We start from the raw sequence: 57,671 nt of genomic DNA, 5'->3' as shown, positions 1-57,671 counted from the left end.
CAATTGCACACCAGCCACGCTTTGGATGTCCAGCGTTTGCTCTTCAGCGTCTTGGTTTGCGGATCGTGAATAATGCCCCGGTTGCCGGTAAACAGACCGCGCAAGGGTAAATCGAGAATTTCTCCGAATGGATCGACGCGATTTTGTAGCGGCATAGTCCTCATCCCCCCATCGCCCGTGAACGGCAATGCCAAAACATATGTAAAATTAGACGTTTTTAGGGAGAAGCTTCACCTCTATCTCACTGTAAATGCCACGTTAAGCATAATGATTATATATTCCGATAGAATTTTGTGACCAAGCCAGCACCGCGAAGAAGGTCCGCCCATAATGCCACCCACAGAGATGCGCAGGAAACTCTTTTCGCACGACAAGCCGGATATCATTTATGCGATAGGCGATGTGCACGGTTGTTTCGATTTGCTGCAAGCACTGCAACAGAAAATATTGGCGGATGCCGCCCAGCAGCACGGCTCCAAATGGATCGTGATGCTGGGTGATTATGTTGATCGCGGCCCGAAATCCTCCGCCGTCATCGATGAACTTTTGAAACCGATGACCGGCGATATCGAGCGCTTCTGCCTTGCGGGAAACCACGAGGAATCGATGCTGGATTTCCTCAACAATCCGCGAAGAGATCATCTCTGGCTTGAATTCGGCGGCGTGGAAACCCTGCGCTCCTATGGAATAAGCGAGATACCGGCAGATATGGCCCAGTTGCGGGCGCTGCTCCAGCAGCACATACCGACTAGCCACATATCCTTTATCTCGTCGCTGCCGTCGCTGCTCGCAGTGCCCGGCTATTGTTTCGTGCACGCAGGTGTGTTGAACGGCGTTCCGCTGCAACGCCAGCAGGACAAGCATCTTTTATGGATACGCCCCAAGGAGCAGACCGTTCCGGCAGCGGACAATCTGTTTTTGACAGTGCATGGCCATACGCCTGTGCGCAGTGTTGCCCTCGCCGACAACCGCCTCAATGTTGATACAGGGGCGTTTATGACCAGGCGACTATCGGCGGTGAAGATCACGCGCGGTGGTGATGTTACGGTGATGCACGCTGAATAGAGCGTGAGACATACCCAACCCTCCCTCCGTCATCACGCACTTGATGCGGGATTCAGTGCGATCAAGTCCTTGATCGCAAAAACTCTTTCTCGCCGCAGACGCGGCTCGGCTCAAGGCCGGAATGACGGGAATGACGGGAATGTTAGCCTTGGAAAAAAGCAAAAAACCACCGGCTGATTTCTCAGCCGGTGGCTTCTTAGTTTCTAGAGCGACCCTTAGTGGTTGTCGCGTGGTACGCCCTTGGTCTGGGCGATGCGCTGATACTTGACGGCATTTTCCAGAACCGCGCCGGTTTCCATCTGGCCCACGAGGCCGCGCTGGATTTCCTGCCATGGGGTCTGGTGGTCGGGGAACTTGTAGCCGCCATCGGCTGCAAGTGCCTCGTAACGCTTGGCAAGTTCTTCAGCGGAAATCAGGATATCGGCCTTGCCGTTGCCGACGTCAATACGAACCCGGTCGCCGGTCTGGAGGATCGCAAGACCGCCACCAGCCGCAGCTTCAGGCGATGCATTGAGAATGGACGGGCTGCCCGATGTGCCGGACTGACGGCCATCGCCGATGCAAGGAAGCGACGAGACACCCTGCTTCAGCAGGTAGTCAGGTGCGCGCATGTTGACGACTTCGGCAGCACCCGGATAACCGATTGGACCGGCACCGCGCATGAAGAGAACCGTGTTGGCGTCGATACCCAGCGATGGGTCATCGATGCGGTGGTGGTAATCTTCAGGACCATCGAACACCACGGCCTTGCCTTCAAAGGCTTCCGGGTCGTTCGGGTTGGACAGGTAACGCTCGCGGAATTCAGGCGAGATCACGCTTGTCTTCATGATGGCAGACGAGAAGAGGTTGCCACGCAGAACGCGGAAACCGGCGCGCTCCTTCAATGGCTTGTCGAAAGGACGAATGACCTTTTCGTCTTCGATGATGGCACCACGGCAATTGTCGCCAATGGTCTTGCCATTCACGGTCATTGCGTCTTCCTTGATGAGACCTTGGGTCATCAACTGGTTGACGACGGCTGGAACACCACCTGCGTGATAGTAGTCTTCACCCAGATATTCGCCGGCAGGCTGAAGGTTAACGAGAAGTGGAACTTCTTCGCCATAGGTCTGCCAGTCATCCACAGTCAGTTCGACGTCCAGATGACGTGCCAGACCGTTCAAGTGGATAGGCGCATTGGTGGAACCACCGATGGCCGAGTTGACGCGAATGGCGTTGATGAATGCATCCTTCGTCATGATGTCGGAAGGCTTCAGGTCTTCGCGGACCATATCGACGATGCGCAGACCCGTGAGGTAGGAAATTTCCTGACGGTCACGGTATGGCGCTGGAATGGCAGCCGAACCCGGCAACTGCATACCAAGGGCTTCGGCCAGCGAGTTCATCGTCGTCGCTGTGCCCATGGTGTTGCAATAACCCGTGGACGGTGCGGAAGATGCGACGAGCTTGACGAAACCTGCGTAATCGATTTCGCCCTTCGCCAGAAGTTCACGAGCCTTCCAGACGATGGTGCCGGAGCCGGTGCGCTCGCCACGGAACCAGCCGTTCAGCATCGGGCCGACAGACAGCGCGATGGCTGGAATGTTAACGGTGGCCGCCGCCATAAGACAGGCAGGCGTGGTCTTGTCGCAACCGATTGTCAGCACAACGCCGTCGAGCGGATAGCCATACAGCACTTCGACGAGGCCGAGATAGGCAAGGTTGCGATCAAGACCGGCAGTTGGGCGCTTGCCGGTTTCCTGAATGGGGTGAACCGGAAATTCGATGGCGATGCCGCCCGCTTCGCGAATGCCTTCGCGCAGACGATTGGCAAGCTCAAGGTGGTGGCGGTTGCACGGCGACAGGTCAGAACCCGTCTGCGCAATACCGATGATCGGACGATCGGACTGCAATTCTGCTTGGCTAAGGCCGAAATTCATGTAGCGCTCAAGGTACAGCGCCGTCATATCCGCGTTATCAGGGTTATCGAACCATGCGCGCGAACGCAGCTTACCGCCCTTTACCTGTGTTGTGGGTAGGTTGTTCGAGTCTGTCATTATTTTGGTCTCCAGCCAGAAGTGGCGAACGGGTAGGACGATATGATTGCGACGACCTTATGATGAGCGCGAGAGAAAGTGGCCTCGGCGGTCAGGCGCGCACGGCACATCCAGCTGAGGACATCGCCGGCAGCGGCCCGTCTTCTGAAAGCAGTGAATGACGATACTCACGAAATTTCCGCCCTGAATTATTCTCTTGCCCACTCTCATCTGCGGCAATTGACCTCAACGGTCAATGCCCCGGATCAGCATTCGGTATTCGTATTACTATTTTGCCCAATAGTTGCTTGTCAAGCAAACTGTCGACCTCAGCAGGACGCCAAAAAACAATTATTTTAGGGTCAAGATTTATTGTAATCTAATAGGAAATTCCTGTTTCCTCAGCACAGCATGGCATCATAATATCAGAAAACGTGCAAAAATCCCTTTTCAAAGGTAATACTATATGCTCATATCAGCCTTGTCATAGCGAATTCATCTCTGGGAGGATTAAGATGAAAAAAGCACTCGCGGCATTTACTGTCGCTTTTTCCGCATGTCTGGCATCAGGCGTTTCCGCAGCATCCCTTACCGTTGGCTTCTCGCAGATCGGCTCTGAATCCGGCTGGCGTGCGGCTGAAACGACCGTGACCAAACAGCAGGCTGAAAAGCGCGGCGTTACGCTGAAGTTTGCGGATGCGCAGCAGAAGCAGGAAAACCAGATCAAAGCCGTTCGCGGCTTTATCGCACAAGGTGTCGACGCCATCTTCATCGCACCGGTTGTTGCAACCGGCTGGGATGCGGTCCTGAAAGAAGCCAAGGAAGAGAAGATCCCCGTGATCCTTCTCGACCGCCAGATCGAAGCCCCCGACAGCCTGTATCTGACAGCCGTAACGTCCGATCAGGTTCACGAAGGCAAGGTCGCTGGCGAATGGCTGGCCAAGGACGTTGGTTCGAAAGACTGCAAGGTCGTAGAATTGCAGGGCACCACGGGTTCTTCGCCTGCCATCAACCGCAAGAAGGGCTTCGAGGACGGCATTGCGTCCCACGCCAACATCAAGATCGTGCGGTCGCAGACCGGCGACTTTACCCGCACCAAGGGTAAGGAAGTCATGGAAAGCTTCATCAAGGCAGAAGGCGGCGGCAAGGGCATTTGCGCAGTCTATGCACACAACGACGACATGGCCGTTGGCGCCATTCAGGCCATCAAGGAAGCTGGCTTGAAGCCGGGCACAGATATCAAGATCGTCTCCATCGATGCCGTTCCAGATATCTTCAAGGCCATGGCAGCCGGTGAAGCCAACGCCACGGTGGAACTCACGCCAAACATGGCTGGCCCTGCATTCGATGCGCTGGAAGCCTACCTCAAGGACAAGAAAGAGCCGCCGAAGTGGATTCAGACAGAGTCCAAGCTCTACACGGCATCTGACAATCCGACGAAGGTTTATGAGGAGAAGAAGGGTCTTGGCTACTAAGCCAGGTCCTTAACTTCGGGAACGGCGTTTGCGCGCCGTTCCCACCGGCATTTTATACAGGAAATACAGAATGTCCGAAACCAGCTCCCTTCTGGAAGCGCGCGGCATAGGCAAGTCATTCCTCGGCATCGCAGCGCTTGATAATGTTGACTTCAATCTCAACCGGGGTGAAGTCCATGCTTTGCTCGGTGAAAATGGCGCGGGCAAATCGACGCTCATCAAAATATTGACCGGCGTGTATCACCGCGATCGCGGCACCATCCGCCTTGAGGGCGCAGAGATATCTCCCGCCAATGTTGCAGACGCACAGACGCTGGGCATCGGCACCGTGTATCAGGAGGTCAATCTCCTCGAAAATCTTACCGTTGCCGAAAACCTGTTTCTGGGCAGGCAACCGCGCCGTTTTGGCCTGATAGACCGGCGTGAAATGCGGGTAAAATCCGAACAGCTTTTGGCCCGATACGGGCTAACCATCAATGCCGACGCCCTACTTTCCAGCTATTCCGTTGCCATACGCCAGATTATTGCGATTGCCCGTGCGGTAGATCTTTCCGGCAAGGTGCTGGTGCTGGATGAGCCGACGGCCAGCCTCGACGGCCATGAGGTGGAGATGCTCTTTACCGTGCTGCGGCAGTTGCGCGCGGAAGGTCTGGGCATCGTCATCATCACCCATTTTCTCAATCAGGTTTACGACATTGCCGACCGTGTAACGGTGTTGCGCAATGGCAAGCTGGTTGGCACGCGGACCATTTCCGAACTGCCGCGCGGCGAACTCATTTCCATGATGCTGGGCCGCGAGCTTCAAAACGCGACCCATAATCGCCAAGCCACAGAAGACACGATTACCGAAGGGGCACCGCCGATCCGGTTCGAAGGATACGGAAAACGCGGCAGTGTCGAGCCTTTCGATCTGGATATTCGACCTGGCGAAGTCGTCGGCATCGCAGGGCTGCTCGGATCAGGCCGAACGGAAACCGCGTTCCTGCTGTTCGGCATCGACAAGCCGGATGGCGGTCACGCCAGTATTGACGGCAAGACGGTGGCAATTACCTCGCCGGAGGCTGCTATTGATCACGGGTTCGGTTTCTGTCCTGAAGAGCGCAAGACAGATGGCATTATCGGTGATTTTTCCGTTTCGGATAATATCGCGCTGGCCTTGCAAGCCCGGCAGGGATGGACGCGGCCCTTATCGAAACGCCAAAAGGGTGCGCTGGCTGAGGGTTTCATCAAATCGCTGGATATTCGCCCCGCTGATACGGAGCGCCCGATCAAGTTCCTGTCCGGTGGCAACCAGCAGAAAGCCATATTGGCGCGATGGCTGGCGACCGAGCCTCGTCTTCTCATTTTGGATGAGCCGACACGCGGCATCGATATCGGTGCTCATGCGGAAATTCTGAAAATGATCGAACGGCTCTGTTCACAGGGCATGTCGCTGATCGTCATTTCATCGGAATTGGAAGAACTGACGGCTGTTGCACACCGCGTGATCGTGCTGTCCGACCGCCGCCATGTCGCGGAACTCAAGGGAGAAGACGTGTCCGCCGATAACATCATGCAGGCCATCGCCAGTGCATCCAGAACGGAGGCCGCGTGATGAAGAGTGTTACTGCCCGGCTGAAACGCCTCGCGCCGCAACTTATTGCGCTGGCCATTATTCTCGCTGCCATCGCATCGATTTCTCCCGGCTTTCTGAATGTATCACTTCAGAATGGCCGTCTTTACGGCAGTCTCATCGATATTCTGGTGCGCGCCGCACCCGTGGCTTTGCTCACCATCGGCATGACGCTAGTGATCGCAACCAAAGGCATTGATCTGTCCATCGGCGCTGTGATTGCCATATGTGGTGCAGTTGCGGCCATGCTGATTAGCAATGGCCATTCCATTCCAACGGTTATTGCCGTGTCGCTGGCAGTTGGCATCGCCTGCGGTATCTGGAACGGCATTCTGGTTGCGCTTCTCGACATCCAGCCTATCATCGCGACACTTATCTTGATGGTGGCCGGTCGCGGTATCGCGCAGTTGATTACCGAAGGCGTTATTCTGACCTTCAACAATGACAGCTTCTCTGCCATTGGCTCCGGCGCATTTGCGGGCATTCCCCTGCCCGTCATCATCTGGGTGGTGACGGCTCTGCTTGTCGGCATTCTGGTGCGCAAATCCGCGCTTGGTTTCCTCATCGAAGCCACAGGCATCAACCGACGCGCTGCCGCACTTGCGGGTGTGCGGGCACGGTTTCTGTTGTTCTTTGTCTATGCCGTATCGGGCCTTTGTGCCGCAGTGGCAGGCATGATCGTGACCGCGGACATTCGCGGCGCGGATGCCAACAATGCGGGTCTTTGGTTGGAGCTTGACGCTATTCTCGCAGTCGTCATCGGCGGCACGTCGCTCAATGGCGGACGCTTCTCGATAACCGCTTCTCTGATTGGCGCGTTGATTATCCAGACCATCAACACCGGCATTCTGGTGTCCGGCTTTCCGCCGGAGTTCAACCTCATCATCAAGGCTGGCATCATCATCGTTGTGCTGACCCTGCAATCGCCGGCCATCATGACGGTTATTGGTTTTGCGAAATCTCGCAAAGCGCCTAACCCGGTCACACCCTCCAAAACAGTCAATCACGAGGGAGCGGCGCGATGATCCACACCCGTAATCTTCCGTTCCTGACCACGCTTGCGGTTTTCATTATCGCTTATGCGCTGTGTGTCGTGCAGTATCCTGCAATGTTATCGACAAGGGTTGTCGGCAATCTGTTGACCGATAACGCCTTTCTCGGCATCGCTGCCGTGGGAATGACCTTCGTTATTCTCTCTGGCGGCATCGACCTGTCCATCGGATCCGTCATCGCCTTCGCCAGTGTGTTCGTGGCCGTGCTGGTCGGCACATACAATGTTCATCCGCTGCTGGCCTTCGCCGCTGTGCTGGTGATTTCCACCATTTTCGGCTGCCTGATGGGCGCGATGATCCGGTTTTTGTCGATCCCGCCATTCGTGGTCACGTTGGCGGGCATGTTTCTGGCACGCGGCGCGGCCTATCTGATCTCGACCCAATCCGTGCCGATTTCGCACCCGGTTATCGATGCGATACAGGGTTTCTATTTCCGCTTTCCCGGCGGTGGGCGGCTGACCGGGCTTGCCATTCTGATGCTAATCGTCTTCGCCGTGGGAATGCTTGTTGCCAGCCGCACGCGGTTTGGCGCCAATATTTATGCGCTTGGCGGCAACCAGCAATCTGCGGAATTGATGGGCGTTCCGATTGGACGAACGACGATCGGCATTTATGCGCTTTCCGGTTTTCTCTCTGGCCTCGCTGGCATTGTTTACACGCTTTACACCTCGTCCGGTTATTCGCTGGCAACGGTTGGCGTGGAGCTGGATGCGATTGCGGCGGTGGTGATCGGCGGCACGTTGCTGACGGGCGGCACCGGGCTGGTGGCCGGTACTTTTGTGGGCTTGCTGATACAGGGATTGATTCAGACCTATATCGTTTTTGACGGAACATTATCGTCCTGGTGGACGAAAATCGTTATCGGCATACTGCTGTTCATATTCATCGTGTTGCAACGCGCAATCATCTGGTATTCAAACAGACGACTGGCCGGGGCACACCCAGCTTAAACCGAGCGGAGGCTGTTTATTGGGGCTGCTGGAAACGACGATCACCGGACGAAAGCGACGCAGCAGCCACGCGCATGTCGTGGCTGAACTTGGCAGCGCAATCGTTTCGGGGCGCATACCGGAAGGCTCTCTTCTTCCCAACGATGCGGAGCTTTCCCTGCGTTTCGGCGTGTCCCGCACCGTATTGCGCGAAACCATGAAGACCTTGGCGGCCAAATGCCTCGTGGAACCCAAGGCAAAAGTGGGAACCCGCGTTCTTGAAAAGTCCAGCTGGAATTTCTTCGACCCCGATGTTTTAGGCTGGCGGTGCGATGCGGGGCTGGACCCCGAATTCATCACCCATCTGGCAGAAATCCGGCTGGCGCTGGAACCGGCAGCGGCAGCCGCTGCGGCCCGTCACGCTTCAAGTGAGGACATCGTCACACTTTACACCATCGCGGCCAAGTTCGATAATGTCAGCCATACGCCGGAAACCATCGCCAAGGTCGATCTGGAATTTCACCTTGCCGTCGCCCGCATTTCCGGCAATCCCTTCATGCGCTCTGCCAGCGGCCTGATCGAAGCAGCACTGGCCATATCTTTCAAATTGTCATCGCCTGCGTCATCGCCAGAGACGATTTCGGAAATCGCCTCCAATCACCTGCGCATCGTCCACGCCATCGCTGCACGCGACGAAGGTTCTGCGATCAAAGCCATGCGCCACGTCATCGAGGTGGGCAAAGACCGCATGAAAAATGCCATTCCGAAAAGCACGCCCTGAGTAAATTTGCACTCAATGGAAATTGCGACCTTTGATGGTGATTTGATCTTCGCCATCCGCCTGTATATCGGATCGTTTGGGCAAACGGCGACGGTCTTCCGGTGGAATTCCATGGTGAAACTCATCACCGCGCCCATGCGGCAATGGAAACGGCCCTTCCCTCTCGCCAACGCTTTTCAGCACATCGGAAAGATCGGTGATGCGATGCGCGACCAGATGCACGACCTCGCCTTCCCGCTGTAGCTTTCCATAAATGCCCACCATGCCAGCCGACAGAATAACGCGGCGGTATTTCTCGAAAGTTTTGACCCAGACAACGGCATTGGCAATGCCGGTTTCATCTTCCAAAGTCATGAAGATAACGCCTTTTGCCGAACCGGGACGCTGGCGCACCAGAACAAGCCCCGCCACCTCCAGCCATCGCCCGTCCTTCATGGTGATAGCCTCTGCACAGGTGGCGATGCGTTTGCGGGAAAGATCATGGCGGAGAAATGCCATAGGATGCTGTCGAAGGGTCAAGCCCACATGTCCATAATCCTGCACCACTTCCCCACCTGCTGTCATCGGTCGCAAAGCCACCTCCGGCTCATTCAATTCCGCAATCACCTGATTTTGCTCTCGCGCCGCGACTGCAAACAAGGGCAGTGGTTCATCGCGCAATGCCTTGATATCCCACAGGGCTTGCCGACGGGAAAGCCCGAGCGAGGGCAGGAAAGCGTCTGCTTCCGCAAGACAAACCAGCGCTGCCGATGGAACGCCCGCCCTACGCCAAAGATCGTCGATGGACACGAAAGGCCGGTCCTCCCGGCACGCGATGATATCACCAGCTTGGTCATTGGACAGCCCTTTGACCAACCGCATACCGAGCCGCACGGCACCCTTTTTTTCACCCAACGGTTCTAACATACAATCCCACCGGCTTGTGTTGATGCAGACCGGGCGGACCTCCACGCCATGATCTTGCGCATCGCGAACAAGCTGCGCAGGCGCATAAAAACCCATGGGTTGGGAGTTCAAAAGTGCAACGCAGAAAATATCAGGATGGTGGCATTTCACCCATGAGGAAGCGTAGGCAACCAGCGCAAAAGACGCTGCATGGCTTTCGGGAAAACCATAACTGCCAAAGCCTTCCAATTGTTTGAAAAGCCGCTCGGAAAATTCCTTGCTGAATTCATTTTTGACCAAGCCATTCACAAGCTTTTCTTTAAACTCGGTAATGGTCCCGATATTTTTGAATGTTGCCATCGCCCTTCGAAGTTGGTCGGCTTGATTTGGCGTAAAATCTGCACAATCGATTGCAATCCGCATGGCCTGTTCCTGAAAGAGAGGAACACCCAGCGTTTTGCGAAGCACATTTTCAAGTTGGGGTCGCTCATAAACGACCTTTTCCTTCCCCTCTCTTCGCCGCAGATAAGGATGCACCATATCTCCCTGAATGGGACCGGGACGGACGATGGCCACTTGAATGACGAGGTCGTATAGTTCACGGGGCTTCAGCCGTGGCAGCATCGACATCTGCGCCCGGCTTTCGATCTGGAATGTGCCAATCGTATCGGCCTTGCAGATCATATCGTAGGTGGGGCCATCATCTGGAGGGATGGTGGAAAGTTCGAACCTCTTATGGAGCCGCTCTTCCAGCATGTCGAACGCCCGACGCATACAGGACAACATGCCCAGCGCGAGGCAATCCATTTTCATGAATTTGACGATTTCGATATCGTCCTTGTCCCATTCGATGATCTGTCGATCATCCATCGAGGCTGGCTCGATGGGGACCAATTCGTCCAATCGATCCTGCGTCAGCACGAAACCGCCGGGATGCTGGCTGTGATGGCGCGGTGTGCCGATCAGTTGTCTGGCAAGATCGAAAGCCAGCTTTACGCGACGATCATCCAAGTTGATGTTCAGATCCTTGGCATCTTTTTGCCCGGCATCATCAGTCCACCACCAGATTTGCGATGACATGAGCTTGGTCAGGTCTTCAGGCAACCCCAGCACCTTGCCAACATCACGGATAGCGCCTTTGCCACGATATCGGCTGACGACAGAACACAGCGCCGCCTTGTCACGCCCGTAAGTGTCATAGACCCATTGTAGAACCTCTTCCCGCCGCTGATGCTCGAAATCCACATCGATATCCGGTGGTTCGTTGCGATTTTCAGAAACGAAACGTTCAAACAAAAGATCATTACCGTCAGGGTTTATCGACGTAATTCCAAGCACATAACAAACGGCGGAATTGGCAGCTGAGCCGCGCCCTTGGCAGAGAATCTTCCGCCTTCGCGCTTCTCGAACAATCGCATTCACCGTGAGGAAATATGGCGCATATTTCAGCTTGGCGATCAAAGCCAATTCGTGTTTCAGGGCTTTATCAACCTTCTCTGGCAACCCCGATGGATAATGCTCCGGCACCGCGTCCCACACGAATTTCTCAAGCGCTTCCTGCGCAGTCAAATCAGGTAAGGTCCGTTCTTCAGGATATTGATACTGCAACTCTTTCAGTGAAAACGTGCATCGCCGCACAATCTCCAGCGTTCGTCGCAATGCGTCCGGATATGCGGAAAACAGCCGGTGCATTTCTTGCGGCGGCTTCAGGTAACGGTCCGCATGTCGCTCCCGCCGAAAACCCGCATCATCGATCGTGCAATTGTGGCGAATGCAGGTGACGATATCCTGCAACATGCGCCGCTCTGGCTCATGAAACAGGACATCATTGGTAACGACAGTGGGAACCCCTGCCCGCAAAGCCATATCTGCAAGCTCATGCAGCCGCATATGGTCGTTGGGTCGGCGGCGCAGGCTCATGGCGACATAGGCGTTTGCGCCGAAATCTGCTTTCAACCGCCTCAAGCGGATGGAAAGGCTCTCATCTGCAAGGTCTGGAAGCAGAATGACCAGCAGACCTTCGCTATAGGCGACCAGATCGCTCCATGTCAGATGGCATTTCCCCTTGCCCGCCTTCTTGCCTGATGTAAGCAGGCGGCATAAGCGGCCATAGGCTGGGCGATCCGTGGGATAGACCAGCACGGAAATATCATCCGCGAGATCAAGCCTGCATCCAACCACAAGCCGTATGCCGTATTTTTCTGCAGCTTCATGGGCGCGGGGAATGGCTGCAAGGCTGTTGCGATCCACGATGCCAAGAACTTCGATGCCGAGCGCGTTTGCCTGCGCAAACAACTCCTCGCAGGAGCTTGCGCCGCGCAAAAAAGAAAAATGCGTTGTGCCCTGAAGCTCGGCATAGCGGACATTCGTGTTCATCCGAATATTCCATGCATGAACCAGTCTTGAGAACCGGTATTGGCGTGCTCGCCATCCCCAGAGCGGTAAATCCAGAACCGTTCGCCGCTTTCGTCCTCGACCATGAAATAATCGCGCACTGCCGTCAGTTCCCGGTCGCGTTTCCACCATTCCCCAAAAACGCGCTCAGGCCCATCGGCGCGTTTCACAATGCGGCGCACACCGCGCCACACAAAGTTTTTGGGCGGATGATCCGGCATCAAGGCAATGGTCTGGATTGGCTCGGGCAAAGACAGCAGCCGCACCGGACGCGGCCAATGATCCGGCCAACCGAGGTGATCTTCTACAGATTGCGCCGGCACCTGTTTCACGGAGCGCTCCGGCACATCGCTTGCGACAGCCGCGTAACGGTAAACCTTGTGGCCACGGTTGATGATGACATCGACCGTTTCACCAATATCCGCTTTCGCATCGTCCAGAAGGGTGGAGCGGGCCTGCCCGACCACCAACGCCTCCGCATGGGTGGCGGTCAGGATCATTTTTTCGATGCCAAAACCGGGATTGATCGTATCGATGCGGTCCGTCAAAAGACGAGTTAGCTGTTTGGCATCCCGAACCGGCTTGGATGTTCCGGCGCGGATGGCCTGCAAACCGCTATCCACACGATGCAGCACCAGATCGACACGCCGTGCGCCAAGGCCACGTTTTTCCAGCAGAAGACAGAGTTGATTGACGAGCTTTGCGGTATACCGCGCAATGGTTTCCGCAGCCGAAATCGGCTCTGCAAAGAAACGGAAAGTCTCCACCAGTTCCGGCACGCGGATGGGTTCGATGGGTTCAGAAAGCAGGCCATGAGCTTGATCCAGCCTGCGGCCCACCTCCGGGCCAAAGCGCAAGGTAACAGGCGCGCGCGCCGTTGCCGCCAGCTCTCCGATCCGGCGAAAACCAAGCACTTTAAGATCGGCCACGATACGGCTTTCAAGACGCAAGGCCGCAAGCGGCAGGGGCGCAAGGACGCCGGGCGAGCCACCTTGTGGCACGATGGTTGCGGCATCGGTTCCGAAACGGGCAAGTGCGTGGGCCGCACCCCAGCTATCGGCAATGGCGGCGCGTGCCGTAAAGCCAAGCGCATGCAGCCGGTTGATCATGCCGGTCAACATCAGTTGTTCATTGCCATGCAGATGGTCTGCCCCTGTCGTATCCAGCACCAGCCCGTCAGGCGCATCCGGTGCGACGATAGGGGCGTAAATTTTCAGGAACCAGAAGGCGATATCCCGCAGCGCCTTGGCATCATCGGCGACGGGCAACTCTTCAACGATCAATCCCGGAAGAATGGCCTGCGCCTTGCTGACCGGCATACCAAGCCGCAAGCCCGCAGCGGCAGCTGCCACATCCTGCGCCAGCACGACACGGCGATTGCCCTGTCGGCCAATCATCACGACCGGGCGATCAACCGGTGGCGCCTGTTTGCCAAGCGTTCTGCGATAGCGGTCTGTCGACCATGTCGGCAGGTAGAGCGAGACGACCCTTTGCATCACAGGCTTCCACTTCAAAATCGGCACACTCGCCACCACGACACCGCAAAAGCTCCAGAAACCAGCGCGCTCGGCCCACACCTTGCACCGGCAGCGGCGTGGATGGTCGCACGGAAATTCTCCACCGCGTGACCGCCGCCGTCGGCTGGCCGAACTCCACGGCACCGGATGAATGACGCCAGCGGCGGATGGCAAGACCAACGACACCCGAGGCTTCCGCTGCCAATTGCAGACGCCGGGACATATTCATCGGCAGCTTTGAAAGCTCCCCGATGACCGCCCCGAAACCGTTGCACCGCAGCCCCTCTTCAAAGCAGTCCAGTACGCCTTTTTCATCGCGGCACTCGACGATGATCAGCCGGTTTTGCGATAGGCCAGCCTGCGTCAAGGCAGGCATGAACAGATCAGGCCGGGTGACGCACCAGAGAATTTTGCCCTTAACACGCGCCGCAATGCCTGCGGAAAACAACGCCGATGCGGCACCATCCCCCGCGCCGTTTCCGCCACCGCTGACCTCGTGCAAACTGCCAAGCTTCAACCCGCCACCCGGCAGATGCTCATCGATGGAGGGCACGCCGAAAGGCAGGATATCATGCTGCCGAGCGGGCCCTTGCGTGATCCGCTCCAGCCTTTCTCGCAATTCCTCCACAACAAGTTGTTCAGCGCGCTTATGCATGACACCGGACTCTAAGAGCATTAACGCTTGAAAGATTTCATGTTCACTTTTTGTTCCTTTTCCAGCAAAGAGTCAAGAATGCTTTGAAGGACACTTGTGGAGAACGGGATATCCAAGATGGGTGAGCGCGTTTAGCGCCCCGCCAGCGGCTTCATCGCCATGCCGGAAAAAGCACCCGCAGGTGCCCGCTGTGGCAAGGTCAGCTTTCCGGCCGCGTAATAAAGCAGGAAGGAGCCGATCTGGTAGGCAAAGATAATGTCGATTTCCACGAAGGAGCGCACAACGAAAAGCGCGCAGAGAGCAAGCAGCACGAGGCCCTGCGGGTCGCTTTTGCGCATCAGGATCGAACGCAGATGCCCAAACAGCGTGCCGTAAAGCACAATTCCCAAAAACAGCATACCGACAAAGCCGTTTTCGACAACGGTTTCGATGTAGGTGTTGTGAAAGTGAAAGCCGCTGCGGGTGGTGATGAAGAAGTCATTCCAGAGACGTTCGGCATCGAAAAAGCCCGCAACCCAGAAGCCCTGATAGCCGACGCCGAGAATCGGCGACGCTTTTGCCGCCTCTATGCCCTGCTGCCAGAGATAGGTACGTCCGGTGAGTGTCGAGTCCTTGCCGAAAACGCCGAGCACCGCATCCAGCAAGCCGAATTGAAGGGAGGCTACCACAACCAGTCCGCCCAGGCCGACGACAGCAAAGAAAATCATCTTGCGATTGGCGGGGGACAACATGCCCACCGGCAAAAAACCGATGATCAGCGCAACAATGGCAGCCGTGGTGATGACAGATGTGGCCGATTGCGATGCAAGCAGGCAATAGGCGGACATCAGGCCCGCCACCCCTGCGATGCCCAGCCATATGATGTCGCGCTGGCGCAACACCAACACAGAGCAGGCCGCAAAAATCACACCGAGCGAGGCGTAAAACCCAAGCTGATTTTTAGAGGAGAAGGCACCGACGAAACTGAACGTGCCGTCCAGCGCATCCGAAAGATAAATGCCGAACAGCAGCGAATAAAGCAGCACGACGATGATGCCGATCAGCGCACCACGCGTCAGCGTCGTTATCGAAATAACCCGCATGGCGATCAGCGCGCAGATGATGTGCGTCAGATACTGAATGGATGCCCGCATGGTGGTGGACATGGCATCCGACCAGAAACTGGAAAGGACCGCCAGAATTCCGAAGGCAAAAATCCAGATATAACGGGTATAATTACCCAGCACCCGGCGGTAATCGACGATGACCAGAGGAAACCACACCGCATAATAGGCAAGGATGGAAATCTGCCCGAACTTGGACGAATAGGCGAACACGAAGAATGACAGCGCCACCGCTGCCATTCCGTACAGTCCGTTTTTATCCGGGTCGATCAGTGCCGATTTGGCAATCCGCATGCGGACCTCACTGCATCAGAATTTCTGACGAGACTTTTATCACATCACCGGGCTGAAGGGCCGTGGTTTCATCAACCTTGATTTCCTTCGGCTTGCCACCCTCTTCACGCACGATGACATAGCCAATCGATGCGGATTTGCCGGAAGGGTCGAAGCGGAGGGCTTCGGCGGATTGCGCCAGCGCCTCAGACATCAAATCGCGGCTGGTGCCCAGTTGCAGTGACAGTTTCTGAAGCTCCGCTTCCGTATCCTGCAATTCCTTGGCGCGCTGCGCTTCCCAATCATTGCGAAGATTGATCTCATCCTGCATGGCCTTGTTGATATCCTGCTTGGCACGAAGCGAGGCGGTATCGATATCAAGCAAGCTGGATTCCACCTCAGCGGCACGTTCTTCTGCGGAAATTCTTCGCTGCGCCAGCGCCAATCCCTGTTCGTTCAGACGGTTTACTTTTTCCTTATCCTCATTCGCCAGTTGCAACTGACGATTTTGAGTTTCGGATTTCTTGGAGAGAGATTCGACTTCGGTTTCCAACAGGACTCGAAGATCTCCCAACGCCTTCAATTGCAGCGTATACCGTTCCGAGCGGGATTTCATCAGCGCGGTTTCGCTTGCGAGAAGCGCATCGATGTTGATGATCTTCTCCAACTGAGGTGTCTTGGCGATTTCCTTGTCTCCCCGCACTTCAGCGAGAAGGCGGGCCTGCCGTGCGAGAAGACGACCACGCTGGTCGTCATAAACGGCAGCATCACCACGGGCATTGATGAAGTCTCGCGCAAAACGCTGGCCCGCATCCGAACGGCGCAAACCGCCCGCAAGGCTTACGGCCTTTAGAACGGTAAGATTGGGCGCATAGGGATATTCGCCGGGGGTCTGTATGTCACCGGTCAAGAAGACAGGGCGAAACTGAGAGATTTCAACGGAGGCCGAGGGCAGATTGCGCAAGGCAAATTTGCTTTGAAGCTGCGCGCCGATCTCTTCACCCACTTCGCCTGTGGTTTTACCATCCACGTCCAGTTGCCCGATGAAGGGCAAGGATAGCGATCCAGAAGCTCCCACGGAATAATCACCGTTGATGACGTCCCAATTGCGGATCGTTCCATCGGCAGGCTGCCATTCTGCAACACGGATGCGTAGCTTGTCCGCAGTACCAAGACGGTACTGGTTATCCTTCGCAAAGGCTTGCAAAGGGCTGATAACAGCCAGCGAGGCCACAACAAAAAGGGCCGGAACCTTGCGCCATCCTACGTTCAATGAAAAGCCGGTGGCATTGCCAACCATGGGAAACTCCATTTTTACGACTGCAATAACCGCAGCCGGATTACGACCAGTGTTTAAAAACCGGTCGTAAATGCCACACAATAGTGGCCGCAATATCTTAATCTTATCGACGAAACGCCAAACTATGAATTTGGTTCAATAGCTGCCGCGTGACATGCACACAGCGGGAATGGTTTTGACGATAATGAACACGTCCTGCATCATAGACCAGTTGCGCACATACTGCGTATCGAAATCGACGCGCTCCTTATAGGAGACATCATTGCGACCGCTGATCTGCCACAAGCCGGTGAGGCCAGGACGTGTGCTGAGGTAATAAGACGCTGCGCTTTCATAATAGTTCAGCTCTTCATCAACCACGGGGCGTGGGCCAACGACGCTCATTTCACCACGAATGATGTTGATGAGCTGCGGCAGTTCATCAAGGCTGAGCTTGCGCAGAACTGTGCCGATCGCTGTGACCCGAGGATCGTTCTTCAGCTTGCGGGTGGCGTTCCACTCTTCCGCAGCCTCTGGGTTTGCAGCCAGATACTGACGAAGAACCTCGTCGCCATTCCTCACCATCGTGCGGAACTTCAGGCAATGGAACATACGACCATTATGGCCGACGCGGCGGTGCCCATAAAAAGCGGGGCCTTTGTCGGAAAGTTTGACCATGGCCATGATCATCAAAAAGATCGGGCTGAGAATAAGGATCGCAAGCAGAGCTGACGTTATATCAAAGCTGCGTTTTGCGATTCCTCCGATTGGAAAGCTGACGTCAAATTCGTCGGAGCTGCTAAGCGGCGAAACAGCCGATCGAGTCGCGGACTTCATAGAGAGGACTCCATTTATGTTTTGCGATGGTCGGTAACCCGTTTGGGCTCATCAATAAGTGTTAGATGAGACAGGAAGCCTGTGGCCGGAATTAGGTGCTTTTAAATTTTTTGTGAGGCGACATGCCTTAGTGTCCTTCGGGTGCTGCGCCTGAAATACTCACATAAGAACTGCGATGAATAACGAATTGCGCATAAAAAAGAAACAAATGACCGGAAACCCATGCACTTTACGCATGGGTTCGTTCGCTTATGTATTGATTGCCGCTCTATATTCTATTTCTTCTTATAGTTTGCTGCAAAACACAGACGAGCCAAAGTCATTTTGAGCAGAAAGCAGCCCAACATAAACAAAAAAAGCCCTTGTGCACTGCAATAAAATTGCGGCGACGCACACTCAAAAAGACATGGAATGTCTCTATTTTTATGAAGAAAAATTAATCTTGGGGTAAAAAACCTGCAAATCCGGCAGCAAAAAGGACGCAATCATGACCCAAATAAGGCGAAAACGTGGCGAAGCGCACTTGCATAGCTATAATTAATGTTCTGCGACTTCTCATATATGCAGCAAACCGCATCTTCCAGTGACAATCGCGTGATTCTGGCTCATTTACCCTCTTAAGTTTTACCCCACAATGGAAAATGCAAGTTGTTCAGGTGGAACTATCCGTTGTTCCAGCGTAGCATGAGCACAAATCACGCGGTCGATCCGTTGGATTTGCACGACAGATAACAGCGACAAGCCACTGGGGAGAGTGTCTGGCTGATATCTGAAACATGGGAGGAGATGTGGAATGTTCGCCAGCTCCATGAGCTTCGATCTGGGTGAAGATATCGCCGCATTGCGCGATCTGGTGCACCGCTGGGCGCAGGATAGATTGAAGCCCATCGCCGCCGATATCGATAAGCGGAACGAGTTTCCCGCAGAGCTGTGGCGCGAGATGGGGTCTCTCGGCTTTCTGGGCATCACGGTTCCTGAAATTTACGGTGGCGCGGACATGGGGTATCTGGCGCACACGGTTGCCGTGGAAGAAATCGCCCGCGCTTCAGCTTCGATCAGCCTCAGTTACGGTGCCCACTCCAATCTTTGCGTCAACCAGATCAAACTCAATGGCAATGCGGAGCAGAAGTCAACATATCTGCCCAAGCTGATTTCCGGCGAACATGTCGGCGCTCTGGCGATGTCCGAGGCCGGCTCCGGTTCAGACGTGGTCTCGATGAAGCTGCGGGCAGAGAAGCATGGCGATCACTACAGGCTGAACGGCACAAAATACTGGATTACCAACGGGCCGGACGCGGACACGCTGGTCGTCTACGCGAAAACCAATCCCGATGCGGGCAGCAAGGGCATTACGGCCTTCATCGTCAAAAAATCGATGAGCGGCTTTTCCACCAGCCCGCATTTCGACAAGCTGGGTATGCGCGGCTCCAACACGGCAGAACTCATTTTCGATGATGTTGAGGTGCCGGTGGAAAACATTCTTGGCGAAGAGGGCAAGGGTGTGCGGGTGCTGATGTCCGGCCTGGATTATGAGCGCGTCGTGTTATCCGGCATCGGCACCGGCATCATGGCCGCCTGCCTTGATGAAATCATGCCCTATCTCAAAGAGCGCAAGCAGTTCGGCCAGAGCATTGGCAGCTTTCAACTGATGCAGGGCAAGATCGCGGACATGTATACCGCGCTGAATACCGCCCGCGCCTATATGTATGAAGTCGCCCGCGCCTGTGACCGGGGCAAGGTGACGCGGCAGGATGCTGCCGCGTGCGTACTTTATGCCTCAGAGCAAGCTATGCTGGTGGCGCATCAGGCGGTGCAGGCCATGGGCGGTGCTGGTTTCATGAACGAAACGCCGGTCAGCCGCATCTTTCGCGATGCCAAACTGATGGAGATTGGTGCTGGCACCTCTGAAATTCGCCGCATGCTCATCGGCCGGGAATTGATGGAGAGCCAAGCATAATGAGTGTTCTGAAATCCTCCATCCTGACAAACAGCGAGATATTTAAAACCAACCGCACCGCCCATGAAGCAGCCATTGAAACCGTCGAAGACGCCGTGGGCATCGCCATGGCTGGCGGCGGAGATGCGGCACGTACCCGCCATTTGGCGCGGGGAAAGTTGCTGCCGCGTGATCGAGTGATGAGGCTGATCGACCCCGGCTCGGCATTTCTGGAGATAGGTCTCACCGCTGCCCACGGTGTTTATGACGCACCGGTGCCGAGTGCTGGCCTGATCACCGGCATCGGCAGAGTCTGCGGGCTGGATTGCATGATCGTCTGCAACGATGCGACCGTGAAAGGCGGCACCTATTTTCCGTTGACGGTAAAGAAGCATCTGCGTGCGCAGGAGATCGCGCAGGAAAACCATCTTCCCTGCATCTATCTGGTCGACAGCGGCGGCGCGAACCTGCCCAATCAGGATGAGGTGTTTGCAGACCGAGACCACTTTGGGCGCATCTTCTACAATCAGGCGCAGATGAGCGCGCAGGGCATTGCACAAATCGCGGTCGTCATGGGGTCGTGTACGGCAGGCGGCGCTTATGTTCCGGCCATGTCGGATGTGACCATCATCGTGCGCGACCAGGGAACGATCTTTCTGGCTGGACCGCCCTTGGTGAAAGCCGCGACCGGCGAAATCATTTCTGCTGAAGAACTGGGCGGCGGTGATGTGCATACGCGCCTCTCCGGCGTTGCAGACTATCTGGCTGAGAATGACGAACACGCGCTGGCTCTCGCACGTCAGGCCGTGGCCAGCCTCAATCGTACAAAACCCGCAACCGTCTCATGGCAAACCGCGGAAGAGCCACTTTACGATCCGCAGGACATCCTCGGCGTCGTACCTGCGAGCCTTAGAACGCCCTATGATATTCGCGAAGTCATCGCCCGTGTTGCAGATGGCTCGCGGTTCGATGAGTTCAAGGCGCGTTTCGGCGAAACGCTCGTCACCGGATTTGCGCACATCATGGGGTGCCCGGTGGGCGTCGTTGCCAATAACGGCATCCTGTTCAGCGAGGCTGCGCAAAAAGGCGCGCATTTCATTGAGCTATGCTCACAACGGAAAATCCCACTCATCTTCCTGCAAAACATCACTGGCTTCATGGTGGGCCGCAAATATGAGAATGAAGGCATCGCCCGCCACGGTGCCAAGCTGGTGACGGCGGTGGCAACGACTTCCGTTCCCAAAATCACCATGCTGGTTGGCGGCTCCTTCGGCGCCGGCAATTACGGCATGGCAGGCCGCGCCTATTCCCCGCGTTTTCTCTGGACATGGCCGAACAGCCGCATCTCCGTGATGGGTGGAGAGCAGGCGGCTGGCGTTCTGGCGACCGTGAAACGCGAGGGCATGGAGCGCGCAGGGCAGAGCTGGAGTGCAGAGGAAGAGGCCGAGTTCAAACGCCCGACCATCGATATGTTCGAGCGGCAGAGCCACCCGCTTTACGCTTCCGCCCGGCTTTGGGACGATGGCATTGTCGATCCGCGCAAGACCCGAGAAATTCTGGCGCTCAGTCTTTCGGTTTCGCTGAATGCACCGATTTCCGACACCCGTTTCGGCATTTTCCGCATGTGAGGAGTGAGCGATGTTCAGAAAAATACTCATCGCCAATCGCGGAGAAATCGCCTGCCGGGTCATGACCACCGCACGCCGTATGGGCATAAAGACGGTCGCGGTTTATTCGGATGCCGATGCTTTGGCCAAGCATGTCAGCCTTGCCGATGAGGCGGTGCGGATCGGCCCGCCGCCCGTTGCCGAAAGCTATATCGACGGCAAAGCCATCATCCATGCTGCCTTGAAATCCGGTGCCGAAGCCATCCACCCCGGTTATGGTTTTCTGTCCGAAAATCCGGATTTTGTCGACGCCGTTGAAAACGCCGGACTGGTTTTCATCGGCCCACCCGCAAGCGCCATTCGCGCCATGGGCCTGAAAGATGCGGCAAAGTCACTGATGGAAAAGGCCGGTGTGCCTGTTGTGCCGGGTTATCATGGTGGTTCGCAGAATCCGGAATTTCTGAAAAACGAGGCCGAGCGGATTGGTTATCCTGTCCTGATCAAAGCCCGCGCCGGTGGCGGCGGCAAGGGTATGCGGCTTGTGGAACAACCGGAGGATTTTCTGGCATCGTTGGAAAGCGCGCAGCGTGAAGGAGCGAAAAGTTTCGGAGACGCCGCCGTTCTGGTGGAAAAATACATCACATCGCCTCGGCACATCGAAATCCAGATATTCGCGGATAATTTTGGCAATGTTGTTCACCTGTTCGAGCGCGACTGCTCTCTGCAACGCCGCCATCAAAAGGTGATCGAAGAAGCCCCTGCCCCCGGCATGACCGACAAGGTTCGCAGCGTCATGGGTGCAGCAGCCATCGAAGCGGCCCGCACGATTGGATATCGTGGTGCAGGCACGATCGAATTTATTGCCGATGGCAGTAAGGGACTTCGGGCGGATGGTTTTTGGTTCATGGAAATGAACACGCGCCTTCAGGTCGAGCATCCCGTTTCGGAAGCCATCACCGACCTTGATTTCGTGGAGCTGCAATTGCGCGTCGCAGCGGGCGAAACACTGCCTTTTGTCCAAGACGATCTCAAGATCAACGGCCATGCTTTCGAGGCACGCCTTTATGCGGAAGATGCCTCACAAGGCTTTCTTCCGGCCGTTGGAAAACTGGAGCATCTGCGCTTTCCCGATGGCGCGGGATTCGAAAAAGCGGCCGTTCGCATCGATAGCGGTGTTCGCTCGGGCGATACGATCACGCCTTGGTACGACCCGATGATCGCAAAAATCATCGTGCATGGAGAAAATCGAGAGGCCGCACTGCGCAAACTGACCGATGCGCTAACCTCCACCGAAATCGCCGGGACAGTCACCAATCTGGCCTTCCTCACGGCACTGTCTCGTCACGAAGGTTTTGCCAAGGGTGAGGTCGATACGGGGTTGATCGGGCGCGATTTGGATCAACTGATAGAGCCGCAACCCACTCCGCCATTTGGATCAACCGTCGCCGCCATGATCCTCAGCGGCCTTCTCGATCCACCTGAAAGCACCGATCCTTTCGACCTACTGCGCGGTTTTCGCATTTGGGGCAATTCCAGCCTTCAGATTGTACTGGTCCATGAAGCAACCAAAGAAAATGTCGCCCTCAAAATCGATGGGCCGTTCATTGAAACGGAAAGCGGCAAGCGCTTTCAGATAACCCGCAATGCAGATGAGATAACGGTAGACGAGGAAGGCCATCGCAAATCATTCCGCATGTTCCGGCAGCGAGATATGGTCCATCTCTTTATTGATGGGCAATGTTTCTCGTGGTCAAGGTTCGATCCGTCCATTCAAGCAGAAGGTAAGGAACACGGTGGCGACGATGTTGCTGCGCCGATGCCGGGTCTTGTGGCCAAGGTGTTTGTCGAAAAAGGCCAGTTGGTCCACAAAGGCGATGCGCTGCTGATACTGGAAGCGATGAAGATGGAGCATCTGCTTAGCGCGCCGAGAGACGGAACAGTTGCAGAGCTCAACGTGACATCTGGACAACAAGTCAGCCACGGCGATTTGCTGGTATCGTTCGAGGTCGACAATGGCTGAGACCGTGACGATCTTCGAAGTCGGACCGCGTGACGGCCTGCAAAATGAGAAAGCGCTCCTCAGCACCGCTGACAAGATCACCTTGATCGACATTTTGTCCGAAACCGGCCTTCGAAAAATCGAAACGACCAGTTTCGTCAGCCCGAAATGGGTGCCACAAATGGCCGATGCTGCGGACGTGTTGGCTGGTATCCAACGCAAGAAAGGCATCGTTTACGCCGCCCTCGCCCCCAATATGCGCGGCTTTGAGGCGGCCATGGTCGCAAAAGCGGATGAGATCGCAGTTTTTGCATCGGCCTCTGAAAGCTTCAGCCAAAAGAACATCAACTGTTCGATAGAAGACAGCATAAAGCGTTTCGAGCCGGTGCTGGATGCTGCGCGTGAAGCAGGCATTCCCGTGCGCGGTTATGTGTCCTGCATCACGGATTGTCCTTATGACGGCGCGGTGCCGCCTGAAAATGTATTGGATGTCAGCCAAAAGCTTCTTGCCCTCGGCTGCTACGAAATCAGCCTCGGCGACACAATCGGCGCGGCAACACCGGAGAAACTTGCGCCTCTGTTACAACTGCTCTGCGATCAGATCGACGCAAGCAGACTTGCCGGCCATTTCCACGACACCCGAAACCGCGCACTGGACAATATGGAATGTGCGCTCGCATTCGGCATTCGTACCTTTGATAGTTCGGTCGCTGGTCTGGGTGGATGCCCTTATGCGCCGGGCGCGAAAGGCAACGTCGCGACGGAAGCAGTTGTCTCGCGTCTTTCCACTTTGGGTTATGAAACGGGCGTGGACATACACAAGGTGGTAAAAGCCGCCTCCTTCGCCCATAAGATAACAGGAGCCACGCATGAGCTATGAAACATTGCGGGTTTCCCGAGACGAGCGCGGCGTGGTCGCGCTGACACTCAACCGGCCAGAAAAGCGCAATGCCATGACGGCGGCGATGATTGCCGAATTGACGGATTTCGCTGCCAAAGCCAATGCCGACGATACGATCCGCGCTATCGTTCTTTCCGGCAACGGCCCGCTTTTTTGCGCCGGTGGTGACCTGTCATGGATGATGGCTCAAATCGAGGCGGATCGTGAAACACGAAAGTGGGAAGCACGGAAGCTGGCCCATATGCTGAGAGCATTAAACGAGTTGCGCGCACCATTGATCGGCAAAATCCACGGCGCTGCCTTCGGCGGCGGCATCGGTTTGGCGTGTGTTTGCGATGTTGCGATTGCCAGCGACGAGACGAAGTTCGGCTTTACCGAAACCAAACTCGGCATCATACCCGCAACGATAGCGCCCTACGTTCTGGCAAGAATGGGAGAAGCATCTGCGCGCCGCGTGTTCATGTCCGCGAGAATATTCCAGTCCGAAGAGGCCAAGCACCTTGGTTTGATCAAGGCCGCAGTGGCCGCTTCTGAACTCGACGCTGCCGTAGAATTCGAGATCGCGCCTTATCTCAATGTCGCCCCCAAAGCGGTGGGACGCGCCAAGGCCCTTGCGAGCTCGCTGGGAAATAAAATCGATGACAGCGTCATCGAAGCCAGCATTCACCAGCTTGCGGATGCTTGGGAAACAGATGAAGCCAAGGAAGGCATTGCCGCCTTTCTGGAAAAACGCCAGCCTCGGTGGGTTAAAGAAACCGGCGGTTAGTTCGATTCAGGCAAAGGCAAAAAGCTCCGCATCCGGGTCTTGTCCACCGTTGACCGCTGCTGAGATAATCTCTGCTGCAATCTGACTGAACGTAATGCCGTTTCCGCCGAAACCCATCACCGCATAGACATTGTCCATGCCTTGCACGGGGCCGATCAATGGAAGGCCGGTTGTTGTGGTTCCAAAAGCAGCGGCCCAGCGATATTCAGGCGCACCGATATCCTTGCCCAACAACTTTGATAGTTTCACCCGGATCGTATCCGTTTTGGCCTTCAGTTTGGTTTCAGACTGGAAAGCCTCCGGATCATCCTCATCTTCGCCACCGGCGATAACGCGGCCATGATTATCCGTGCGTAGATAGAGATAAGGGTCTGATGCCTCCCAGACGATGTGATCTTTAAGCCAAGACGGCAAAGATGTCTGCGGGCGGCTGGCCAGTGCCCATGTGGAAATGATCTGATGGTTTTTGTTGGCAAGGCTCTTTAAAAACTCATAGCCCGTGCAGAACACAACATGCGATGCGCTTAATAGCTTGCCATCCGATGTCGCAAGGACAACGTCTGAGCCAAAGTTTCTGAGGTCAGTGATCTCAACGCCGGAAACGATTTCAGCACCGCGTTTCACGACATCGCGCAGGAGGCCCGCCGTCAACTGCCCAGGATTGGCAGACGCGGATATGTCGCTCAAGATCGCGCCTTCACGCATCAGGCCATATGTCTCTTCCAAAACCTCAGAAGACAAAAACTCCGCAGTGATGCCCGCTTTTTCTCGCTGTGCCACCTCGTTTTTCATTGCCCGAATGCCGAGTTCGTCGCCTGCCAGATACAATGTCTTTTTGCGCCGCATGGAACAGGAAATATCGAGGGAGCGGGTGATTTCCTCCAAGCGAAGAACCGCCCTTGCAGAGCGCTGCCAGGCACGCGCAGCCTTCTCCTTGCCAATCATTTTTTGCAATTTGTGCAGCGGAATATCGATTTCGTGCTGAATCATCGCAGTGCTTGCGATGCTGCTGCCCCTCACCGGCTCGCGGCGGTCGACAATCAACATGGATTGGCCCGGTCGTGCCAAGGCATGTGCCGTTAGCGCGGCGCTGATACCAGCACCGACGATAATCACATCGAAATGGGACATTGAAGGGCTATTGCGCGTTCGCACCGATATGCGCGGGCTATCCAGCCACAGCGGCTGTGATTCCCTCAAATCACGAGATTGGGTCAGTTGCTGCTCTGTCATGGACACTCTTTCGCGCGCTGAAAAATGGATGGCCAAAGGGACTGCACGAAAAAAGAGCCGCCATTTGATTGGCGGCTCCCTGGTTTTATGGATCAGGCTGCGCGTCGCTCGTGGCGGCCTTCTTCAATTTCTTCGACAATCTTGCCCACAAAGGCATCCAGATCATCTGGGGAGCGGGACGTGATGATGCCCTTATCGACAACGACCTTCTCATCTTTCCAGATGCCGCCTGCGTTTTTTACGTCGGTCTTGATTGAGCCGTAAGATGTAACCTGCAAACCCTTCACGGCATCGGCTTCGATAAGGAGCCAAGGCGCATGGCAGATGGCGGCAACGACCTTGCCGGATTCAACGAAGTCGCGCACGACGCGCATTGCGCCTTCGTCTGCTCTCAGCTTATCCGGGTTGATCTGGCCGCCGGGAAGAACAAGAGCGTCGAAATCCTCGACCTTTACAGCCTTCGCCGAAAGATCGACGTCGATGCTGTCTCCCCAATCTGCGCCGTCCCAGCTTTTGATCTGGCCGTCCTTGATGGACGCGATTTTGACATCCGCACCCTTACGCTTCAGCTCTTCATAGGGCACGCGCAACTCGGAGCGCTCGTAACCATCCGTCGCGAGAATGACGATTTTTGCAGAATTGATAGCCGTCATGGCTTTCTCCTTCTATTGATCGTTTGCAAATTGTTTGAAAACTCAGGACGCTTCATCCGAATTAACCGAGGGCAAAAAGAACTCGACATCATTTCGAACTTTTTCATCAAGAATGCCGACTTTCTCTGCCCAAAAGCGCTCTGCCTCCGCCGGTTCGTGATCGTACTGACGAACAAAGGTCTTGTTGTCGTCAATCATCACCTGACGTGTTCCGCCAAGGAGCATGTATTCTTCCGCAAGCTTTCGCGTTTCGGTCTTTTCCATGGTTTAGCTCCTCTTGGACAATGGACGGAGAGCACTGGATGGGTGAGAAGCTCGACTGCCGTTTCGTTGGCCATCAGGGGAAAACGGAAAAATCCTGATGTTCTTCGGCACCATCATGTCCGTTTGACACAGCGGCTCTCCTGCAAAGTGAACGTGTCCCTTGCACAATGGTTCCTGAAAAATTCAGATCAGATTTTTTGGAGAAAGGTCAGTTGCCGAGTGCTTCAATCTGTTTGGTCAACCGCTCGGCAGACATAAGCGCGCTGCCGGTTGCAGCAACCATTTGCGGCAGAACCAGCCATTCCAGCATCCATGCTGCACCTGAACGTTCCTGCTCATGCACCATGGATTGATGCAGGGCCGAAACCTGCACGGCATTGAAGCGTGCGAGTGCCACCAGCGTTTCCGCCACCACCGGATTTTGTTTGTGCGGCATGGCGGACGAGCCGCCACCACCGGAAAGGCGAATTTCCCCGCCGACCTCGGCAAGCAAAGCGATATCCTGCCCGAACTTGCCGAGCGACCCGGTGACGAGAGACAACAGATTGCCAAACTCAACGATGCCGTCTCGCTGGCTGTGCCATTGTGTCGTATCGGTAAGATCAAGTCGCTTTGCCAGTTCAGTGCGAACGGCTGATGCCTTGTCGTCAAATTTTTCCAATGTGCCTGCCGCACCGCCGAACTGAAGGGCAAAACCGCGTTCCAGCAAAACATGCAGGCGCGTTTCATGGCGGCAAAGTGGCTGTTGCCAACTGGCCACCCTATCAGCAACGGTCATGGGAATGGCGGCCTGCATCCGCGTGTAGCCCATCAAGGCTTTCAGCCCATCACGTTTGGTAAGATTTTCCAAACCTGAAATGCAGGAAGACAAACGCGTACCGATAATAAAAACAGCGGCTTTCAGGCGCAGCATCAGGCTCGTATCGATAACGTCCTGACTTGTTGCGCCAAAATGCACCTTTGCCGCTGCATCCCCGCCCACGGCTGCACGCAACTGCCGCACCAATTCGGGGATGACCACGCCGTCTTTTGCAACGCCGTCTCGCAAGGCGGCGTAGTCGATCGAAGCGGCTGCTATACCCTTTACGATGCGTGCGGCATCCGCTTCTGAAATTACCCCTGTCGCGGCTTGCGCTTGAGCAAGAGCGCATTCAAAGCGCAACATGGCCTCGACGTCCGCTTCTGCGGAAAACAGCGCCGCGATTTCCGCGTCACCGAAAAGACCGCTGAGGAAAGGGTGTTCAAAAGGGGAAAAGCTCATTTTACATCTCAAATGTCGAAGAAAACCGTTTCTCGATCACCTTGAAGGTGAATATCGAAACGATATGTACTGCCTTCTTCCTTTTTCGCAATCAGCGTTGCCAGACGTGACTTATGCTCGACGCGGGCCAAAACCGGATCGGCAGCGTTCGCATCTCCCTCTTCCGGGAAATACATGCGTGTATGCAGACCAATATTGATGCCACGCGCCACGATCCAGAAGGTTATATGCGGGGCCATCCAGCGCCCATCCTTGAAAGGCACCTTTCCGGGCTTGATGGTTTCAAACAGGAATTCGCCGGTGTCCATATCGCCCGGAGAACGGCCCCAGCCCGAAAAACCTTGATCCGCCGTGCCACGCGTCTCGCTGGGACTATTATAAAGCCCCTCCGCGTCCGCCTGCCAGATTTCGACAAGGGCGTCCTTCAACGCATTGCCGCCGCCATCATAAACCGTGCCGCGGATGCTGATGCGTTCGCCTTTTGCGTTGTCATTATAAAGTGCCGAGGAACCAAGATCCTCGGCAAATATGCCGTGAATGCCGACGAAGTTGGGCGTGCAACCGATGTGAACATATGGCCCGGCGGTCTGCGACGCGCTTTCCTTGAAGTAATAAAGCGGCTGAACCATCTCAGTTACCCTCCATCCGGTTTTCAAAAAGGGTGGAGCGGCGTCCGCGCAGCACGATGTCGAATTTATAAGCGCGCATATCCATGGGGATTGCGGAGGTCATGTCCAGCGCTGCAACAAGACGCTCGATTGCCGCCTTGTCCGGAATGGTTTTGACGATCGGACATTGCCAGATCATCGGGTCGCCTTCGAAATACATCTGGGTAATCAGGCGCTGTGCAAAACCGTGACCGAAGACGGAGAAGTGAATGTGGGCGGGGCGCCAGTCGTTCACACCGTTCGGCCACGGATAGGCACCGGGCTGGATGGTCTTGAACCAATAATAGCCATCCGCATCGGTAATCGTGCGGCCAACGCCCCCGAAATTCGGATCGATGGGCGCAAGATATGTCTCTTTTTTGTGGAGATAACGGCCACCGGCATTGGCCTGCCAGAATTCCACCAGAGCACCGTCAACACCCTTGCCGCGCTCATCCAGAACACGGCCATGTACCAAAATGCGTGGACCGATGGGCATTTCGCCGGGGCGGGCGTAATTGAGGATGAGATCATTATCCAGCGGGTTGAGCATACCATGCCCAAAGACCGGACCGGTAATCTCACTTTTCGTGCCTTCCAACGAAATCAGGGCGCGTTGAGGGGAGCGTAGAATCGAAGTCTTATATCCCGGTGTCAGAGCCGGAGGGTGAATGCTGCGGTCTCTGGCAAAAAATGGTCCGGTTTCCGGCGGTGAATTCGTCATTTCTTTTCCTCCTCCCGCAAAGATGCAGCCCGCATATCGGCGAGCGTGTTCTTCGCAATCTTGAAAGCATGATTGGCAGCGGGAACACCAGCATAAATCGCAACATGCATCAGCGCTTCGCGAATGTCCTCTTCCGTCGCACCCGTATTGGCGGTGGCGCGCACATGCATGGCAACTTCCTCATCTTGGCCAAGCGCTGCCAGCAACGCAATCGTCACCATGGATCGCTCCCGCTTTGTCCATTGCGGGCTGGACCAGACATTTCCCCATGCCGATTCCGTTATCAGTCTTTGGAAAGGTTGATCAAACGGCGTGGAAGCTGCCTGTGCGCGGTCCACATGGGCGTTGCCCAGTACCTCACGGCGGGTCTTCATTCCGGTTTCGAACCTGTCAGCATCAGCCATGTGTCAAAACTCCGGTAGGGATTTGAGGAAAGTGCGGGCGGCCAGCGCATAGGCTTTCGGCTGCTCCAGACACGGAATATGTCCGCAATGCTCAATGATGGTCATGCGACTATCGGGTATAAGCGCAGCCAGCGAACGCACGAGATCAGGCGGTGTCGAACCATCGCCATCCCCGGCGATACACAGCGTAGGAACAGCGATCTTTCGTGCGAGTTCGGTAAAGTCCGCATCGCGGATGGCGGCACACGTCCCCGCATATCCTGATGCGTCCTGACGGGTCAGCATGGTGCGTGCGCCGAGATAGGTCGCATTCTTCGGCTGGCGAAATGCAGGGGTAAACCAGCGCTCCATCACGCCATCGACCAATGGCGCGATGCCATCCTGCTCGATTTTTCCAATGCGGTCATTCCACATAGCAGGGGTGCCGATCTTGGGCGCCGTATTGCTGAGGATGAGTGCACGGACCAGATCAGGACGGCGTGCGTAAAGCCCCTGTGCAATCAACCCACCGACAGAAAGCCCCCAGATAATTGCCTGTTTTATGGCGAGGTGATCCAGCAGGTCGGCCAAATCATCAACGTGATCATCGATGGAATAAGGTGTGTTTCCGGCATCGGATAAACCGTGCCCGCGCTTGTCGTGCAAGACATAGGCATAGTCGTCGCCAAGCTCCTGCATGACCGCATTCCATATGCGAAAATCAGTGCCCAGTGAGTTGATGAAAACGATGACGGGTTTCCCGTCTTCCAGACCAACGGCGCGATAATGGATCGCCTGCGCGCCAGACAGCAAAAATTGCATGTTCACATTCCTCCTACGGACGATATTGCAAGATCGAAATGGTTAAGTAAAATGAGTTTATTGACAAAAATCATAACCCATAGATTATGAGTTATGATCGATTCACGCATAAAATTTCGTCACCTCCAAACCTTCGTAGAAATCGCCCGCCAGAAAAGCGTCATGCGGGCAGCGGCGATTTTGCATGTCAGCCAGCCAGCGGTGACGAAAACCATCCGCGAGCTGGAAGAAGTGCTGGGCGTCTCCTTGTTTGAACGGGACGGTCGCGGCATCAAGCTCAGCCGGTATGGCGAGATCTTTTTGAAACACGCTGGTGCGACGATGACGGCCTTGCGGCAGGCCGTGGATTCGGTTTCGCAGGATGCGGCGAAAAGCGGCATTCCGGTTAGAATCGGAGCTTTGCCGACGGTCTCTGTCAGCATCATGCCGCAAGTCATGCTAAGTTTCCTTAAGGAAGATACCGGCAGCACGGTGAAGATCGTGACCGGAGAAAACGCTGTTTTGCTGGAGCAATTGCGCGTGGGAGATCTCGACCTTGTTGTGGGGCGTCTTGCCGCGCCTGAAAAGATGATCGGCTTTTCTTTCGAGCATCTTTATTCGGAGCGGGTGCGTTTTGTCGTGCGGGCCGGTCATCCTCTCCTCAAGGAAAACGCGGCTGTTTTTGAGCGGCTTCACGAATTTCCTGTTTTAACGCCAACGCGCAACTCTGTCATTGGCCCGGTGGTCGATCAATTTCTGCTGGCGCACGGCGTCACGCCGCTGCCAACACAGATTGAAACAGTATCAGATGCCTTTGGCCGCGCTTTTCTGAGAATAAGCGACGCGATCTGGATCATTTCCGAAGGCGTGGTCGCTGCGGATATCGCAGACGGAACGCTTGCCACGCTGCCTCTCGAAACTGCCGATACCAGCGGCCCGGTAGGATTGACGATGCGGGCTGACACTCAGCCGTCCTTGCCGCTCTCCCTCCTCATGCAAACGATCCGCGAAACGGCAAGATATCAGACCAGCATCCGAGCCAGCTCGGATTGAACGCTGAGCAATGGTGGCAGATAGCGCTCCACCAGTTCATCCATAGACGCCGCTGTGGCAGGCAGGCCCACATTCAACGCCGCCACCGTTTGCCCACGGACGTTTTTGAGCGACACGGCAATGGAGCGCAACCCGACCTCCACTTCCTGATCAATCAACGCATAGCCGCGAGCCTTCGTCGCATCCAGTTCCACCATCAGCATTTCGATGTCCGTAATGGTGCGACCCGTCCGCGCTTCGAGATGAGATAGGCCCAAAATCCTCTCCCTGCTGGCCATATCCAGCGCCGCCAGCAGAACCCGCCCCATGGACGTACAATAAGCTGGCAGGCGCGAGCCAGGCATCAATGCGATGGACATGACGCGCCGTTGCGCGGCGCGGGCGACATAGACGATTTCCGTTTCATCCAGAATGGACACAGACGTGCTTTGGCCGATCTTTTCAGACAGGTCATCCAGCAGCGGCTGGACGATGCGCGGCAGGGGCATGGTGGCGAGACACCCGGTTCCCAGGCGCAAAACCTTCGGCGTTACGGTGAAAAACTTTCCATCATAAGCAGCATATCCCAGCTCGGCCAAGGTCAACAGGCAACGCCTTGTCGTCGCGCGATCCAGACCGGCAATCTCGGCCGCTTGCGAAATGGAAAGACGTGGATGCTCGGCGCTGAAGGCCTCGATAACCTTCAAACCCTTGGCGAGACCACTCATCAAATCTCTTTCGTTGGCGACCATCAAGCTCATCCATTTTGTGCGATATACGAACAAAAGTTATATATCGCACAAAATGGTTGCAGTCGAGCCCGTTTCGGATTTACCTCCCGTCTGCGGCAACGGCACATCGTGGACCGCTAAGGAGGCAGTGTATGGACAAAACGATCAAAAGCGCCGCTGAGGCGGTTTCCGCCATCGGCGACGGCGCGACGGTGATGATTGGTGGTTTCGGCGGCTCTGGCGCACCGATTGAATTGATCCATGCGCTGATCGACAAAGGCCCCAAGAACCTCACCGTGATCAACAATAACGCCGGAAACGGGCGTATTGGTATCGCAGCGATGATCGATGCGGGCATGGTGCGGAAAATGATCTGCTCCTTCCCGCGTTCATCCGATCCACGTGCTTTCACCGACAAATATCTGGCCGGCGAAATTGAGCTGGAACTCGTGCCGCAAGGCACGCTGGCGGAGCGCATCCGCGCCGGCGGCGCCGGTATTCCGGCGTTCTACACACCGACCGCCTATGGCACGGAACTGGCAGAGGGCAAGCCGATCGCGGAATTCGATGGTCGCCATTACGTACAGGAACGCTGGCTGAAAGCGGACTTCGCCATCGTCAAGGCACATCTCGGCGATACGCATGGCAACCTGACCTACAGCAAGGCTGGCCGCAACTTCAATCCACTGATGTGCATGGCGGCGACGACGACAATCGCGCAGGTTTCCAAGCTCGTTGAGGCGGGCGACATAGACCCGGAGCAGGTCGTTACCCCCGGCATCTTCGTGAACGGCGTTGTCCAGATTTCCAATCCGCAACAGGAAGAAGACCTCATTCGCGCAGGAGTGGCCTACGCATGACTACTGACACACATCCGCTCAACACGTTTGAAGACCTCAAACTGTCCAACGCCCAGATCGCATGGCGTGCCGCGCAGGACATTGCCGATGGTGCCTATGTCAATCTCGGCATCGGCTTTCCGGAAATGGTGGCGCGTTATCAGCCCCCGGGTCGTGAGGCTATTTTCCACACGGAAAACGGTGTCCTGAACTTCGGTGAAGCGCCGCCGGAGGGCGAGGAAGACTGGGATCTGATCAATGCGGGCAAAAAAGCAGTTACGCTGAAGCCAGGTGCCGCTTTCTTTCACCATGCGGACAGTTTTGCCATGGTGCGTGGCGGGCATCTGGATGTAGCGATTCTTGGTGCTTATCAGGTGGCGCAGAATGGCGATCTCGCCAATTGGCGCGTCGGCTCCAAGGGCGTTCCTGCCGTGGGCGGGGCAATGGACCTTGTGCACGGCGCAAAACAGGTTTTTGTCATCACCGAACATGTGACGAAAAAGGGCGAGCCCAAACTTGTTGAAAAATGCGCTTTTCCGCTGACAGGCGTTGGCTGCATCACCCGCATCTATACCAGCCATGCGGTGGTGGACGTGGTGGATGGACATTTCGTTTTGCGCGAAAAAGTACCGGGAATGAGCTTTGACGATTTGCAAGCCATGACGGGTGCCACGCTACACACAGACGGTCCTGTTACCGATCTTATTGCGCCGGAGCTTTGACAGATGACTGAAGCCTATATTTGCGATTATATCCGCACACCCATTGGCCGTTTTGGCGGTGCGCTGTCTTCGGTGCGCGCCGATGACTTGGGAGCCGTTCCGCTCAAGGCGCTTTTGGAGCGCAACAGGTCGGTGGACTGGGAAGCCGTCGACGACGTGATTTTCGGCTGCGCCAATCAGGCGGGGGAAGACAACCGCAACGTGGCGCGTATGTCCCTGCTACTGGCAGGCCTGCCAGTGTCGGTCACGGGCACAACCATCAACCGTCTTTGCGGCTCGGGCATGGATGCGGTCATCACCGCCGCCCGCGCCATCAAATCCGGTGAGGCGGAACTGATGATTGCTGGCGGCGTGGAAAGCATGAGCCGCGCGCCCTTCGTGATGCCAAAGGCGGATGCGGCTTTCTCTCGTAACGCCGAAATCTACGACACCACCATTGGCTGGCGCTTCGTCAACCCTGCGATGAAATCGCTCTATGGCGTGGATTCCATGCCGGAAACAGGCGACAATGTCGCTATAGATTACGAAGTTTCCCGCGAGGATCAGGACGCTTTTGCGGTGCGCAGCCAGCAAAAGGCGTCGGCAGCGCAGGCAAATGGACGATTGGCAAAAGAGATAACGCCCGTTTCCATTGCGCAACGCAAAGGTGATCCACTCGTCGTCTCAAAAGACGAACACCCGCGTGAGACCAGCCTGGAAGCGCTGGCGAAACTGAAACCCATCAACCGCATGGATGGCGCGACCGTGACTGCGGGCAATGCCTCCGGCGTCAACGATGGCGCGGCGGCTTTGATGATCGCTTCTGCGGCAGCGGTGAGGAAATACGGCCTGACACCGCTTGCCCGCATTCTGGGTGGTGCGACGGCTGGCGTTCCGCCGCGCATCATGGGCATCGGCCCTGCACCGGCGTCTCAAAAGCTTCTGGCTCGATTGGGCTTGAAGCAGGACGCACTCGATGTGATCGAACTCAACGAAGCTTTCGCCTCGCAAGGGCTGGCAACGCTGCGCCAGCTTGGCATTGCCGATGACGATCCACGCGCCAACATCAATGGCGGCGCAATTTCGCTCGGTCATCCGCTGGGCATGAGCGGAGCGCGTATCGCCGGCACTGCCGCACTTGAACTTTCATTGACCGGCAAGAGCAAGGCTCTCGCCACCATGTGCATTGGCGTCGGTCAAGGCATCGCAATTGCGCTGGAGAGGGTGTAAACCCTCGTCGTCCAGACCCTCATTGTATGGAAGCCGGATTTGCGAAGGCGTTTTTCAACATGTCGCTCATGGGCATGTGAAGGCTGACACCAATTTCCGGAATCTGGCTTTCAAACCACCGCGCGTAGATTTCTGCACCCTCTGGGCTTTTGTAAATCTCTCGAAGAGCGTCGTTGACAGCTGTGGCAAACTCGGTGTCGTTCAGCCGCATCATGAAACCATAGGGCTGAGCCTCCGTGACCTTCTCTTTCGAAAGGCTATATTCACTCGGATTTTTCGATTGAGCGATCATCATGCTCAACAACACTTCATCCATCGCGAACGCTGAAACGCGTGCATCCTTCACCATGTCAAAAGCCGACTGCAAGCCGTCCACCGGGACGACGGATATGCTGAGCTTTTGGGTGCGATTGATTTCGGTGATGTCGCTGACATTGACCGTTCCCAAAGCCACACTGACAGACCGGCCTTTCAGGTCCGCCACTGTTTGAAGCCCATTTTTGGCAAGAGACACATAACGGGTGGCTCCATAAAAGTGGCTGAGCGCGAAATTGGCGCTCTTGCGGCGCTCCGCAGTGTTGGTGCTACTGTTACATTCAATATCGATGTTGCCCTCGTTGAGCAGTTGAATGCGATTGCTGGGTGTGCGCGGCACGAACTCGATTTCGATTGTCGGTATATTCAGTCGCTCCCGCAGTTTCTCCGTCACCCGCCGACATAAATCGATGGAATAACCGACGATCTGCCCATCCGGCGCTGTAAACGAAAATGGAGCCGTTGCGCCATATCCAATGCGGATTTTACCCGTTTTGACAATCCGTTCGAGCGTTGGCATCTCAAAGTTTGAAGCGGCGGCGATGGGAGCGGAAAGACAAAGGATTAGCAAAGCCTGAAAAGCAGCGGCTGAGACTTTACACAGGCTGTGCTTCATTGCAGATACTCCGTCGGCTCGCGAAATGCTGCTTCCAGTTCTAGAGACATGGGAAGGTTGAAATTGCGACCGTCGGGCGGCAAAGGCGACATGAACCACTTGTTGTAGATTCGGTTGATTTCGCTGCTGACAAACAGTTTTCGCAGCCCTTCGTTCACGACCTTGTTGAAACCCTCATCCCCCTTGCGCATCAAAATTCCATATGGCTCGGGCGGGCCAAAGGTTTCAGATGAAATCATGTAGTCACCCGGAGACTTGGAAAACGCAATCTGTGCTGCCAGCAAAACGCCGTCCATCACGAAAGCAGACGCCTTGTTGCTCTCAACGAAACTGAACCCTTCGGAGTTCTGTTTTGCCAACATGACGGAAATATTGAGATTCTTGGCGCGATTGAGGTTCTGCAACTGCCCTATGTTGACGGTACCGGTCGTGGACACCACCGTGCGTCCGGCAAGATCCTCGATCTCATTCAAATTGCTTGCTTTTTTTGCTGCAAAGCGTGTGGCCGTAATGAAGTGCGGATAGGAGAACGCAACCTGTTCACGACGCTCGGCATTGTTGGTGGTGGCGCTGCATTCAAGATCGATTTTGCCCGTTTTCACCAGCACAAATCGGGTCGCGGTCGTTGCGACAACATAGTCGATGTTGATCTTTTCCAGCTTGAGCTGGTTGCGAACATAATCGGCAATATAGTTGCAAAGTTCGATTGTGTATCCCAGCACCTTGCCGTCGGGCGTCCTGTAAGCGAACGGAACTTCGTCTTCGCGATAACCGATCGATATCGTTTTCGTGCGGCTGATTTTTTCCAGAGTGTTACTGTCATTGGCATGTGCCACCGAAGCTGAACCACCAACCATCTGAGCAATGCAGGCGGTTGAAACAACTCCGTAAAAAAGCGCTTTCAAAAGCTTTTTCTGTATGCATGAAAACTGGAGATATCGCATTACGTTACGCTCCTGGCGATGAAACCTTTCGAGGGTAGATCTTGATACATGCGGTAAATATCATCGATGTTTGCGGGACGTCCGAGGTGATATCCCTGTGCCAGTCCACAGCCTGACGCGCTGATAAACTCGAGTTGCGCTTGAGTTTCGATGCCTTCTGCGGTGGTCTCAAGCCCCAGTGTGTTAGCAAGCTGGAGAAGAGAGTTGACGACAGCGCGGCTTTCGGCGCGTTCCTCCAGGTCCATCACAAAACTGCGGTCGATTTTGATTTTGGTAACAGGCAATGTCAGCAGATAACTGACCCCGGAATACCCCGTTCCAAAGTCGTCCAGCGCGATGTTGACGCCCAAAGCCCTAATCGATTCAAGAACGTCACGACATTCAGATGCGGAAATATGCATACTTTCGGTGAGTTCCAGCTCCAGACGGTGTGCCGGAAGGCGACTGGCGTTAAGAGCGGCCCTCACCTTTTTTGCCAGATCGCGTTGCTGAAGCTGGACAGGTGACACGTTGACCGCCAGGAACGTATCGGACGGAAGGTCTGCGGCATCGGCGCAAGCCTTGTTCAACACCCAATCGCCAATCGCGACGATCTGGCCTGTTTTCTCGGCGACAGGAATAAAATCCGCAGGAGAAACCCAACCAAGCTTCGGGTGCCGCCATCTCAAAAGGGCTTCGAAACCAACAGGCTCTGATTTTGAAACGGAGAATATCGGCTGATAATGCAGCTCGAACTCTCGATTGCGTAACGCCGAGTCCAGGTCATATTGCATGACATGGCCGCGTTCGCCGGACATTTCCATGCCCTGTTTAAAGAACCGGAACGTCCCTCGCCCCTCTGATTTTGAGGCGTAGAGCGCGATATCCGCCTTTTTGAGCAACTCCGATACATCGCTGCCGCGAAGGGCTTCCGTACAAATGCCTATGCTGGTGCCGACGGACACTTCTTTACCCAAGAGAACGAAAGGCCGCGCCACGGACTGAATAATTGCCGAAGACAGCTTGCTGGCTTCCACTAAAGCGTCCTTGTGCACGACTTGCAGAATTGCGAACTCGTCGCCGCCCAGACGAGCGGCAACGTCACCCTGCTTCATCAGCAAAAGCAACCGTTCTGCAAAAGAGGCAAGCAGCGCATCACCGCTCGCATGTCCCAAACCATCATTGATGGATTTGAAACGGTCGAGGTCCAGCAACAGGATGTTGAAACGGTGCCCGTCCCGCTCCACCCTGGTAATCATTTCTTCGAGTTTGCGGTCGAAGAAGGCGCGGTTGGGAAGCCCGGTCAGCGTATCGTGATGGGCGAGATGCTCCATCTGTTTTGCGACATCGCGGACTTGCCGCAAATGCTCACGCTCCACAACGGCCTCCCGCAATACTTCGATCGCAACCGCGAAACGGCCTATTTCATCGTGGCGGTTTTGAAACGGCGTGACGGATCGCGTGTCGTCTCGCGCTATCCGCGTCAGCGCGCTGACGAGGGAAGGCACAGGTTTAAAAACCTGTCGCATGATGAGCGTCACGATCGTGCCGGTCAGAACCAGAATCGTCAAAAGCAGGAAGAATGAACCGCGTAAAAGCTGGTTCTGCGTTTCCAGCAAGGCGGTAGCTTCGCCTATCGTGGACACGAGTGCACCGTGAAGCACGCCTTTCGGCGTGATCACCGGGACATAAGCAATGAAATGCCTGATATCGCCGATTTCGGCAAACCCGACAAAGAAATGGGCGGGATCGGTTTCATCAGGAAGCGATAGGCCAGTGCCGTTATTTCCGCCGAATGCCTCGGCCGAACTCACGAATGGCAGGTCGCCGGCACCCTTTTGAAAAAGCCAGATATTATTCTTCGTCTGGGCGGCAGCAAGACCCAGCACGTCAGCCGGGTTGAAACCGGTGTCGAGTATGGAGGCATCGTCACCCAGTGGCCGTTCGCTGATGATCTTGGTAATCTGGCCATCATCAGCGCTATCAATAGCGATGAACGTATATATGGAGCGGATTGCAGAACTGGTAACCTGCGCATTCATTTCAGCCTGACGGCGCCATTGCTCAAGCGAATCCCGCTCCACCATGACCCAGCCGATTGTCGCGCCGACAACATAGGCAAGGACCACGCTGGACACGAGGAACGCGTTGATTTTCCAAAAAAGTGAGTGATACCACACAAGCCGCGAATGGCCCGTCTGTGAATCGCCAGCCTCCCGCTCAGCTTTGTTCAAATATGCGACCATTTTGGCCTAAAACCTTTTCCCCGAAGTTGCAGGACCTTACGGGGGCGTGTCTTAATCCTTGCTTTAAAAGGAAAACAAAAATTACTGTTTGGCACAACCATTCCGAGGCATGGCAAATAAAATCTAAAGAAAAAGTTTGATTTTTTGTTTTCATCTATCGCATTGCCCAGATGCGCCGCACGATGAAGGCAACCGCTGCTGATCAAATGGGAGCCGTCTGATCAGCGTATCTTGAATCTACATCGAAATACTCCACTCACCGCGCCACGCAAGCAGACGGTCCAGCAACCCGTTCTCAGACATGCAGCACGATGCTTCACTTTTTCTCATACCACTCCCGCATTTGCGCCCATTTACGAAGCCATCGCATCACAGATATGTTTTGCCGCACACGAAATATCAGCAAATCCGAAAACACCCTATGTATTCACGCGATCGTCAAACAATCGGCTATTCCCGCTTCAACCTGAAATCATTCCAGATGGCATATGCTCCTATGAGTACGTGCCGAATTACAAAGAGGAATTTCCGATGGCCTTGCTGACTTTCATAGATCGATGGAAGCAAAAGGCGGTTCAAAGCCGCGCGGACGGCACCGGCCCTTTTAATGCCTGGTCGATTGAGGTCATGCCGCGAACAGCCGCTAAAGTAGATGATTTCAAAGCGATTTTGCCGGTCGGAACGCGGGTTTATATCGCGCATATCGCGGGAACGCCGATTGAAGACATGATCGCAACGGCAAAACGCATAAGCGATGAAGGCTTCACCGCCATGCCGCATTTTCCAGCCCGCAGTATTCCGGACGTGGCAACACTGGAAAACTGGATAAAACGCTACAGCGATGAAGCTGGCGTTACCGAAGCGCTGTTACTTGGCGGTGGCGAGACACGGCCTGCTGGGAGCGTCCACAGCTCCGTCCAGCTCATCGAAACGGGGCTTTTCGACAAATATGGCTTCAAGCGCCTGCATGTTGCGGGGCATCCCGAGGGAAACAAGGATATCGACAAGGATGGTTCGACCCATCAGGTTGATGCCGCCCTGAAATGGAAGACGGATTTCTCCACCAGAACAGATGCCCAGATGGCAATCGTGACGCAATTCGGCTTCGATGCGCGGGCCGTAACGGACTGGGCCGACCGTATTCAGAACGCCGGTGTCACATTGCCCATTCATGTCGGTATTGCGGGGCCGGCCAAGCTTCAAACATTGATCAAATTTGCGATTTCCTGTGGCGTGGGGCCTTCACTCAAAGTTCTGCAAAAACGGGCATTGGACGTCACCCGCCTGCTCACGCCTTACGAACCAACGGAGTTTGTTTCCGCCCTCGGACATCACAAGGCACAAAACCCCAACACACTGATCGAGCAGTTACACGTTTTTCCGCTGGGCGGGATAAGGGCTGGAGCGGACTGGATGAACAGGAACGTAACCGATCAGGCCAGCAAACGCAGCGCCTGATCGGATCATTGTTGTCTCCACTGTCGTCATTTCGCGTCCGGCATTGGCCCGATATAACGAGACTGCGGGCGGATGAGCTTTCCGACATGCTCCTGCTCCAGAACATGCGCCGTCCAACCGGCCATGCGCCCGGCGGCAAAGACGTTGGTAAAGCTTTCACGCGGGAAACCGACGGCTTCCAGAACCAGTGCCGTGTAAAATTCCACGTTGGTTTGCAGCGGGCGCAGCGGCTTCTTTTCCGCCAGCAAAGCCAATGCTTCCAGCTCGACAGCCTCGGCAAAACCGATACGGCCTCCACTGTCACGAAGAGTGCCAACCGCTTGTTTCAACACATCAGCACGCGGATCGCGCACCCTATAAATCCGATGGCCGAAGCCCATCAAGCGCTCACCCCGCGCCAGCGCATCAACCAGCCAAGGGTTAATACGGCTGTCTTCACCGATAGCATCCAGCATATCCAGCACCGGACCGGGCGCACCACCGTGGAGCGGGCCTTTCAATGCGCAAAGCGCACCGATGACGGATGAGAACATGCCAGCTTTTGTGGAAGCAATGACCCGCGCCGTGAAGGTGGACGCGTTCAGCCCATGATCGGCCACTGTCACCAGATAGGTGTCCAGCGCCTTGACTTTTTCAGGTGCGGCTGGCGTTCCATGCAGCATATAGAGGAAATCAGCGGCTTGGCTCAACGTGGCGTCTGGGGCAACAGGTGAAAACCCTGCGCTCATACGGGCAATGGCGGCTGCGAAAACTGGCACGGCGGCAACGGCCAGCACATGATGAGCTTCCGGCTCGGCATCTGCGAGAGACGACAACAGCAGCCGCAAAGCCTCGATTTGCGACAGATTATCTGTCGTCGGCAATAGCTTTTCGACCGATGAGAACGCACGGGTCCGTGCCTGCCCAAGTGCAGCCCGAATGTCGGCCTCATCACTGGGTCCATCGGCCAATCCACGCCAAAGCAAGGCGAGAACGGCCTCAAAACTCCAGTTTGCAAGCTGATCCAAATCGTAACCACGCACGATCAGGCGTCCCGCAGCACCATCGACATGGCTGAGAATGGTTTCGGCAGCAACGACATTCTCCAGACCGGCAGAGGCAGGTTCTGGAACGAGTGTTGGCGATTGGATTTTCGATTGAGTGGTCATGGCATTCCTCACGGGTTGACTTCCATAAGAATGATGCTTGAATCAATATAATCAATCTTGATTCAATCAATCAATGTCGAGAAAATGAGCAAGCACGAACCGTTCATCGATGCGCAAGCCGCATCACAAATCCTCGGTGTCAGCCGCGCAACGCTTTACGCCTATGTCAGCCGTGGCCTCGTGCGCACGACGGATGGCCCGGACGATCCGCGGCGGCGGCTTTACAGCAGCCATGACATTGACGGTTTGAAGAAGAACAAGTCCGTGGGCAGAAAACCGCGTGACGTGGCGGCAACGACGCTGGACTGGGGTTTGCCGGTGCTATCCTCAGACATCACGCTGATTGAGAGCGGTCGTCTGTTTTATCGCGGGCAGGATGCGGCGAAGCTTGCGTCAACAGCAACACTCGAGGAGGTGGCCCGGCTGCTCTGGGCATGTGGCGATAACGATCCATTCGCTGTCGGGGCACCGCGTCCATGGGACGCTACACTTCTCGACCTTACGAAAGATTTGCCGCTGACGGAACGCTGTCAGGCGTTACTTCCGTTTGTGGATGCAGGCAGGATGACCGCGTGGCAACGCGACAACAGGAAGTTATGGCCAAGCGCAGCTGCACTTCTGCGCGCAGTCACGGCAGCGGCGAGCGGTAGTCAACCAAGCGCCTTGCCGGCGCACATTCACTTGGCAAAGGCCTGGGATCTTGCTGAAACCGGCGCCGATATCATCCGCCGCACGCTCGTACTTGTGGCCGATCATGAGCTGAATGCCTCTGCTTTTGCCACACGCGTTGTGGCTTCAACCGGCGCTTCGCTGGGAGCTTGTCTTAATGCAGGACTGTCAGCACTCAGCGGCCCCTTGCACGGCGGCATGACAAGCCTTGTCGAAATCCTGTTTGATGAAATCGACGATGCCAACAATGCCGCAGAGGTGGTGGAAAGACGGCTGCGCCGCGGAGACAGCCTGCCGGGCTTTGAGCATCCGCTATACCCGGATGGCGACCCGCGCGCCGCAGCCCTGCTTCCCCTGTTGCCGCCCAACGCAAAGCGCCAATCGCTCATAGAAACGATGGCCGAGACCACGGGAAAGCTGCCGACAATCGATGTCGCGCTCGCGTCCATTCGTCGTGAACTCGGGCTTCCGCAAGGTGCCGGACTCGCGCTCTTTGCCATCGGCAGAACGGTGGGGTGGATTGCTCACGCGCTTGAGCAATTTCAGGAGAAAAAGCTGATCCGCCCACGCGCACGTTATGCGGGACCGAAGCCAGATGATACATAAGCAACGATTAATGAACGCAATATATATGTTGAAGACGATGTATTTCCACCTGCTTAACAGTCACTTCACTTGCCAGTACCGTAAATGACTGTAATGAAATCGTCATGAATTGACGTTGCGGGAGGGTTTCGCATGACGACGATGACGGAAGCGAACATAAGACTTGGTGCTATTCTCGCCGAGGCTGAAAATCAGCAGTCATCCCTGAGCGTCGCGAAGCTTGAAAGCAGCGGCCTCGTGCCAGAGACGATCGAAACCGGCATGGCGGCGCAGGCCATTGCTGCTGCGGCTATCGGCAAGGACATCGACGGCTGGAAAGTGGCGATCAATACGGGCCGCGCTATCGCCGCCCCTATTCTCGATCTTTACGACACCAGCGGCGATACCGCATTCGACATACCCAAGCCCGGCGCGGTGGGAATAGAGATCGAGATTTGCTTTGTTCTCGCAAACGATATTCCCGCTCCGGCACAGGGCAAAACCTATTCCCGCGAAGATGTGCTTTCGCACGTCCAATCCGTCCATCTCGGTGCAGAACTCATCAGCTACCGGTTGGTGGAGGAAAACAAGGCTCCTCTGCCGCTGTTTCTGGCAGACCGGCTGGGCAACCACTCTTTCGTTCTAGGACCGGAAATCGACACATCGTTCGTCGAGCGTTTGACAGTACAGGACGCCACACTTCCCGCGCTGGTTCTGGAAAGTGGCGACGACGTGCTGTTTGCCGCTGTTCCCCAGCATCCGCAAAGCGACCCTGTCGCGCCATTCCTTGCCTATGCCAACGCCCCAATCGACCATCTGGGCGGTTTGAAGCGTGGGCAGGTCGTGACCACTGGCAGCCTTTGCGGCCTCATCCAGATTGTCGGCCATACCGAGCTGACAGCAACGTGGGGCGACATTGCTGAATTGGCAATCGCACTGCCAGCGTAACGCTGGTTAAGTGACACAACGCCTGATCAACGCCCACGGTCTGATCGTGGTCATCTCAGACCCACAGCACTGGGATGGAACCTGCCCGGCATAATCAATACACACTTTAAAGATGTATTTTATAGTGACTACAGCGTTTAGCTCATTGGACGATACAGATCACTCTGATTGCGGCCCGTCATGGCGCTGGCATCATTTGTAGCCCATGCCACTGCTGCGGCTGCCCTAAACAATGCAGTGACAATGGCTAAACCTCAGATATCCTCGGCCTATTGTATTGTTTTTAAACAATTTTTTCGTTTTCTCGCTACACTCTCACAGTTGGCCAATCCAAACAGTCCCGTATACCCGTAACTTTTCACAGGGTTCAACGGCCATTTTATCGCATTTCGGCCACAAATCATTGATTCATCAATGATACAATCAAAAATGGAGGAATTCTGGGAGACCGTTCAACAGGAGATATTTCGATGGCGCGATCGATCATGAATGCTCTTGGCAAGCCGCTTTATTATAGCGACACGTCGACAAGTTGGCTCTCGGCCACAGGGTCCGGCCCCGATCTTTATGGCACCGCCAAAAACGATTCCATTTGGGGCGACAGCAGTGTCAATGTCACCATGCACGGCGGCGCGGGCGACGATATCTATTATCTGTATTCGACCATAAACCGGGCAGTGGAAGCACCCGGCCAAGGCACAGATACGATCAACACCTGGATGAGCTACACTCTGCCGCAGAATTTCGAGAACCTGACCGTCACGGGTGACGGGCGGTACGCCTTTGGCAACACGCTCGACAACATCATCAGCGGTGCGTCCGGCAAACAGACCATCGATGGCGGTGCTGGAAATGACGTGCTGATGGGCGGCGGCGGCGCGGACACCTTCGTATTTGCCAAGGGAAACGGCACGGACCTCATCACCGATTTTGGAGCCGACGACACAATCCGACTGGATGGTTACGGCGTGACGTCGTTCGATCACCTTCTCAGTGCGTCAACGCAAAAGGGTGCCGACCTCTGGCTTAATTTTGACAATGGCGAAAGCGTCGTGCTGGCGAACACAACGGCCAGTGACGTGAGCGCCGACCAGTTTAAACTGAGCCTCGACCGCTCCAACCTCACCGCAACCTTCGCGGACGAGTTCAACACGCTGTCTCTCAGCGATGGGCAGACCGGCGTGTGGGAACCGAAATTCTGGTGGGCCGGAAATGAAGGCGGCAGCCTTCACACCAACTCTGAAAAGCAATGGTACATCAACCCTGCCTATCAGCCGACCTCATCCGTCAACCCGTTTTCGGTGCAGAACGGCGTGCTGACCATCAGGGCCGCGCCTACCCCGGACGCAATTTCAGACGCGGTAAAAGGGTATGACTACACCTCCGGCATGTTGACCACCCATCCGTCCTTTTCGCAAACCTACGGTTATTTCGAAATCCGTGCGGATATGCCGAATGAACAGGGCGCGTGGCCCGCTTTCTGGCTGCTGCCAACCGATGGGAAGTGGCCACCGGAACTGGACGTGATCGAAATGCGCGGCCAGAACCCCAACACTCTCATTCTGTCTGCCCATTCCAACGCCACAGGCCAGCAGACATCAACCATCAACAATATCAGCGTCGCCAGCACGGAAGGCTTTCACAAATACGGCCTGTTGTGGGAGGAAGACCATATCACCTGGTATTTCGATGACGTGGCGGTGGCGCAGGTCGATACCCCGGCGGATATGCATGACCCGATGTATATGCTCGTCAATCTGGCGATTGGTGGAATAGCTGGCACACCTGCCAACGGTTTGCCGAACGGTTCGGAAATGAAGATCGACTACATACACGCCTATTCGATCAACGACCCGGCAGTCAGCCAAGTTACGCAGACGGACAATCTTCTGGTCTGAATGGTCGCGACCCAGGTTCCGCCTATCTCGCTCACGACATGAGGTATGCGGAGACTTAGGCGTACGTCTTGCGGCGTGGCGTGGCCTGCAAACCCGTCACAACAGCAAATCAAGTTGGAATATTATTTCTATAATATTGATAGACAAAGAACGACCTGTCTTTCTTAGCGGGTTGGCTGGCCCTACGGTTGCGTCATTCTTCGAACACCAGCCGCGAGGACCGGGCATGACGACGGAATTCATCAGCGTAACTTTCACCAACCCTTCGACAGAGATCAACCCGATCCCAGATCCGTCGATTGATCCGGCTTTTCTGGTGCGCTACGCCCGTTCGCTGGACGATTATGGCTTCAATTATACGCTGGTTCCCTATGGATCATCGTCTCATGATCCCTTCACGATTGGCGCGACCATTGCGGCCCATACCAAAAACATCAAGATCATCATCGCCCTGCGCCCTAACACGATTTACCCGACAGTGGCGGCAAAGGCGCTGGCAACACTCGATCAGCTGAGTGGCGGGCGTGTTGTGGTGCACTTTATCGCCGGCGGTAGCGATGAAGAGCAGGCGCGTGAAGGCGACTTCCTGAGCAAAGAGCAACGTTATGAGCGACTGGAGGAATATATCCATATTCTTCGCCGCGCATGGAGCAATAACGACGCCTTCGATTTTGATGGTGCTCACTACCAGTTCAAACAGTTCCGCAATGCCGTGCGCCCGACAAATGGCACGATCCCCGTGTCGGTTGGCGGATCGTCCGATGCGGCCTATCGCATTGGTGGTTCACTTGCTGATATTTTTGGCCTCTGGGGCGAGCCGCTCAAGGAAACCAAAGAGCAGATCGACCGTATCCATGCGGAAGCCAAACGCGCCGGACGGACCGACCGCCCACGCATCTGGGTGACGTTCCGTCCGATCGTTGCGGAAACCGATGAGCTTGCATGGGCAAAGGCGCACCGCGTGCTGGAAGCCCTTAACAGCAACCGCGAAAAGGGACTGAGCAGGGTTCCGGTTGCCGCACCGGCACCCGCCAATGTTGGATCGCAGCGCCTGTTGGAGATTGCTTCACGCGGTGATGTGCACGACCGTGCGCTCTGGTATCCGACAGTCAAAGCCACCAACGCCAGCGGCGCGTCCACCGCACTGGTTGGTTCGCCACAAACCATCGCCGATTCCATTCTCGACTATGTCGATCTGGGCGCGGATTTGATCTCGATTCGCGGTTACGACAATTACAACGATGCCATCGATTACGGTCGTTATGTCCTGCCGCTGGTAAGACAGGGGCTTGAGGCACGCGAAGGCAAGCTCAAAGTCGCCTGAACTTTAAGTGCTTTACCGCCCGCTGTTTCCTGAGATGAAGTAGCGGGCCGTTTCCCGTCCGAAATCAAGAAAGCAAGATCAACGTGCCAATCGATGACGCAAAGCTGAACAAGGTGTCCGATATTCTCGCGCAGGCGGCACCGGACGCCGACCGAGGAGATGTGTTTCCCTGGACTGGCATCCGCGCCGTTCATGAAGATGGGCTGCTTGAAAGCACGGTTGGCAAGGGCTTTGGTGGCGAAGGCGCTACGCTCGCAGACACCGCCCATATTCTCGCGGCACTCGGACGCGGTGATCCATCCGTTGCCCTGATCAGCGCCATGACGATCTTCACGCATCTTGGCGAAGCCAACCGCAGCCGCTGGCCGCAGGATCTCTACCGCCGTATTCTGAATGAGGCAAAAACCCGACCCATTCTGCTGAACGCCGCCCGCGTGGAACCGGAACTTGGTTCCCCTGCCCGCGGCGGCCTGCCGTCCACACGCGCGCGCCGCACGAGCCGGGGCTGGGCGATCACGGGAACGAAACGTTTCGTCACCGGCGCTCTTGGGCTGACGCATTTCCTGGTCTGGGCAACCACGGATGATAACCCGCAGCGTGTCGGCACATTCGTTGTGCCTGCGGAAAGCGCGGGCATTCACATCATCCAAAACTGGAACAGCCTGGGTATGCGTGCCAGTGGTTCGCATGATGTTGAATTCGATGCCGTCGAGGTTCCGCTTGAGGACGTCATCGATCTGGTTGATACATCAGCAGGCACGCAGGATAACCGCGCCCATGCGGGCATCACTCTGGCTTTGACGGCAATTTATCTCGGCGTGGCGGAAGCTGCGCGGGACAAATTCATCCAGTTTGCCCATCAGCGCGTGCCCGCCAATCTCGGTTTCCCCGTTGCCCGCACGGAGCGCTTTGTGAACATTGCGGGCGAGATCGACGTTCTTGTTTCAGGTGCAAGGCAGCTTGTTTTCGATGGCCTGAACCATGGACAGGATGATGCCGCAAAACTCATCCGCGCCCGCATACTCGCCGGACGCCAGTTGAAAGAGGCGGTCCATATCGCTGTTGGTGCACTCGGCAACCCTGGCCTCGGCGCGGATCTTGGCCTTGAACGCCATTTCCGCGACATCCAATCGGTGCTTGTCCATGCGCCACAGGAAGACACATCGGTAGCAATGCTCGGAAGGGCCGCTCTGGACCGTGGCGCTCCGCCCGCCCCAAAAACCTCAGTGAATTCTGCTCCGGAACCTATTCGGAAAACCGGATGACCCGTTTGAGGGGTTAAAAATAGACGATACAAAGAACGACTTAAAGCCATTCTAGGGAAACTCGCATGACACGCTATATCATTATTGGAGCAGGTGCCGTCGGCGCCAGCCTCGCCGCCGAATTTCAGCAGGCCGGAATTGACTATGCGCTTGTCGGCAGAGGCCGTCAGATCAAGCATATTCAGGAGCACGGCCTGGAGTATCGCCGCCCCGACGGCACAAAACATCACCGCCTGAATGCTTTCGATATCAGCACCCCACCGTCTTTACACACCGATGACGTCCTGTTTTTGACGGTCAAAACGCAGGATGTGGAACAGGCAGCCCGAGAATGGGTCGGCCAACCGGTTGAAGGCAGCACAACGGAAACAGCCGCCGACTTACCAATCGTAACCTTCCAGAACGGTTTAGCGGCAGAAGACATTGCGCTTCGTTATTTTCAGCATGTCTATGCTGCCAGCATTCTAACGCCGGCGCTTTTTCTGGAGGTCGGCAAGGTGGCCGTCGCAGGCAATCCCCAGGTTGGCGTTGTCACTGTCGGGCGATATCCGAGCGGTTCTGATGAGATTGCTGCGCAGATCGCTGTCGATCTCACCGCAGCCAACTACATTTCGGAAGCGAGAGATGATATTCGCCGCTGGAAATCGGCCAAACTGCTTCATAATGTTCGCAATGCTGTCGAATTGTTCGCCGGAAACCCCGACCAGCTTACACACGCAGGTGACGAACTGAGCCGCGAAGCATCGTCTGTCCTCAAAGCCGCCGGTTTCGACCCGGCCGCGCCAAGCGAACGAAAAATCGGCCTTAACGGTTGGGGGCCTGCCGAAAACAGCGGCGTCGAGCGCGGCCAGCAATCCACCTGGCAGAGCTTTAGCCGGGGCAGTTCCAGCGAGGTGGATTTTCTCAATGGTGAAATCGTAAAACTTGGACGCTTCCACGCCATTCCAACGCCGTTCAACAGTGCTATTCAGCAAGCAGCGGCAAAGCTCTCCAGACTTGGATCAGCGCCACGTTCCATCGATATAGCAGAGGCTCTGCGTACGGCGCAGGCTGACGGACCCGACCATGAACGCGCAATCAAAACCGCCCGTGGCTGAACCAAAAATCATGAAAATGTAGGACGATACGAACACCATCATGCGCACATCCATATCCGAACAAATCCTTTCGGTGGCAGGTAGCCTCTTTTACCGCGAAGGCATCAGGGCCGTCGGCATCGACCGGATTATCGAAGAGGCGAGCATCGCAAAGGCCACGCTTTACCGCCATTTTCCGTCCAAGGATCATCTTGTGGCCGCTTATCTCGAAGAGCGCCACGAACGGGTTATCCGGTCGCTGGAAGAGGTCACCGACACGATCGACACCCCTCGGCAACAGGTCGCGGCGATTTTCGAGCGGCTTTTTGACAAGGCAGACAGCCCGGAGTTTCGCGGCTGTGCTTTCGCTCTCGCCGTTGCCGAACATGGCGATTCCGAGCGGGTGGTCTCTGTGGCGCGAAAACATAAAAGCAGTGTCAAAGCCATTTTTGAAACTATTACGGCGAAGGCCGGCATCACCAACCGCCAGGTGGCCGCGCACTTCGCACTGCTGTACGAGGGCGCTCTGGCAACGGTTGCCGTCAACCGCGATCCGTCAGCGGTGATCGTCGCACGCGACTGCGCCGTGACGGTCTTCGACACCGCGCTTCTCAACACCCGCAACGGAAAAGAACAATGACGAAAACCATCGACTATTTCTTCGGTGTTGGCTCCCCATGGGCCTTCATCGGTTTTGATGCCTTTCTTGAGCTGGCAAAGCGTTTCGATGTCGAAATCAAGCCACATGTCATTCCGCTGATCGAGGAAAATGGTGCGGTTTATTCGCGAAACCGGCCAGACGCACGCCGCGCTTACTGGACCAAAGACCTGAAGCGCTGGGCCGCATTGCGCGGCAAAGTGCTGAACTTTGACAACCGGGCAGCGCTTTCAGACCCAACACCCGCAGGCTTTCTCATCATCGCCGCTGCACTCAAGGGCGCCGACTGGGCATCGCTGGCGCTAGCGCTACAAGATGCCTTCTGGAGCGAAGGGCGTGATATCGGTGATCCAGCCGTCCACATCGCCATCGCCGATTCAGTCGGTTTGAATGGGCGTGAGCTCGCAGAGCAGTCATTGGCGAGTGACGTCAAGGCGCAATGGGCGGCCAATTACCATATCGCCAAAGATGCCGGCGTATTTGGATTGCCGACGTTCCGTTACGAAGGCGAACTTTACTGGGGGCAGGACAGCCTCCCGTTTCTTGAGCGCCATTTGAACGGCGAACAACTCGTCGCCTGACGGTGGCTCTTGAAAAGAGTGTGGTCTGATTTCGGACAGACCACACTCCCAAAAACCATTTAGCTCTTGGGTAATCCCGGAGGATTGGTGCGCGATTCCGGCAAGGCCTCCTCCGAAAGCTGCCAGTGCGCTAAAATCTTCGCATAGGCGCCATTATTGATCAGATCATTGGTCGCGAGCGTCAACGCATCTGCCAGTCCCGAACCTTTACGCGTCGTGATTGCCACGTCAGATTTTTCCGGCCAGCCGGCCGAAAGCGTACCGACACGTTTGATGTTTTTATCCCGCGCGGCGATGAAAACCAATTGGGCGTGCGGTTGCACGATTACATCAGCACGTCCCGCCGCAAGGGAGACAAGGCTCGTCGCTTCATCATCGTAATATTGCAGTTCGATCGGCTTCAATCCCGCAGCAACATTCTCCTTGCTCCATTTCAGCAGAATGCGCTCCTGATTGGTGCCTGCACCGACAATGATGCGAAGACCCGCTGCGTCTTTCGGTTCCTTGATTGACGTAATGCCGCTATCCGACTTGACGAAGAAGCCATGCAGACCCTGACGATAGGTGGAGAAATCGAACTTCTCCTTGCGCTGCTCGGTCACGCCGACATTGGAAATCACCGCGTCATATTTACCGGATACCAGACCCAGTGGCCAATCTGCCCATGCAACTGGCACAAGTTCCAGTTCCAGACCGAGAGTGTCGGCAATGGCGGATGCGTAGTCAGGGTCAGCCCCAACGACGGTTTTCGCATCCGTTGCATAGGTTGCCAGGGGTGGTCCGCCGGGTGCAACCGCGACGGTGAACTTGCCGGGCCATGTAAACTTAAAATCTTTGGGAATGGCAGCGATCGCGCCTGCGTCTTTTTCAACCCGGATACGGCCCAGTTGCGCGGGTGAAAGATCGAAGACATCATTTGCTGCGAATGCACCGCTCACGTTGGCAGATACCAACACAACGCCGGCGAGAACTGAACGAAGACCTGATTTGAACGTCATGACGACACTTCCGTTCGGATTTTATGGGAAGGAAGATGGCGCGAGCGGGAGGATGCCCGCGCCATCGGCTGAGTGGCTGCACGTCTCAACTCAGCTTTTTGGCAGGCCGGGCGGGTTGGTGCGCGATTCTGTGATGGCCTCTGACCCAAGGTTCCAGCGGGCCAGAGCCTTAGTGTAATTACCATTCTTGATCTGTGCGTTCAGCGCCGCAGTGAAGGCATCGGCAATACCCGCACCTTTTTTCGTAACGACTGCGATTTCCGCAGATTCCGGCCAACCACCGGAGAATGTGCCGACAAGTTTGGTTTTCTTGACTGCCGCCGCCTGATAGGCCGAAGTCGCGTTGGGGCCGAGGTAAACGTCTGCGCGACCCGACTGCAAAGCAAGATCGAGCACGGCCTGATCATCGTAATATTGCACGTCGGTCGCGGCCAGACCCTTGGCCTTATTCTGCTCGATCCATTTCAGCAGTATCTGTTCCTGATTGGTGGCTGCACCGACGATAACTTTCAAACCGGCGACATCTTCAGGCTTGCTGATGGACGTCACTTTGCTGTTGCTGGCAACATAAAAGCCCAGAAGGTCGTTGCGATAGCTGGAGAAATCAAACTTCTCCTTGCGCGCTTCGGTCACGGTGACGTTGGAGATAACGGCGTCGTATTTCCCAGACGAGACGCCAAGTGGCCAGTCTTCCCATGCGACTGGCACCAACTCAAGCTGAAGGCCAAGGCTATCTGCCACAAGTTGCGCGATGTCCGGCTCACTGCCAATCGGCGTCTTTGCGTCACTGGCATAATCGCCCAGCGGCAAACGGCCCGGGTTGGTGGCCACTGTCAGCTTGCCGGCTGTGACAAACTTGAAGTTCGCGGGGACCAGCTTGACGGCAGCCTCTACTTTCTCGGCGCGAATGCGGCCTTTCTGTTCCGGCGAAAGGTCGACTTCCTGTGCGTGCACAACCTGCCCGAAGGAGAGAAACGCCGTGAGCAAACCGCCACTGATAGCGGACATCAATTTCGACTTATAAATCATTGAATGTTTCCCTATTGGATTGAAATTTATAGTACTTTTGCAAGAAACTCGGCTGTGCGCGGATGATCGGGCGTGTTGAACACCTTCTCTGGCGTTCCTGTTTCAAGTATCCTGCCTTGTTCCATGAAGACGACCGTGTCGGAGACTTCACGGGCAAAGCCGATTTCGTGTGTGACGATGATGAGCGTGACGCCTGAACGGGCGAGTTCCTTGATAACGTCCAGCACTTCGTTGACGAGTTCTGGATCCAGTGCTGATGTCGGTTCATCGAAAAGCAGCACCTTTGGTCGCAATGCCAGCGCACGGGCAATGGCAACACGCTGCTGCTGACCGCCGGAAAGCTGGCGCGGATAGGCATTGGCTTTTTCAGAAAGACCGACGCGGGCGAGCAATTCGCGCCCTTCCGATTCCGCCAGCGCTCTGGAGATTCCGCGCACGGTGATGGGCGCTTCGACGATGTTCTCAAGAGCCGTCAGATGCGGGAAAAGGTTGAAGTTCTGGAACACCATGCCGACTTCGACGCGACGCTTCAGAATGTCTCGTTCCTTCAATTCATAGAGCATATCGCCCTTCTGATGATAACCAACGAGTTCGCCATCGACAGCAATGAACCCGTCATCGACGCGCTCCAGATGGTTGATGGATCGCAGCAGCGTGGACTTGCCGGAGCCGGATTGGCCAAGAATGGTGGTAACACTACCCGCAGGAACCGAGAGTGTGACCTCGTCCAACACTTTGAGCGAACCGAAAGACTTCGAGACACCATGAATGGTGACATTGCCGCCGCGATTGCCGAGCTGGAAACCACCCGCGCGGACAGCGACCTGCGGTTCCTTTGTGTCCACGGGCACGACGACCTTCTCATCCGCAACTGTTGCCGTTCTGCGTGGCAGGACCGTGCGATAGAGCGTGTTCAAAAAGGATGGTGGTGGATTTCGCAGCGCACCACGAGAGAAATGGCGCTCGATGTGATACTGGATAATCGACAGAACGGTGAGGATGATGAGATACCAAACCGTCGCCACCATCAACAGCGGGATGACTTCCAGATTGCGGCGATAAATGATCTGGATCGTGTAGAAAAGCTCGGGCAAGGCTAGAATGTAGACCTGCGATGTGCCCTTCGCCATCAAGATGATTTCATTGAAACCATTCGGCAAAATCGTCCGCATGGCTTGCGGAAGCACGATCCGCGAAAACTGCTTGCGACGCGGAAGACCAAGCGATGCCGCAGCCTCAAGTTGGCCCTGTTCGACCGAAAGAATGCCGCCACGGACGATTTCAGATGAAAACGCGCCCGCATTCAGCGTCAGTCCGAGAATTGCCGCCGCAAAAGGCGTCATCAGCTGGGTTGTGTTCCAGCTAAAGAAGTTGATGCCGGTGTAAGGGACGCCGATCGTAATGGTTTCATAGAGATAACCAAGGTTGTTGAGGATCAACAGGAGAACGATCAGCGGAATGGAACGGAAAATCCAGATATAGGTCCATGATATTGCAGCCAAGAGCGGCGAGCCGGAAACGCGCGCCAGCGCCAGCACCGTTCCAAGAATGAAGCCAAAGAAAGCCCCAAGAATGGTCAGAAGCAGGGTTCGACCAAGACCCACCAGTACGGGCTCTGCAAAGAACCACTCGGCAAAAACGTCCCAACCCCAGCGTGGATTTCCGAACACGGAGTGCAACACGGCCGCAATGACGAGAACGGAAAGGATGGTGCCGAATGTGCGGAGCGGATAACGGGCGGGGACGACGCGAAAATGCGAATAATCGCCGTTTATCGGCTCCGCTTTTCGTTCTGTCTCCACCACATGCGGGAAATCGGACGCTATAGTCATGACACAAGCCTTTCAACGGCTGAACTATGCGTGATGGCTCACAGCATGGGTTGACGTGGTGCCTTCAAGTGAAAGCGATGATGGTGCAACGGAGAGCCATTTCTCGAAAGGCAATGTCTTGATCGTTTCAGGATCAGCCGTCGTATCGAACAACGCGCTGTAACCATTTGAACGATAAAGCCCGACAGCTTCCGGCTGGCGGAAACCTGTCGTCAGATAAATACGAGAATATCCCTGCCGGATCGCCTGCCGCTCCAGTTCGATCAGCACCTTCTTCGCCAACCCCTGACGGCGGTGGGCAGAGTGTGTCCAGACCCGCTTGAACTCAGCCGTGTCGTCGTCATACCGCTTGAATGCGCCGCCACCGATCGCTTTTCCATCGCGCAGCAGCAGAAGAAAATTGCCGTAGGGTGGGCTGAAAGCGGATGGCGGATATTTGTTCAGCTCCTCCTTCGCGCCCTCCGCACTGAAAAAGGTGCCATAACGGCTGTCATATTCGATCAGCAACTCGTCCAGCAGCGGTTGCGCAAGCGGGTCCAAAACTGATGTGTAGAGAAAACTGTCGCTCATGGTTTTGCTTCCGGTATGGAGATCAGGAAAGATAGGCTTCGGCCAGGCGCACCCAGAAACGGGCGGCTGGTGCGATGATGGCGTCGTTGAAATCGTAATGCGGGCTGTGCAGCGATGCGCTTTCGCCGTTTCCAACGAACAGGTAAGAGCCGGGTCGTTCCTGAAGGAAGAAGGCGAAGTCTTCGCTGGCCGTGCGCGGCTGAAAGTCTTCCGCAATCTGCGATGCAGGGAAATGCCGTTTCGCCACGCTGCGGGCAAATGCGGTTTGTGCGACATGGTTTAGAACGGGTGGGAAGCCGCGATGGAAGTCCACATCCGCAATCGCACCGAAGCTTTCGGCCTGCGCCTTTGCCAAGGCAATCAACCGATGTTCAAGCTTCTCGCGCACCTCCTGCGAGAAAGCCCGTGCCGTGATTTTCAGCTCAACGCTTTCCGGAATGACGTTCGACGCGGTGCCACCATGAATGGAGCCAACCGTCAGCACCGCCATCTGGCGCGGATCGACGTTACGCGAAACGATGCTTTGCAAGGCTGTGATAAAGCCCGCCGATGCCAGAACCGGGTCAACCGTTTCATGTGGTTCAGCACCGTGGCCGCCCTTACCGATAATGCGAACTGTCGCTTTATCGACAGACGCCATGGCCGGACCTTCGACAAACCCGAACTGTCCCGCGCTGACGCCCGGCCAGTTGTGCAGCCCGAAGATTGCGTCGACTGGGAAGCGCTCGAAAAGCCGATCCGCAATCATGGCACGCGCACCCGCACCGATTTCCTCGGCAGGCTGAAAAATGAGGGTCAGCGTGCCGGAGAAATTCGATTGTTCGGCGAGATAGCGCGCAGCCGCCAGCAGGATCGTCGTGTGGCCATCATGACCGCAGGCATGCATCACGCCCGGATTTTCGCTGGCATAGGCCAAGCCGGTTTCTTCGATGATCGGCAGCGCATCGGTATCTGCACGAATACCGATATGCTTGTCGCCTTTGCCTCGCTTCAACGTAGCAACAACACCGTAACCGCCAATCCCTTCCGTCACCTCATATCCGTAGGACAGAAGGTAACGTGCCACGATGCTGGAGGTGCGTTTTTCGTTCTTCGACAATTCAGGATGCCGGTGAAGATCGCGACGGATCGCGACACTCTCGTCCTGAAAGGCAAGGATTCCCCGTTCGGCGTCGTCGCGAGGACGCGCGCCGTCGATGTGAATATTCATTATCTTGACCTCCTGCACGGCAACAAACGTGTCGTGCGTCCTTAAAAATCAGTCAGGCACTATGCGATGGCTTTATCCGCAGCGGCTGACGTATTGGCGTAAACACTTTCACGGAACGGTAAGCCCAGATGGTCGCGCAGCGTCTGTCCTTCCAGATGCGGCTCGAAGTAGCCTCGCTCTTGCAGAACCGGAATGACCAGACGGATGAAATCATCCAGGCCTTCGGCAATCACCGGGAAGCCGAGAATGAAGCCATCGGCAGCATCGTTCTCCACCCAGCGGATGATCTCATCAGCGACCTTGTCCGGTGTGCCGATGAAACCTTCGCGCGGCGTTGCAGCGTCAAGGGCGGCTTCACGCAGGGTCTGGTTCTTATCCTTGGCTTTTTGCTTGATGCGATCCGTTGTCGAACGGAAGCTGTTCTTGCCGATATCGCCAAGTTCAGGGAACGGCTCGTCCAGCGGATAAACGGTGAAGTCGTGGTGATCGAAGAAGCGCCCGAGATAGGCCAGCGCATCATCGATGGTGATGAGATTGCGGATGATGTCGTATTTCTCTTCCGCCTCAGCTTGCGTTTCCGCCACAATCGGGCCGATGCCGGGGAAGATTTTGACGTCGGATGCGGAGCGTCCTTGGGCAACTGCGCTCTGCTTCACGCGTTTCAGGAAGGTATGATTTTCTTCCAGCGATGCGGAATTGGTGAAAACCGCATCCGCATGTTTGCCTGCAAGGCCGATGCCCG

Annotated in this window: 51 protein-coding genes (2 of these 51 cut by a window edge); 24 read left to right on the top strand and 27 right to left on the bottom strand. The window is 55.7% G+C overall.

Translation table 11 applies throughout. The annotated features are described in order from the left end of the window. Window positions 1-155, bottom strand: partial view of a hypothetical protein gene (locus RMR16_RS22475; RefSeq protein ID WP_320197832.1) — the start only. 484 nt of this gene lie to the left of the window's left edge; the window shows 155 of its 639 coding nt (coding positions 1-155); it begins with the start codon at window positions 153-155; its stop codon lies beyond the left edge, outside the window. 175 nt (window positions 156-330) lie between these two features. Here RMR16_RS22475 and RMR16_RS22470 point away from each other — a divergent pair, with 175 nt between their 5' ends. Then, window positions 331-1,065 (top strand): metallophosphoesterase, encoded by a 735-nt coding sequence (locus RMR16_RS22470; RefSeq protein ID WP_320197831.1) that lies wholly within the window; start codon window positions 331-333, stop codon window positions 1,063-1,065. A gap of 215 nt (window positions 1,066-1,280) precedes the next feature. Here the strand turns inward: RMR16_RS22470 and RMR16_RS22465 are convergent, their stop codons facing one another. Next, complete coding sequence (locus RMR16_RS22465; protein ID WP_320197830.1) at window positions 1,281-3,101, bottom strand: IlvD/Edd family dehydratase; 1,821 nt, start codon at window positions 3,099-3,101, stop codon at window positions 1,281-1,283. A 488-nt stretch (window positions 3,102-3,589) separates the two neighbouring features. Here RMR16_RS22465 and ytfQ point away from each other — a divergent pair, with 488 nt between their 5' ends. The 5 genes from ytfQ to RMR16_RS22440 all read left to right on the top strand — a co-directional run bounded on the left by ytfQ (window position 3,590) and on the right by RMR16_RS22440 (window position 8,929). Next, on the top strand, window positions 3,590-4,555 hold the full coding sequence (gene ytfQ / locus RMR16_RS22460) for a galactofuranose ABC transporter, galactofuranose-binding protein YtfQ (protein WP_320198006.1): 966 nt from the start codon (window positions 3,590-3,592) through the stop codon (window positions 4,553-4,555). A 70-nt stretch (window positions 4,556-4,625) separates the two neighbouring features. After that, the gene (locus RMR16_RS22455; protein WP_320197829.1) at window positions 4,626-6,149 is read left to right on the top strand and encodes a sugar ABC transporter ATP-binding protein; all 1,524 of its coding nucleotides are present in this window, start codon (window positions 4,626-4,628) and stop codon (window positions 6,147-6,149) included. Next, window positions 6,149-7,192 (top strand): ABC transporter permease, encoded by a 1,044-nt coding sequence (locus RMR16_RS22450; protein ID WP_320197828.1) that lies wholly within the window; start codon window positions 6,149-6,151, stop codon window positions 7,190-7,192. The genes RMR16_RS22455 and RMR16_RS22450 overlap by 1 nt, the downstream gene beginning before the upstream one ends. Continuing rightward, window positions 7,189-8,169: a galactofuranose ABC transporter, permease protein YjfF gene (yjfF, locus tag RMR16_RS22445; RefSeq protein ID WP_320197827.1), complete on the top strand. Its 981-nt coding sequence runs from the start codon at window positions 7,189-7,191 to the stop codon at window positions 8,167-8,169. The genes RMR16_RS22450 and yjfF overlap by 4 nt, the downstream gene beginning before the upstream one ends. A 19-nt stretch (window positions 8,170-8,188) precedes the next feature. After that, window positions 8,189-8,929: a FadR/GntR family transcriptional regulator gene (locus tag RMR16_RS22440; protein ID WP_320197826.1), complete on the top strand. Its 741-nt coding sequence runs from the start codon at window positions 8,189-8,191 to the stop codon at window positions 8,927-8,929. A gap of 12 nt (window positions 8,930-8,941) precedes the next feature. Here RMR16_RS22440 and RMR16_RS22435 read toward each other — a convergent pair whose 3' ends face one another. The 6 genes from RMR16_RS22435 to RMR16_RS22410 all read right to left on the bottom strand — a co-directional run bounded on the left by RMR16_RS22435 (window position 8,942) and on the right by RMR16_RS22410 (window position 17,872). After that, window positions 8,942-12,190 carry an error-prone DNA polymerase gene (locus tag RMR16_RS22435; RefSeq protein WP_320197825.1) on the bottom strand — a complete coding sequence of 1,083 codons (3,249 nt, stop codon included), beginning with the start codon at window positions 12,188-12,190 and terminating at the stop codon, window positions 8,942-8,944. Further along, window positions 12,187-13,704, bottom strand: coding sequence for a Y-family DNA polymerase (locus RMR16_RS22430; protein WP_320197824.1), 1,518 nt, complete (start codon window positions 13,702-13,704; stop codon window positions 12,187-12,189). The genes RMR16_RS22435 and RMR16_RS22430 overlap by 4 nt, the downstream gene beginning before the upstream one ends. Next, complete coding sequence (locus RMR16_RS22425) at window positions 13,619-14,380, bottom strand: ImuA family protein (RefSeq protein WP_320197823.1); 762 nt, start codon at window positions 14,378-14,380, stop codon at window positions 13,619-13,621. The genes RMR16_RS22430 and RMR16_RS22425 overlap by 86 nt, the downstream gene beginning before the upstream one ends. A 131-nt stretch (window positions 14,381-14,511) precedes the next feature. Then, complete coding sequence (locus RMR16_RS22420) at window positions 14,512-15,777, bottom strand: O-antigen ligase family protein (RefSeq protein ID WP_320197822.1); 1,266 nt, start codon at window positions 15,775-15,777, stop codon at window positions 14,512-14,514. Between the two features lie 7 nt (window positions 15,778-15,784). Next, window positions 15,785-17,056 (bottom strand): polysaccharide biosynthesis/export family protein, encoded by a 1,272-nt coding sequence (locus RMR16_RS22415; RefSeq protein WP_320197821.1) that lies wholly within the window; start codon window positions 17,054-17,056, stop codon window positions 15,785-15,787. A gap of 135 nt (window positions 17,057-17,191) precedes the next feature. Beyond that, window positions 17,192-17,872 (bottom strand): sugar transferase, encoded by a 681-nt coding sequence (locus RMR16_RS22410; protein WP_320197820.1) that lies wholly within the window; start codon window positions 17,870-17,872, stop codon window positions 17,192-17,194. Window positions 17,873-18,665: 793 nt separating this feature from the next. Between RMR16_RS22410 and RMR16_RS22405 the strand changes: the two genes are divergently transcribed. The 5 genes from RMR16_RS22405 to RMR16_RS22385 are packed head-to-tail and all read left to right on the top strand — an operon-like array spanning window position 18,666 to window position 25,081. Continuing rightward, window positions 18,666-19,829: an isovaleryl-CoA dehydrogenase gene (locus RMR16_RS22405; protein WP_320197819.1), complete on the top strand. Its 1,164-nt coding sequence runs from the start codon at window positions 18,666-18,668 to the stop codon at window positions 19,827-19,829. Next, the gene (locus RMR16_RS22400) at window positions 19,829-21,436 is read left to right on the top strand and encodes a carboxyl transferase domain-containing protein (RefSeq protein ID WP_320197818.1); all 1,608 of its coding nucleotides are present in this window, start codon (window positions 19,829-19,831) and stop codon (window positions 21,434-21,436) included. The genes RMR16_RS22405 and RMR16_RS22400 overlap by 1 nt, the downstream gene beginning before the upstream one ends. Before the next feature lie 10 nt (window positions 21,437-21,446). Beyond that, window positions 21,447-23,435 (top strand): acetyl/propionyl/methylcrotonyl-CoA carboxylase subunit alpha, encoded by a 1,989-nt coding sequence (locus RMR16_RS22395; RefSeq protein WP_320197817.1) that lies wholly within the window; start codon window positions 21,447-21,449, stop codon window positions 23,433-23,435. Continuing rightward, window positions 23,428-24,294: a hydroxymethylglutaryl-CoA lyase gene (locus tag RMR16_RS22390; protein ID WP_320197816.1), complete on the top strand. Its 867-nt coding sequence runs from the start codon at window positions 23,428-23,430 to the stop codon at window positions 24,292-24,294. The genes RMR16_RS22395 and RMR16_RS22390 overlap by 8 nt, the downstream gene beginning before the upstream one ends. Further along, window positions 24,284-25,081: a crotonase/enoyl-CoA hydratase family protein gene (locus RMR16_RS22385; RefSeq protein WP_320197815.1), complete on the top strand. Its 798-nt coding sequence runs from the start codon at window positions 24,284-24,286 to the stop codon at window positions 25,079-25,081. The genes RMR16_RS22390 and RMR16_RS22385 overlap by 11 nt, the downstream gene beginning before the upstream one ends. Before the next feature lie 6 nt (window positions 25,082-25,087). Here the strand turns inward: RMR16_RS22385 and RMR16_RS22380 are convergent, their stop codons facing one another. From RMR16_RS22380 to pcaD, 8 genes are all read right to left on the bottom strand, one after another. Beyond that, window positions 25,088-26,314, bottom strand: a complete 1,227-nt coding sequence (locus tag RMR16_RS22380) for an NAD(P)/FAD-dependent oxidoreductase (protein WP_320197814.1) — start codon at window positions 26,312-26,314, stop codon at window positions 25,088-25,090. Window positions 26,315-26,406: 92 nt separating this feature from the next. Continuing rightward, window positions 26,407-26,967: a type 1 glutamine amidotransferase domain-containing protein gene (locus RMR16_RS22375; protein WP_320197813.1), complete on the bottom strand. Its 561-nt coding sequence runs from the start codon at window positions 26,965-26,967 to the stop codon at window positions 26,407-26,409. A gap of 42 nt (window positions 26,968-27,009) precedes the next feature. Further along, complete coding sequence (locus RMR16_RS22370) at window positions 27,010-27,231, bottom strand: hypothetical protein (RefSeq protein ID WP_320197812.1); 222 nt, start codon at window positions 27,229-27,231, stop codon at window positions 27,010-27,012. A gap of 208 nt (window positions 27,232-27,439) precedes the next feature. Continuing rightward, on the bottom strand, window positions 27,440-28,492 hold the full coding sequence (locus RMR16_RS22365; protein ID WP_320197811.1) for a 3-carboxy-cis,cis-muconate cycloisomerase: 1,053 nt from the start codon (window positions 28,490-28,492) through the stop codon (window positions 27,440-27,442). An 8-nt stretch (window positions 28,493-28,500) separates the two neighbouring features. Then, window positions 28,501-29,121 (bottom strand): protocatechuate 3,4-dioxygenase subunit alpha, encoded by a 621-nt coding sequence (pcaG, locus tag RMR16_RS22360; RefSeq protein WP_320197810.1) that lies wholly within the window; start codon window positions 29,119-29,121, stop codon window positions 28,501-28,503. Window position 29,122: 1 nt separating this feature from the next. Continuing rightward, window positions 29,123-29,863, bottom strand: coding sequence for a protocatechuate 3,4-dioxygenase subunit beta (gene pcaH / locus RMR16_RS22355; RefSeq protein WP_320197809.1), 741 nt, complete (start codon window positions 29,861-29,863; stop codon window positions 29,123-29,125). Next, window positions 29,860-30,267, bottom strand: a complete 408-nt coding sequence (gene pcaC / locus RMR16_RS22350; protein WP_320197808.1) for a 4-carboxymuconolactone decarboxylase — start codon at window positions 30,265-30,267, stop codon at window positions 29,860-29,862. Before pcaC ends, pcaH begins: the two co-directional genes overlap by 4 nt. A 3-nt stretch (window positions 30,268-30,270) precedes the next feature. Then, a complete protein-coding gene (gene pcaD, locus RMR16_RS22345) occupies window positions 30,271-31,068 on the bottom strand; it encodes a 3-oxoadipate enol-lactonase (protein ID WP_320197807.1) in 798 nt (265 codons plus the stop codon). Between the two features lie 93 nt (window positions 31,069-31,161). On the opposite strand from pcaD, the gene pcaQ reads away from it, so the two are divergent. Next, window positions 31,162-32,100: a pca operon transcription factor PcaQ gene (gene pcaQ / locus RMR16_RS22340; RefSeq protein ID WP_320197806.1), complete on the top strand. Its 939-nt coding sequence runs from the start codon at window positions 31,162-31,164 to the stop codon at window positions 32,098-32,100. On the opposite strand, the gene RMR16_RS22335 is transcribed toward pcaQ, so the two are convergent. Continuing rightward, window positions 32,070-32,831, bottom strand: coding sequence for an IclR family transcriptional regulator (locus RMR16_RS22335; protein ID WP_320197805.1), 762 nt, complete (start codon window positions 32,829-32,831; stop codon window positions 32,070-32,072). The genes pcaQ and RMR16_RS22335 overlap by 31 nt on opposite strands. A 131-nt stretch (window positions 32,832-32,962) precedes the next feature. On the opposite strand from RMR16_RS22335, the gene RMR16_RS22330 reads away from it, so the two are divergent. The 3 genes from RMR16_RS22330 to pcaF are packed head-to-tail and all read left to right on the top strand — an operon-like array spanning window position 32,963 to window position 35,580. Beyond that, window positions 32,963-33,670: a 3-oxoacid CoA-transferase subunit A gene (locus RMR16_RS22330; RefSeq protein WP_320197804.1), complete on the top strand. Its 708-nt coding sequence runs from the start codon at window positions 32,963-32,965 to the stop codon at window positions 33,668-33,670. Beyond that, complete coding sequence (locus tag RMR16_RS22325) at window positions 33,667-34,371, top strand: CoA transferase subunit B (RefSeq protein WP_320197803.1); 705 nt, start codon at window positions 33,667-33,669, stop codon at window positions 34,369-34,371. The genes RMR16_RS22330 and RMR16_RS22325 overlap by 4 nt, the downstream gene beginning before the upstream one ends. 3 nt (window positions 34,372-34,374) lie before the next feature. Further along, a complete protein-coding gene (gene pcaF, locus RMR16_RS22320) occupies window positions 34,375-35,580 on the top strand; it encodes a 3-oxoadipyl-CoA thiolase (protein WP_320197802.1) in 1,206 nt (401 codons plus the stop codon). A 19-nt stretch (window positions 35,581-35,599) separates the two neighbouring features. Here the strand turns inward: pcaF and RMR16_RS22315 are convergent, their stop codons facing one another. The 3 genes from RMR16_RS22315 to RMR16_RS22305 are packed head-to-tail and all read right to left on the bottom strand — an operon-like array spanning window position 35,600 to window position 39,572. Further along, the gene (locus tag RMR16_RS22315; protein WP_320197801.1) at window positions 35,600-36,511 is read right to left on the bottom strand and encodes an amino acid ABC transporter substrate-binding protein; all 912 of its coding nucleotides are present in this window, start codon (window positions 36,509-36,511) and stop codon (window positions 35,600-35,602) included. Continuing rightward, a complete protein-coding gene (locus RMR16_RS22310; RefSeq protein WP_320197800.1) occupies window positions 36,508-37,416 on the bottom strand; it encodes an amino acid ABC transporter substrate-binding protein in 909 nt (302 codons plus the stop codon). The genes RMR16_RS22315 and RMR16_RS22310 overlap by 4 nt, the downstream gene beginning before the upstream one ends. Before the next feature lie 38 nt (window positions 37,417-37,454). Next, window positions 37,455-39,572: an EAL domain-containing protein gene (locus RMR16_RS22305; protein WP_320197799.1), complete on the bottom strand. Its 2,118-nt coding sequence runs from the start codon at window positions 39,570-39,572 to the stop codon at window positions 37,455-37,457. Between the two features lie 639 nt (window positions 39,573-40,211). Between RMR16_RS22305 and RMR16_RS22300 the strand changes: the two genes are divergently transcribed. Continuing rightward, complete coding sequence (locus RMR16_RS22300) at window positions 40,212-41,138, top strand: methylenetetrahydrofolate reductase (protein WP_320197798.1); 927 nt, start codon at window positions 40,212-40,214, stop codon at window positions 41,136-41,138. A gap of 26 nt (window positions 41,139-41,164) precedes the next feature. On the opposite strand, the gene RMR16_RS22295 is transcribed toward RMR16_RS22300, so the two are convergent. Next, a complete protein-coding gene (locus tag RMR16_RS22295; RefSeq protein ID WP_320197797.1) occupies window positions 41,165-42,286 on the bottom strand; it encodes a citrate synthase/methylcitrate synthase in 1,122 nt (373 codons plus the stop codon). Window positions 42,287-42,370: 84 nt separating this feature from the next. Between RMR16_RS22295 and RMR16_RS22290 the strand changes: the two genes are divergently transcribed. From RMR16_RS22290 to RMR16_RS22255, 8 genes are all read left to right on the top strand, one after another. Continuing rightward, window positions 42,371-43,561, top strand: coding sequence for a citrate/2-methylcitrate synthase (locus RMR16_RS22290; RefSeq protein ID WP_320197796.1), 1,191 nt, complete (start codon window positions 42,371-42,373; stop codon window positions 43,559-43,561). Between the two features lie 132 nt (window positions 43,562-43,693). Beyond that, window positions 43,694-44,488: a 2-keto-4-pentenoate hydratase gene (locus RMR16_RS22285; RefSeq protein ID WP_320197795.1), complete on the top strand. Its 795-nt coding sequence runs from the start codon at window positions 43,694-43,696 to the stop codon at window positions 44,486-44,488. 470 nt (window positions 44,489-44,958) lie between these two features. After that, window positions 44,959-46,386 carry a family 16 glycosylhydrolase gene (locus tag RMR16_RS22280; RefSeq protein ID WP_320197794.1) on the top strand — a complete coding sequence of 476 codons (1,428 nt, stop codon included), beginning with the start codon at window positions 44,959-44,961 and terminating at the stop codon, window positions 46,384-46,386. Window positions 46,387-46,612: 226 nt separating this feature from the next. After that, the gene (locus tag RMR16_RS22275) at window positions 46,613-47,710 is read left to right on the top strand and encodes an LLM class flavin-dependent oxidoreductase (protein WP_320197793.1); all 1,098 of its coding nucleotides are present in this window, start codon (window positions 46,613-46,615) and stop codon (window positions 47,708-47,710) included. An 83-nt stretch (window positions 47,711-47,793) separates the two neighbouring features. Further along, window positions 47,794-48,975 carry an acyl-CoA dehydrogenase family protein gene (locus RMR16_RS22270; protein ID WP_320197792.1) on the top strand — a complete coding sequence of 394 codons (1,182 nt, stop codon included), beginning with the start codon at window positions 47,794-47,796 and terminating at the stop codon, window positions 48,973-48,975. A gap of 65 nt (window positions 48,976-49,040) precedes the next feature. Continuing rightward, a complete protein-coding gene (locus RMR16_RS22265; RefSeq protein ID WP_320197791.1) occupies window positions 49,041-50,072 on the top strand; it encodes a ketopantoate reductase family protein in 1,032 nt (343 codons plus the stop codon). A gap of 40 nt (window positions 50,073-50,112) precedes the next feature. Next, complete coding sequence (locus tag RMR16_RS22260; RefSeq protein ID WP_320197790.1) at window positions 50,113-50,691, top strand: TetR/AcrR family transcriptional regulator; 579 nt, start codon at window positions 50,113-50,115, stop codon at window positions 50,689-50,691. Then, window positions 50,688-51,290, top strand: coding sequence for a 2-hydroxychromene-2-carboxylate isomerase (locus RMR16_RS22255; protein ID WP_320197789.1), 603 nt, complete (start codon window positions 50,688-50,690; stop codon window positions 51,288-51,290). Before RMR16_RS22260 ends, RMR16_RS22255 begins: the two co-directional genes overlap by 4 nt. Window positions 51,291-51,349: 59 nt before the next feature. On the opposite strand, the gene RMR16_RS22250 is transcribed toward RMR16_RS22255, so the two are convergent. From RMR16_RS22250 to RMR16_RS22225, 6 genes are all read right to left on the bottom strand, one after another. Then, window positions 51,350-52,288 (bottom strand): ABC transporter substrate-binding protein, encoded by a 939-nt coding sequence (locus RMR16_RS22250; protein WP_320197788.1) that lies wholly within the window; start codon window positions 52,286-52,288, stop codon window positions 51,350-51,352. Window positions 52,289-52,378: 90 nt separating this feature from the next. Further along, window positions 52,379-53,317: an ABC transporter substrate-binding protein gene (locus RMR16_RS22245; protein WP_320197787.1), complete on the bottom strand. Its 939-nt coding sequence runs from the start codon at window positions 53,315-53,317 to the stop codon at window positions 52,379-52,381. A 26-nt stretch (window positions 53,318-53,343) separates the two neighbouring features. Further along, window positions 53,344-55,149, bottom strand: a complete 1,806-nt coding sequence (locus RMR16_RS22240) for an amino acid ABC transporter permease/ATP-binding protein (protein ID WP_320197786.1) — start codon at window positions 55,147-55,149, stop codon at window positions 53,344-53,346. 24 nt (window positions 55,150-55,173) lie between these two features. Then, window positions 55,174-55,719 carry a GNAT family N-acetyltransferase gene (locus RMR16_RS22235; protein WP_320197785.1) on the bottom strand — a complete coding sequence of 182 codons (546 nt, stop codon included), beginning with the start codon at window positions 55,717-55,719 and terminating at the stop codon, window positions 55,174-55,176. Between the two features lie 22 nt (window positions 55,720-55,741). After that, a complete protein-coding gene (locus RMR16_RS22230) occupies window positions 55,742-56,929 on the bottom strand; it encodes a M20 aminoacylase family protein (protein WP_320197784.1) in 1,188 nt (395 codons plus the stop codon). A gap of 59 nt (window positions 56,930-56,988) precedes the next feature. Beyond that, window positions 56,989-57,671: the 3' portion of an LLM class flavin-dependent oxidoreductase gene (locus RMR16_RS22225; protein WP_320197783.1), read on the bottom strand. It continues 658 nt past the right edge of the window; only the last 683 of its 1,341 coding nucleotides appear in the window; the start codon falls outside the window, past its right edge; its stop codon occupies window positions 56,989-56,991.

It is taken from the genome of Agrobacterium sp. rho-13.3, assembly GCF_033957765.2.
GTDB lineage: Bacteria > Pseudomonadota > Alphaproteobacteria > Rhizobiales > Rhizobiaceae > Agrobacterium.
The sequence above is the reverse complement of the archived record's forward strand: the minus strand, read 5'-3'. Positions and strand labels throughout refer to the sequence as shown.

What these genes read in the sequence shown, in the direction of transcription:
- RMR16_RS22280 (WP_320197794.1), top strand. Translation starts at nt 44,959, where the DNA reads ATGGCGCGATCGATCATGAATGCTCTTGGCAAGCCGCTTTATTATAGC.
- RMR16_RS22390 (WP_320197816.1), top strand. Translation starts at nt 23,428, where the DNA reads ATGGCTGAGACCGTGACGATCTTCGAAGTCGGACCGCGTGACGGCCTG.
- RMR16_RS22240 (WP_320197786.1), bottom strand. Translation starts at nt 55,149, where the DNA reads ATGACTATAGCGTCCGATTTCCCGCATGTGGTGGAGACAGAACGAAAA.
- RMR16_RS22290 (WP_320197796.1), top strand. Translation starts at nt 42,371, where the DNA reads ATGAGCAAGCACGAACCGTTCATCGATGCGCAAGCCGCATCACAAATC.
- RMR16_RS22400 (WP_320197818.1), top strand. Translation starts at nt 19,829, where the DNA reads ATGAGTGTTCTGAAATCCTCCATCCTGACAAACAGCGAGATATTTAAA.
- RMR16_RS22245 (WP_320197787.1), bottom strand. Translation starts at nt 53,317, where the DNA reads ATGATTTATAAGTCGAAATTGATGTCCGCTATCAGTGGCGGTTTGCTC.
- RMR16_RS22260 (WP_320197790.1), top strand. Translation starts at nt 50,113, where the DNA reads ATGCGCACATCCATATCCGAACAAATCCTTTCGGTGGCAGGTAGCCTC.
- pcaF (WP_320197802.1), top strand. Translation starts at nt 34,375, where the DNA reads ATGACTGAAGCCTATATTTGCGATTATATCCGCACACCCATTGGCCGT.
- RMR16_RS22325 (WP_320197803.1), top strand. Translation starts at nt 33,667, where the DNA reads ATGACTACTGACACACATCCGCTCAACACGTTTGAAGACCTCAAACTG.
- pcaG (WP_320197810.1), bottom strand. Translation starts at nt 29,121, where the DNA reads ATGGTTCAGCCGCTTTATTACTTCAAGGAAAGCGCGTCGCAGACCGCC.
- pcaC (WP_320197808.1), bottom strand. Translation starts at nt 30,267, where the DNA reads ATGGCTGATGCTGACAGGTTCGAAACCGGAATGAAGACCCGCCGTGAG.
- RMR16_RS22450 (WP_320197828.1), top strand. Translation starts at nt 6,149, where the DNA reads ATGAAGAGTGTTACTGCCCGGCTGAAACGCCTCGCGCCGCAACTTATT.
- RMR16_RS22275 (WP_320197793.1), top strand. Translation starts at nt 46,613, where the DNA reads ATGACGACGGAATTCATCAGCGTAACTTTCACCAACCCTTCGACAGAG.
- RMR16_RS22415 (WP_320197821.1), bottom strand. Translation starts at nt 17,056, where the DNA reads ATGGTTGGCAATGCCACCGGCTTTTCATTGAACGTAGGATGGCGCAAG.
- RMR16_RS22455 (WP_320197829.1), top strand. Translation starts at nt 4,626, where the DNA reads ATGTCCGAAACCAGCTCCCTTCTGGAAGCGCGCGGCATAGGCAAGTCA.
- RMR16_RS22255 (WP_320197789.1), top strand. Translation starts at nt 50,688, where the DNA reads ATGACGAAAACCATCGACTATTTCTTCGGTGTTGGCTCCCCATGGGCC.
- RMR16_RS22295 (WP_320197797.1), bottom strand. Translation starts at nt 42,286, where the DNA reads ATGACCACTCAATCGAAAATCCAATCGCCAACACTCGTTCCAGAACCT.
- RMR16_RS22430 (WP_320197824.1), bottom strand. Translation starts at nt 13,704, where the DNA reads ATGCAAAGGGTCGTCTCGCTCTACCTGCCGACATGGTCGACAGACCGC.
- pcaH (WP_320197809.1), bottom strand. Translation starts at nt 29,863, where the DNA reads ATGACGAATTCACCGCCGGAAACCGGACCATTTTTTGCCAGAGACCGC.
- RMR16_RS22370 (WP_320197812.1), bottom strand. Translation starts at nt 27,231, where the DNA reads ATGGAAAAGACCGAAACGCGAAAGCTTGCGGAAGAATACATGCTCCTT.
- RMR16_RS22470 (WP_320197831.1), top strand. Translation starts at nt 331, where the DNA reads ATGCCACCCACAGAGATGCGCAGGAAACTCTTTTCGCACGACAAGCCG.
- RMR16_RS22365 (WP_320197811.1), bottom strand. Translation starts at nt 28,492, where the DNA reads ATGAGCTTTTCCCCTTTTGAACACCCTTTCCTCAGCGGTCTTTTCGGT.
- RMR16_RS22380 (WP_320197814.1), bottom strand. Translation starts at nt 26,314, where the DNA reads ATGACAGAGCAGCAACTGACCCAATCTCGTGATTTGAGGGAATCACAG.
- RMR16_RS22315 (WP_320197801.1), bottom strand. Translation starts at nt 36,511, where the DNA reads ATGAAGCACAGCCTGTGTAAAGTCTCAGCCGCTGCTTTTCAGGCTTTG.
- RMR16_RS22230 (WP_320197784.1), bottom strand. Translation starts at nt 56,929, where the DNA reads ATGAATATTCACATCGACGGCGCGCGTCCTCGCGACGACGCCGAACGG.
- RMR16_RS22330 (WP_320197804.1), top strand. Translation starts at nt 32,963, where the DNA reads ATGGACAAAACGATCAAAAGCGCCGCTGAGGCGGTTTCCGCCATCGGC.
- RMR16_RS22395 (WP_320197817.1), top strand. Translation starts at nt 21,447, where the DNA reads ATGTTCAGAAAAATACTCATCGCCAATCGCGGAGAAATCGCCTGCCGG.
- RMR16_RS22300 (WP_320197798.1), top strand. Translation starts at nt 40,212, where the DNA reads ATGGCCTTGCTGACTTTCATAGATCGATGGAAGCAAAAGGCGGTTCAA.
- RMR16_RS22250 (WP_320197788.1), bottom strand. Translation starts at nt 52,288, where the DNA reads ATGACGTTCAAATCAGGTCTTCGTTCAGTTCTCGCCGGCGTTGTGTTG.
- RMR16_RS22375 (WP_320197813.1), bottom strand. Translation starts at nt 26,967, where the DNA reads ATGACGGCTATCAATTCTGCAAAAATCGTCATTCTCGCGACGGATGGT.
- RMR16_RS22265 (WP_320197791.1), top strand. Translation starts at nt 49,041, where the DNA reads ATGACACGCTATATCATTATTGGAGCAGGTGCCGTCGGCGCCAGCCTC.
- RMR16_RS22410 (WP_320197820.1), bottom strand. Translation starts at nt 17,872, where the DNA reads ATGAAGTCCGCGACTCGATCGGCTGTTTCGCCGCTTAGCAGCTCCGAC.
- RMR16_RS22405 (WP_320197819.1), top strand. Translation starts at nt 18,666, where the DNA reads ATGTTCGCCAGCTCCATGAGCTTCGATCTGGGTGAAGATATCGCCGCA.
- RMR16_RS22335 (WP_320197805.1), bottom strand. Translation starts at nt 32,831, where the DNA reads ATGGTCGCCAACGAAAGAGATTTGATGAGTGGTCTCGCCAAGGGTTTG.
- RMR16_RS22235 (WP_320197785.1), bottom strand. Translation starts at nt 55,719, where the DNA reads ATGAGCGACAGTTTTCTCTACACATCAGTTTTGGACCCGCTTGCGCAA.
- RMR16_RS22420 (WP_320197822.1), bottom strand. Translation starts at nt 15,777, where the DNA reads ATGCGGATTGCCAAATCGGCACTGATCGACCCGGATAAAAACGGACTG.
- RMR16_RS22465 (WP_320197830.1), bottom strand. Translation starts at nt 3,101, where the DNA reads ATGACAGACTCGAACAACCTACCCACAACACAGGTAAAGGGCGGTAAG.
- RMR16_RS22385 (WP_320197815.1), top strand. Translation starts at nt 24,284, where the DNA reads ATGAGCTATGAAACATTGCGGGTTTCCCGAGACGAGCGCGGCGTGGTC.
- RMR16_RS22435 (WP_320197825.1), bottom strand. Translation starts at nt 12,190, where the DNA reads ATGAACACGAATGTCCGCTATGCCGAGCTTCAGGGCACAACGCATTTT.
- pcaD (WP_320197807.1), bottom strand. Translation starts at nt 31,068, where the DNA reads ATGCAATTTTTGCTGTCTGGCGCGCAGGCGATCCATTATCGCGCCGTT.
- pcaQ (WP_320197806.1), top strand. Translation starts at nt 31,162, where the DNA reads ATGATCGATTCACGCATAAAATTTCGTCACCTCCAAACCTTCGTAGAA.
- yjfF (WP_320197827.1), top strand. Translation starts at nt 7,189, where the DNA reads ATGATCCACACCCGTAATCTTCCGTTCCTGACCACGCTTGCGGTTTTC.
- RMR16_RS22285 (WP_320197795.1), top strand. Translation starts at nt 43,694, where the DNA reads ATGACGACGATGACGGAAGCGAACATAAGACTTGGTGCTATTCTCGCC.
- RMR16_RS22425 (WP_320197823.1), bottom strand. Translation starts at nt 14,380, where the DNA reads ATGCATAAGCGCGCTGAACAACTTGTTGTGGAGGAATTGCGAGAAAGG.